The sequence below is a fragment of the Ruegeria sp. BH6 genome, assembly GCF_056538105.1.
In genome coordinates this window covers 341,988-396,522 of record NZ_JBQFSR010000001.1, presented here as the reverse complement: position 1 = coordinate 396,522, position 54,535 = coordinate 341,988, and the positions used below count along the sequence as shown (strand labels likewise).

General features: G+C 58.5%; 61 protein-coding genes (2 of these 61 only partly in view). 16 read left to right on the top strand and 45 right to left on the bottom strand.

Features of this window, described 5'->3' with window-relative positions; all coding sequences use genetic code 11:
- The 7 genes from ACR0B8_RS02000 to ACR0B8_RS01970 all read left to right on the top strand — a co-directional run.
- Nucleotides 1-843, top strand: the 3' portion of a protein-coding gene (locus tag ACR0B8_RS02000) for a D-alanyl-D-alanine carboxypeptidase family protein (RefSeq protein WP_226688661.1). It extends 324 nt beyond the left edge of the window; the window shows 843 of its 1,167 coding nt (coding positions 325-1,167); the start codon falls outside the window, past its left edge; the stop codon is at nt 841-843.
- Nucleotides 840-1,463 carry a dTMP kinase gene (gene tmk / locus ACR0B8_RS01995; RefSeq protein ID WP_226688662.1) on the top strand — a complete coding sequence of 208 codons (624 nt, stop codon included), beginning with the start codon at nt 840-842 and terminating at the stop codon, nt 1,461-1,463. The genes ACR0B8_RS02000 and tmk overlap by 4 nt, the downstream gene beginning before the upstream one ends.
- Before the next feature lie 10 nt (nt 1,464-1,473).
- Nucleotides 1,474-2,595, top strand: coding sequence for a DNA polymerase III subunit delta' (locus tag ACR0B8_RS01990; protein ID WP_170395789.1), 1,122 nt, complete (start codon nt 1,474-1,476; stop codon nt 2,593-2,595).
- Nucleotides 2,592-3,398, top strand: coding sequence for a TatD family hydrolase (locus tag ACR0B8_RS01985; protein WP_170348188.1), 807 nt, complete (start codon nt 2,592-2,594; stop codon nt 3,396-3,398). Before ACR0B8_RS01990 ends, ACR0B8_RS01985 begins: the two co-directional genes overlap by 4 nt.
- A complete protein-coding gene (locus ACR0B8_RS01980) occupies nt 3,395-4,192 on the top strand; it encodes an MBL fold metallo-hydrolase (RefSeq protein WP_170348187.1) in 798 nt (265 codons plus the stop codon). Before ACR0B8_RS01985 ends, ACR0B8_RS01980 begins: the two co-directional genes overlap by 4 nt.
- 42 nt (nt 4,193-4,234) lie before the next feature.
- A complete protein-coding gene (locus tag ACR0B8_RS01975; protein WP_170360126.1) occupies nt 4,235-5,167 on the top strand; it encodes an AEC family transporter in 933 nt (310 codons plus the stop codon).
- 71 nt (nt 5,168-5,238) lie between these two features.
- A complete protein-coding gene (locus tag ACR0B8_RS01970; protein WP_170360128.1) occupies nt 5,239-5,931 on the top strand; it encodes a CbiX/SirB N-terminal domain-containing protein in 693 nt (230 codons plus the stop codon).
- A gap of 33 nt (nt 5,932-5,964) precedes the next feature.
- Here the strand turns inward: ACR0B8_RS01970 and ACR0B8_RS01965 are convergent, their stop codons facing one another.
- The 5 genes from ACR0B8_RS01965 to ACR0B8_RS01945 form a co-directional block, all read right to left on the bottom strand.
- A complete protein-coding gene (locus tag ACR0B8_RS01965; protein WP_170360130.1) occupies nt 5,965-6,987 on the bottom strand; it encodes a GGDEF domain-containing protein in 1,023 nt (340 codons plus the stop codon).
- Nucleotides 6,984-7,571, bottom strand: a complete 588-nt coding sequence (locus tag ACR0B8_RS01960) for a heme NO-binding domain-containing protein (protein ID WP_170360132.1) — start codon at nt 7,569-7,571, stop codon at nt 6,984-6,986. The genes ACR0B8_RS01965 and ACR0B8_RS01960 overlap by 4 nt, the downstream gene beginning before the upstream one ends.
- A gap of 121 nt (nt 7,572-7,692) precedes the next feature.
- On the bottom strand, nt 7,693-9,252 hold the full coding sequence (locus tag ACR0B8_RS01955) for a trimethylamine methyltransferase family protein (RefSeq protein ID WP_170348182.1): 1,560 nt from the start codon (nt 9,250-9,252) through the stop codon (nt 7,693-7,695).
- 120 nt (nt 9,253-9,372) lie between these two features.
- A complete protein-coding gene (locus ACR0B8_RS01950; RefSeq protein WP_170360134.1) occupies nt 9,373-10,065 on the bottom strand; it encodes an HAD family hydrolase in 693 nt (230 codons plus the stop codon).
- 24 nt (nt 10,066-10,089) lie between these two features.
- Entirely contained in the window at nt 10,090-10,374 is a 285-nt protein-coding gene (locus ACR0B8_RS01945) for a DUF3572 domain-containing protein (RefSeq protein ID WP_170360136.1), read from the bottom strand.
- An 87-nt stretch (nt 10,375-10,461) separates the two neighbouring features.
- On the opposite strand from ACR0B8_RS01945, the gene ACR0B8_RS01940 reads away from it, so the two are divergent.
- A complete protein-coding gene (locus ACR0B8_RS01940; RefSeq protein ID WP_226688663.1) occupies nt 10,462-11,862 on the top strand; it encodes a diguanylate cyclase in 1,401 nt (466 codons plus the stop codon).
- A gap of 5 nt (nt 11,863-11,867) precedes the next feature.
- On the opposite strand, the gene ACR0B8_RS01935 is transcribed toward ACR0B8_RS01940, so the two are convergent.
- Genes ACR0B8_RS01935 through ACR0B8_RS01920 form a run of 4 tightly spaced genes read right to left on the bottom strand, consistent with a single transcriptional unit; the run spans nt 11,868 to nt 13,766 of the window.
- Complete coding sequence (locus ACR0B8_RS01935; protein ID WP_226688664.1) at nt 11,868-12,341, bottom strand: periplasmic heavy metal sensor; 474 nt, start codon at nt 12,339-12,341, stop codon at nt 11,868-11,870.
- On the bottom strand, nt 12,338-12,706 hold the full coding sequence (locus tag ACR0B8_RS01930; protein ID WP_226688665.1) for a hypothetical protein: 369 nt from the start codon (nt 12,704-12,706) through the stop codon (nt 12,338-12,340). The genes ACR0B8_RS01935 and ACR0B8_RS01930 overlap by 4 nt, the downstream gene beginning before the upstream one ends.
- Nucleotides 12,681-13,292, bottom strand: coding sequence for an RNA polymerase sigma factor (locus ACR0B8_RS01925; protein ID WP_170360142.1), 612 nt, complete (start codon nt 13,290-13,292; stop codon nt 12,681-12,683). The genes ACR0B8_RS01930 and ACR0B8_RS01925 overlap by 26 nt, the downstream gene beginning before the upstream one ends.
- 6 nt (nt 13,293-13,298) lie before the next feature.
- Nucleotides 13,299-13,766, bottom strand: coding sequence for an EF-hand domain-containing protein (locus ACR0B8_RS01920; protein WP_170348176.1), 468 nt, complete (start codon nt 13,764-13,766; stop codon nt 13,299-13,301).
- A 199-nt stretch (nt 13,767-13,965) separates the two neighbouring features.
- Between ACR0B8_RS01920 and ACR0B8_RS01915 the strand changes: the two genes are divergently transcribed.
- Both ACR0B8_RS01915 and ACR0B8_RS01910 read left to right on the top strand, forming a co-directional pair.
- Nucleotides 13,966-14,364 (top strand): DUF983 domain-containing protein, encoded by a 399-nt coding sequence (locus ACR0B8_RS01915; RefSeq protein WP_170360144.1) that lies wholly within the window; start codon nt 13,966-13,968, stop codon nt 14,362-14,364.
- Between the two features lie 25 nt (nt 14,365-14,389).
- Entirely contained in the window at nt 14,390-15,091 is a 702-nt protein-coding gene (locus ACR0B8_RS01910) for an NUDIX hydrolase (RefSeq protein WP_170360146.1), read from the top strand.
- 3 nt (nt 15,092-15,094) lie between these two features.
- Here ACR0B8_RS01910 and ACR0B8_RS01905 read toward each other — a convergent pair whose 3' ends face one another.
- From ACR0B8_RS01905 to ACR0B8_RS01750, 32 genes are all read right to left on the bottom strand, one after another.
- Nucleotides 15,095-16,762, bottom strand: coding sequence for a ribonuclease J (locus ACR0B8_RS01905; protein WP_170348172.1), 1,668 nt, complete (start codon nt 16,760-16,762; stop codon nt 15,095-15,097).
- A complete protein-coding gene (locus ACR0B8_RS01900; protein ID WP_170360150.1) occupies nt 16,759-17,538 on the bottom strand; it encodes a type III pantothenate kinase in 780 nt (259 codons plus the stop codon). The genes ACR0B8_RS01905 and ACR0B8_RS01900 overlap by 4 nt, the downstream gene beginning before the upstream one ends.
- A gap of 11 nt (nt 17,539-17,549) precedes the next feature.
- Entirely contained in the window at nt 17,550-18,299 is a 750-nt protein-coding gene (locus tag ACR0B8_RS01895; protein ID WP_170360152.1) for a biotin--[acetyl-CoA-carboxylase] ligase, read from the bottom strand.
- A 54-nt stretch (nt 18,300-18,353) separates the two neighbouring features.
- Nucleotides 18,354-19,796, bottom strand: a complete 1,443-nt coding sequence (gene nuoN / locus ACR0B8_RS01890) for an NADH-quinone oxidoreductase subunit NuoN (RefSeq protein ID WP_170360154.1) — start codon at nt 19,794-19,796, stop codon at nt 18,354-18,356.
- A gap of 15 nt (nt 19,797-19,811) precedes the next feature.
- Nucleotides 19,812-21,356 carry an NADH-quinone oxidoreductase subunit M gene (locus ACR0B8_RS01885; RefSeq protein ID WP_170360156.1) on the bottom strand — a complete coding sequence of 515 codons (1,545 nt, stop codon included), beginning with the start codon at nt 21,354-21,356 and terminating at the stop codon, nt 19,812-19,814.
- Nucleotides 21,356-23,503 carry an NADH-quinone oxidoreductase subunit L gene (gene nuoL / locus ACR0B8_RS01880; RefSeq protein ID WP_170360159.1) on the bottom strand — a complete coding sequence of 716 codons (2,148 nt, stop codon included), beginning with the start codon at nt 23,501-23,503 and terminating at the stop codon, nt 21,356-21,358. The genes ACR0B8_RS01885 and nuoL overlap by 1 nt, the downstream gene beginning before the upstream one ends.
- A 6-nt stretch (nt 23,504-23,509) precedes the next feature.
- The gene (gene nuoK / locus ACR0B8_RS01875) at nt 23,510-23,815 is read right to left on the bottom strand and encodes an NADH-quinone oxidoreductase subunit NuoK (RefSeq protein ID WP_005984024.1); all 306 of its coding nucleotides are present in this window, start codon (nt 23,813-23,815) and stop codon (nt 23,510-23,512) included.
- Between the two features lie 4 nt (nt 23,816-23,819).
- Nucleotides 23,820-24,422, bottom strand: a complete 603-nt coding sequence (locus tag ACR0B8_RS01870; RefSeq protein WP_170348161.1) for an NADH-quinone oxidoreductase subunit J — start codon at nt 24,420-24,422, stop codon at nt 23,820-23,822.
- Complete coding sequence (locus tag ACR0B8_RS01865; protein WP_170348159.1) at nt 24,419-24,829, bottom strand: carboxymuconolactone decarboxylase family protein; 411 nt, start codon at nt 24,827-24,829, stop codon at nt 24,419-24,421. The genes ACR0B8_RS01870 and ACR0B8_RS01865 overlap by 4 nt, the downstream gene beginning before the upstream one ends.
- On the bottom strand, nt 24,826-25,320 hold the full coding sequence (gene nuoI, locus ACR0B8_RS01860) for an NADH-quinone oxidoreductase subunit NuoI (protein WP_170348157.1): 495 nt from the start codon (nt 25,318-25,320) through the stop codon (nt 24,826-24,828). The genes ACR0B8_RS01865 and nuoI overlap by 4 nt, the downstream gene beginning before the upstream one ends.
- Before the next feature lie 2 nt (nt 25,321-25,322).
- Nucleotides 25,323-26,360 (bottom strand): NADH-quinone oxidoreductase subunit NuoH, encoded by a 1,038-nt coding sequence (gene nuoH / locus ACR0B8_RS01855; protein WP_170348155.1) that lies wholly within the window; start codon nt 26,358-26,360, stop codon nt 25,323-25,325.
- A 195-nt stretch (nt 26,361-26,555) separates the two neighbouring features.
- The gene (gene nuoG, locus ACR0B8_RS01850) at nt 26,556-28,577 is read right to left on the bottom strand and encodes an NADH-quinone oxidoreductase subunit NuoG (protein ID WP_170360162.1); all 2,022 of its coding nucleotides are present in this window, start codon (nt 28,575-28,577) and stop codon (nt 26,556-26,558) included.
- 3 nt (nt 28,578-28,580) lie between these two features.
- Nucleotides 28,581-28,985 (bottom strand): DUF5333 domain-containing protein, encoded by a 405-nt coding sequence (locus ACR0B8_RS01845; protein WP_226688668.1) that lies wholly within the window; start codon nt 28,983-28,985, stop codon nt 28,581-28,583.
- 98 nt (nt 28,986-29,083) lie between these two features.
- Nucleotides 29,084-29,479, bottom strand: a complete 396-nt coding sequence (locus ACR0B8_RS01840) for a hypothetical protein (RefSeq protein ID WP_226688669.1) — start codon at nt 29,477-29,479, stop codon at nt 29,084-29,086.
- On the bottom strand, nt 29,479-29,895 hold the full coding sequence (locus ACR0B8_RS01835) for an MAPEG family protein (protein WP_226688670.1): 417 nt from the start codon (nt 29,893-29,895) through the stop codon (nt 29,479-29,481). The genes ACR0B8_RS01840 and ACR0B8_RS01835 overlap by 1 nt, the downstream gene beginning before the upstream one ends.
- 5 nt (nt 29,896-29,900) lie before the next feature.
- Nucleotides 29,901-30,332 carry a hypothetical protein gene (locus ACR0B8_RS01830; RefSeq protein ID WP_480657857.1) on the bottom strand — a complete coding sequence of 144 codons (432 nt, stop codon included), beginning with the start codon at nt 30,330-30,332 and terminating at the stop codon, nt 29,901-29,903.
- On the bottom strand, nt 30,329-31,627 hold the full coding sequence (nuoF, locus tag ACR0B8_RS01825; protein WP_170395745.1) for an NADH-quinone oxidoreductase subunit NuoF: 1,299 nt from the start codon (nt 31,625-31,627) through the stop codon (nt 30,329-30,331). Before nuoF ends, ACR0B8_RS01830 begins: the two co-directional genes overlap by 4 nt.
- 12 nt (nt 31,628-31,639) lie before the next feature.
- Nucleotides 31,640-31,861 carry a DUF5337 domain-containing protein gene (locus ACR0B8_RS01820; protein ID WP_170360641.1) on the bottom strand — a complete coding sequence of 74 codons (222 nt, stop codon included), beginning with the start codon at nt 31,859-31,861 and terminating at the stop codon, nt 31,640-31,642.
- Nucleotides 31,862-31,893: 32 nt separating this feature from the next.
- Entirely contained in the window at nt 31,894-32,991 is a 1,098-nt protein-coding gene (gene nuoE, locus ACR0B8_RS01815; RefSeq protein WP_170360170.1) for an NADH-quinone oxidoreductase subunit NuoE, read from the bottom strand.
- Nucleotides 32,991-34,214: an NADH-quinone oxidoreductase subunit D gene (locus ACR0B8_RS01810; protein ID WP_170360172.1), complete on the bottom strand. Its 1,224-nt coding sequence runs from the start codon at nt 34,212-34,214 to the stop codon at nt 32,991-32,993. Before ACR0B8_RS01810 ends, nuoE begins: the two co-directional genes overlap by 1 nt.
- Nucleotides 34,214-34,339, bottom strand: a complete 126-nt coding sequence (locus ACR0B8_RS01805) for a hypothetical protein (protein WP_264187107.1) — start codon at nt 34,337-34,339, stop codon at nt 34,214-34,216. The genes ACR0B8_RS01810 and ACR0B8_RS01805 overlap by 1 nt, the downstream gene beginning before the upstream one ends.
- A 1-nt stretch (nt 34,340) precedes the next feature.
- The gene (locus ACR0B8_RS01800; protein WP_058274391.1) at nt 34,341-34,514 is read right to left on the bottom strand and encodes a hypothetical protein; all 174 of its coding nucleotides are present in this window, start codon (nt 34,512-34,514) and stop codon (nt 34,341-34,343) included.
- The gene (locus tag ACR0B8_RS01795) at nt 34,514-35,119 is read right to left on the bottom strand and encodes an NADH-quinone oxidoreductase subunit C (RefSeq protein WP_170348140.1); all 606 of its coding nucleotides are present in this window, start codon (nt 35,117-35,119) and stop codon (nt 34,514-34,516) included. The genes ACR0B8_RS01800 and ACR0B8_RS01795 overlap by 1 nt, the downstream gene beginning before the upstream one ends.
- Before the next feature lie 11 nt (nt 35,120-35,130).
- The gene (locus tag ACR0B8_RS01790; protein ID WP_010442777.1) at nt 35,131-35,664 is read right to left on the bottom strand and encodes a NuoB/complex I 20 kDa subunit family protein; all 534 of its coding nucleotides are present in this window, start codon (nt 35,662-35,664) and stop codon (nt 35,131-35,133) included.
- Complete coding sequence (locus ACR0B8_RS01785; protein WP_050602775.1) at nt 35,655-36,020, bottom strand: NADH-quinone oxidoreductase subunit A; 366 nt, start codon at nt 36,018-36,020, stop codon at nt 35,655-35,657. The genes ACR0B8_RS01790 and ACR0B8_RS01785 overlap by 10 nt, the downstream gene beginning before the upstream one ends.
- A 193-nt stretch (nt 36,021-36,213) precedes the next feature.
- On the bottom strand, nt 36,214-36,996 hold the full coding sequence (locus ACR0B8_RS01780) for a crotonase/enoyl-CoA hydratase family protein (RefSeq protein WP_170360174.1): 783 nt from the start codon (nt 36,994-36,996) through the stop codon (nt 36,214-36,216).
- Nucleotides 36,997-37,005: 9 nt separating this feature from the next.
- A complete protein-coding gene (locus ACR0B8_RS01775; protein ID WP_170360176.1) occupies nt 37,006-37,860 on the bottom strand; it encodes a hydroxymethylglutaryl-CoA lyase in 855 nt (284 codons plus the stop codon).
- Nucleotides 37,861-37,938: 78 nt separating this feature from the next.
- The gene (locus tag ACR0B8_RS01770; protein ID WP_226688672.1) at nt 37,939-39,867 is read right to left on the bottom strand and encodes an acetyl/propionyl/methylcrotonyl-CoA carboxylase subunit alpha; all 1,929 of its coding nucleotides are present in this window, start codon (nt 39,865-39,867) and stop codon (nt 37,939-37,941) included.
- A 3-nt stretch (nt 39,868-39,870) separates the two neighbouring features.
- Nucleotides 39,871-40,296 carry an ASCH domain-containing protein gene (locus tag ACR0B8_RS01765; protein ID WP_170374597.1) on the bottom strand — a complete coding sequence of 142 codons (426 nt, stop codon included), beginning with the start codon at nt 40,294-40,296 and terminating at the stop codon, nt 39,871-39,873.
- The gene (locus ACR0B8_RS01760) at nt 40,296-41,900 is read right to left on the bottom strand and encodes a carboxyl transferase domain-containing protein (protein WP_480657860.1); all 1,605 of its coding nucleotides are present in this window, start codon (nt 41,898-41,900) and stop codon (nt 40,296-40,298) included. The genes ACR0B8_RS01765 and ACR0B8_RS01760 overlap by 1 nt, the downstream gene beginning before the upstream one ends.
- A 46-nt stretch (nt 41,901-41,946) precedes the next feature.
- The gene (locus tag ACR0B8_RS01755; RefSeq protein WP_480657862.1) at nt 41,947-42,522 is read right to left on the bottom strand and encodes a lysozyme inhibitor LprI family protein; all 576 of its coding nucleotides are present in this window, start codon (nt 42,520-42,522) and stop codon (nt 41,947-41,949) included.
- Complete coding sequence (locus tag ACR0B8_RS01750) at nt 42,516-44,045, bottom strand: AMP-binding protein (protein ID WP_226688675.1); 1,530 nt, start codon at nt 44,043-44,045, stop codon at nt 42,516-42,518. Before ACR0B8_RS01750 ends, ACR0B8_RS01755 begins: the two co-directional genes overlap by 7 nt.
- A 136-nt stretch (nt 44,046-44,181) precedes the next feature.
- On the opposite strand from ACR0B8_RS01750, the gene ACR0B8_RS01745 reads away from it, so the two are divergent.
- Nucleotides 44,182-44,784, top strand: a complete 603-nt coding sequence (locus tag ACR0B8_RS01745; protein WP_170348125.1) for an OmpW/AlkL family protein — start codon at nt 44,182-44,184, stop codon at nt 44,782-44,784.
- A gap of 44 nt (nt 44,785-44,828) precedes the next feature.
- Here the strand turns inward: ACR0B8_RS01745 and ACR0B8_RS01740 are convergent, their stop codons facing one another.
- The 3 genes from ACR0B8_RS01740 to ACR0B8_RS01730 all read right to left on the bottom strand — a co-directional run bounded on the left by ACR0B8_RS01740 (nt 44,829) and on the right by ACR0B8_RS01730 (nt 48,055).
- A complete protein-coding gene (locus ACR0B8_RS01740) occupies nt 44,829-45,992 on the bottom strand; it encodes an isovaleryl-CoA dehydrogenase (protein ID WP_170360190.1) in 1,164 nt (387 codons plus the stop codon).
- A gap of 161 nt (nt 45,993-46,153) precedes the next feature.
- The gene (locus tag ACR0B8_RS01735) at nt 46,154-47,344 is read right to left on the bottom strand and encodes a DegT/DnrJ/EryC1/StrS family aminotransferase (RefSeq protein ID WP_226688676.1); all 1,191 of its coding nucleotides are present in this window, start codon (nt 47,342-47,344) and stop codon (nt 46,154-46,156) included.
- Nucleotides 47,345-47,347: 3 nt separating this feature from the next.
- Nucleotides 47,348-48,055 carry an HAD-IA family hydrolase gene (locus ACR0B8_RS01730; RefSeq protein ID WP_170360194.1) on the bottom strand — a complete coding sequence of 236 codons (708 nt, stop codon included), beginning with the start codon at nt 48,053-48,055 and terminating at the stop codon, nt 47,348-47,350.
- Nucleotides 48,056-48,189: 134 nt separating this feature from the next.
- Here ACR0B8_RS01730 and glmU point away from each other — a divergent pair, with 134 nt between their 5' ends.
- The 3 genes from glmU to ACR0B8_RS01715 are packed head-to-tail and all read left to right on the top strand — an operon-like array spanning nt 48,190 to nt 52,101.
- Entirely contained in the window at nt 48,190-49,542 is a 1,353-nt protein-coding gene (glmU, locus tag ACR0B8_RS01725) for a bifunctional UDP-N-acetylglucosamine diphosphorylase/glucosamine-1-phosphate N-acetyltransferase GlmU (RefSeq protein WP_226688677.1), read from the top strand.
- 3 nt (nt 49,543-49,545) lie between these two features.
- A complete protein-coding gene (glmS, locus tag ACR0B8_RS01720; RefSeq protein WP_226688678.1) occupies nt 49,546-51,366 on the top strand; it encodes a glutamine--fructose-6-phosphate transaminase (isomerizing) in 1,821 nt (606 codons plus the stop codon).
- A 51-nt stretch (nt 51,367-51,417) separates the two neighbouring features.
- Nucleotides 51,418-52,101 carry a DNA alkylation repair protein gene (locus tag ACR0B8_RS01715; protein WP_226688679.1) on the top strand — a complete coding sequence of 228 codons (684 nt, stop codon included), beginning with the start codon at nt 51,418-51,420 and terminating at the stop codon, nt 52,099-52,101.
- Here ACR0B8_RS01715 and ACR0B8_RS01710 read toward each other — a convergent pair.
- Nucleotides 52,089-52,520, bottom strand: a complete 432-nt coding sequence (locus ACR0B8_RS01710) for a hypothetical protein (RefSeq protein WP_170548078.1) — start codon at nt 52,518-52,520, stop codon at nt 52,089-52,091. The two genes, ACR0B8_RS01715 and ACR0B8_RS01710, sit on opposite strands and share 13 nt — an antisense overlap.
- 90 nt (nt 52,521-52,610) lie before the next feature.
- Here ACR0B8_RS01710 and moaA point away from each other — a divergent pair, with 90 nt between their 5' ends.
- Together moaA and ACR0B8_RS01700 are read left to right on the top strand one after the other, a co-directional pair.
- Entirely contained in the window at nt 52,611-53,618 is a 1,008-nt protein-coding gene (moaA, locus tag ACR0B8_RS01705; RefSeq protein WP_170348111.1) for a GTP 3',8-cyclase MoaA, read from the top strand.
- 13 nt (nt 53,619-53,631) lie between these two features.
- Nucleotides 53,632-54,535, top strand: the 5' portion of a protein-coding gene (locus ACR0B8_RS01700) for a 3-deoxy-D-manno-octulosonic acid transferase (RefSeq protein ID WP_264187242.1). 407 nt of this gene lie beyond the right edge of the window; only the first 904 of its 1,311 coding nucleotides appear in the window; it begins with the start codon at nt 53,632-53,634; its stop codon lies off the right edge, out of view.

Genomic DNA, 54,535 nt, shown 5'->3' with positions numbered 1-54,535 from the left:
CGCGGCATTATCGTACTGTCGGGCAACGACGCTTGCGTGGTGATCGCCGAGGCGCTCAGCCCTGACGGAACCGAGGCTGGGTTTGCCCGATACATGACGCAACGTGCGCAGCAAATGGGCATGAACAATTCCAACTTTGCCAACTCGAACGGCTGGCCCGCTGCCGGTCATATGATGTCCACCCATGACCTGGCTGTGTTGGCAAGTCATCTGATTTCGGATTTCCCGGAATACTACCCCCTGTTCGCCGAGGAAGAGTTTGAATTCGATGGCCGCGCGCCGTCGAACAAACGCAACCGCAACCCGCTGCTCAAGCTGGGGATCGGTGCCGACGGTCTGAAGACCGGCCACACGCAAGAGGCCGGGTATGGCCTTGTCGGGTCGGCCAAACAGGGTGACCGTCGGGTGATTTTTGTACTCTCAGGTCTCGACAGCACCGGCAAACGAGCAGAGGAGGCTGAGGCCGTGGTTAACTGGTCGTTTCGAAATTTTGTCGAGAGGACAGTTGCCAACGCGGACACGCCAATAGCCGAGGCCAAGATCTGGATGGGCGCGCAAAAGACCGTGGGTCTGGTCCCGGAAGAGGACCTGTCGCTGCTGTTCCCAGTTCTGGGTGACAAGAATATCGAGGCCGAGGTTGTCTATGACGGGCCGGTCAACGCGCCAATTGAAAAGGGCCAACAACTGGCTGAGCTGGTTATCAAACCGGAAGGATTGCCGGAAATCCGCCGCCCATTGGTGGCGTCTGAAAGCGTCCCGGCCGGAGGCTTCGTGGTGCGTATGATGACCGTGGGCGGTATCTTTCTGACCGAAGTGATCGGCAATCCACTGGATGCATTGTGACAAATCCTGGGTTGTTTCTGACCTTCGAAGGCATTGACGGATCAGGCAAATCTTCGCAGGCGCGCATGCTTGCCGAGCGTTTGCGCGACCTTGGTCATGAGGTCGTGCTGACGCGCGAACCCGGTGGCTCGGTCGGGGCCGAAGAAATCCGCCGCCTGGTTTTGGAAGGCGACCCCGACCGCTGGTCGGCCGAAACGGAATTGCTGTTGTTCACTGCCGCGCGGCGGGATCATTTGGAGCGTACCATTGAACCTGCCTTGGCCGCGGGCAAAGTGGTCATCTGTGACCGTTTTGCCGATAGCACTCGCATGTATCAGGGCCTGTCTCGCGGCGATTTGCGCGGGGTGGTTGATCAATTGCACAGCTTGGTGATCGGGCGCGAACCCGATCTGACACTGCTGATCGACATGGACCCACAAACCGGTCTGGCCCGCGCCAAGGGGCGACAGGGCAAAGAAGAACGGTTCGAAGATTTCGGCATCGATCTGCAGCAAAAGATGCGCGCCGGATTTCTGGCGCTGGCCGATGAGTTTCCGGACCGCTTCCGCGTGATTGACGGCAACCGCGACATGGACAGCGTTGCACAGGATGTGACAGATATCGTTCTGCAAGCTTTGTGACTGACGATATATGAGCGACGATACCCCAACCCCGGATCAGGCCCCTGGTGCTCCGCACCCGCGCGAAACCCAGCAACTGTTTGGGCAAGCCGCGGCTGAACAGGCATTTCTGAGCGCCTACACCTCGGACCGGCTGCACCACGGCTGGCTTTTGACTGGCCCGCGCGGGGTGGGCAAGGCAACCCTGGCCTGGCGGATTGCACGGTTTTTGCTGGCAACGCCGCCGGTGGAAGAGGATGGGCTGTTCGGTGCCCCTCCGCCACCTGAAACCCTTGCGATTGATCCCGAACATCCGGTCGCACACCGCATACTGGCCGGGGCCGAGCCGGGGCTGGCCGCCATCACCCGATCCGTGAATGATCAGGGGCGGTTGCGGAACGAAATCGTCGTTGATGATATTCGCAAGCTGGGGAAATTCTTCGGTCTGTCCTCGGCCGATGGCGGGCGGCGTGTCGTAATCGTCGATTCAGCGGATGAGATGAATGTCAGTGCGGCTAATGCCCTGCTTAAAATGCTCGAAGAGCCACCTGCGCGCACGACATTACTGTTGGTTTCGCACCAGCCGTCACGCCTGTTGCCAACGATCCGATCCCGTTGTCGAACCCTGCGCCTTTCTCCACTTGGGCCTGAGGATATGCAAGCCGCCCTCGTGCAAACGGGTGCGGACCTGCCCGCGCAGACCGACCATTTGGCAGCGCTGGCCGCCGGGTCGGTCGGCGATGCGGTGCGGTTGATCAATCTGGGTGGGTTAGAGATCTATGCTGAACTGATCGCCATTCTCGGCACTCTGCCCCGCATGGATCGCCAGCGCGCGTTGGCTTTGGCCGAAGCCGCTGCCCAACGCGGCGCGGCAGAGCGGTTCGAACTGCTGCTGACCCTGATCGACGTCGTCCTGTCGCGCCTTGCGCTGACCGGTGCAACCGGTGCGCCGCCACTACCCGCGGCTGCGCCGAATGAGGCGGAAACGCTGTCACGTTTGTCCCCATCTCCGCATCAGGCCCGTCAATGGGCCGAGGTTGCGGCGACAATCACGGCCCGCGCGCGCCATGGTCAGGCGGTGAACCTTGACCCTGCCGCTCTGGTCCTAGATACGGTGTTCAAGATACAGGAAACCGCCGGTCAGAGCAGATGAGCGACACCCCCCAGATCACCGACAGCCATTGCCATCTGGACTTCCCCGATTTTGAGGGGCAGCTGGACCAGATCATCGCCAATGCCGCCGAGGCAGGCGTGACCCGCATGGTCACGATCTGCACCCGCTTGCGCAACGAACCCACCATTCGTGCCATTGCCGAGGCACACGCGCCGATCTTCTATGCCGCAGGCACCCATCCCATGAGCGCCGCGGATGAGCCGATGGCCACGGTCGACGAACTGATCGCGCTGTCCCGGCACCCGAAATTTGTCGGCATCGGCGAAACCGGTCTGGATTACCACTACACCGCTGACTCAGCCTCGGTGCAAAAGCAATCGCTGCGCGTTCATATCGAGGCCGCCCAGCACACCGGTCTACCGCTGATTATCCACGCCCGCGCAGCTGATGATGACATGGCGCGCATTCTGGCCGAGGAACACCGCAATGCGCCCTATTCCTGCGTAATGCACTGTTTCTCATCCTCGGCGGAACTGGCCCGCGCCGCGCTGGATCTGGGTTTCTACCTGTCCATGTCCGGCATCGCCGCCTTCCCAAAAAGCCAGGAATTGCGCGATATCTTCGCCGCCGCGCCGGTCGACCGCGTTCTGGTGGAAACTGACGCCCCCTATCTGGCCCCGCCGCCTTATCGCGGTAAACGTAACGAACCGGCCTATACCGCCCACACCGCCCATAAAGGGGCCGAAGTGTTCGGGTTGGACTATGCCGATTTCGCTGCCCAGACGCAGGCCAATTTCGACCGTCTGTTCACCAAGGCCGCAACCTACAAGGCGGCTGCATGACCCAACTGCGCTGCACCATCCTTGGCTGCGGCTCGTCCGGCGGCGTACCGCGACTGGGCGGGCATTGGGGGGATTGCGATCCGCAGAACCCCAAGAATATTCGCCGCCGCTGTTCGATGCTGGTTGAACGTGACGGGCCGGATGGCACGACCACAGTGCTGATCGACACCACCCCCGACATGCGCAGCCAATTGCTGAGTACTGGAACAGGGCGTTTGGATGGCGTGGTTTATACTCATTCCCATGCCGATCACGTCCACGGCATCGATGACCTGCGCATGATCGTCTATAACATGCGCGAGAGAGTATCGGTCTGGGCCGACGGTGATACGCAGAACGCCCTGCTGGGGCGGTTTGGGTATGCCTTCATCCAACCCGAAGGCTCTCCCTATCCGCCGATCCTTGACTTGAAATCCATCGACGGCCCGTTCGAAATCGACGGCCCCGGCGGTTCGATCCCGTTTCACCCCTTCAAGGTCAATCATGGCTCGATCGATTCTTTGGGTTTTCGGATGGGTAAGCTGGTGTATCTGCCGGACGTCGCCGAACTTTATGACGACGCTTGGCCTATGATGGAAGGGCTGGACTGTCTGGTCATTGACGCCCTGCGCCGCAGCCCTCATCCCACACACGCCCATCTGGATAAAACGTTGGAATGGATCGAGCAGCTGAAACCCAAACGAGCGGTTCTAACCAACATGCATATCGACCTCGACTATGTCACGGTTGACGCCGAAACCGCCGATCACATCACCCCTGCCTATGACGGTATGGTGATCCATCAGGATTTATAGGGCACTGCCGTTGCAGCCCGCGAAACACTCTGGGGCGGTTGGATGCTGCAAACTCTGATCGAAGTTATCCTGCCGGTATTTCTTGTGATCGGTGCCGGATACACCGCGACCCGTCTGGGGTATTTCAAAGAAGCCCATGTCGAAGGGTTGATGAAATTCACTCAGGGCTTCGCGATTCCCTGCCTGCTGTTTCTGGCCATCGCACATCTGGATCTGAGCGCCAGTTTCGATCCCCGGCTGCTGGGCAGCTTTTATGCCGCCGCAGCCCTGTGTTTCACCGCCGGGTTGTTCGGCGCCCGCCTGATCTTTCACCGCGAGTGGGAAGATTGCGTCGCCATCGGCTTTTGCTGTTTGTTCTCGAACTCGGTTCTGCTGGGCCTTCCGATCACGGAACGCGCCTTTGGGTCCGAGAATTTGGACGGGAACTACGCCATCATCGCCTTCCATGCGCCATTTTGCTATGCCATCGGCATCACGGTGATGGAAGTTGTCCGAAACCGGGGGAATGGCGGCACGCGCATGATCCGGTCGGTGATGTCGGCAATGTTCCGCAATGCGCTGATCCTCGGTATCGCACTGGGATTTATCGTTAACCTTTCAGGAGTTGGCGTACCTTCAGTTTTGGACGAAGCGCTTGGCCTTATTACTCGTGCCGCCCTGCCCGGCGCCCTGTTTGCGCTGGGCGGAGTTCTGGTCAAATACAAGCCCGAGGGCGATCTGCGCGCGATTGCCTATGTCTGCTGCATTTCATTAATCCTGCACCCCGCCCTGGTTTGGCTGTTTGGGACCTCTGCTGGTCTGCCTCAGGATTTGTTCCGCTCGGGCGTTCTCACAGCGGCGATGGCGCCCGGCTTCAACGCTTATATATTTGCCAACATGTACGGACACGCAAAACGGGTGGCAGCCTCATCCGTTTTGATTGGAACGGCGACCTCGATTCTGACGGTCTGGTTCTGGCTGACACTTTTAGGTTGATGGCACCTTAGTTTGGATTGACTCTGGCGCGGCGGGACGCACCTATCGGTAAAGCTAACAGGACAATTCGAATGCACCACGCCCTTATCGTCGCCCATGGCCAACCGTCGGACCCGACCCCGGCCGAACAGGTCTTAGCCGAGTATGCCGCCGAGGTCGACGTACTGTGCGCAAAGGTGACTGTGCGGTCGGCAACGCTGGCGGCACCGGGTATATTCGAAGAGCGCGTTTCAAAGCTGACAGATGACGCAGTGATTTACCCGCTGTTCATGGCAAAAGGGTGGTTTGTCACCAGCGCCCTACCCAAACGCCTTGCCGGGCGAAATCTACGCATTCTGGACCCGCTTGGTGTCGACCCTGACCTACCAGAACTTGTGGCCGGGGCGCTGCGCGACAGGTTGGTGGAAAACCAGTGGACGGCGCAGGAAACGGATCTCGTTGTGGCGGCTCATGGCTCAGGTCGCAGTCGCAACCCGTCTGCCGTTGCCCTTGCTTTCGCCAGCACGTTAGAAAAATATCTGGCATTCAGGTCCATTCGTGTGGGTTTTGTCGAAGAACCCCCTTCCATCTCCGAGGCCGCGTCAGGTTTGTCGGAGCAAGCTATTTGCCTGCCCTATTTTGCCTGCACCGGCGGTCACGTTCTTGAGGACCTGCCGCAAGAGTTGGCTGAAGCCACGTTCAAAGGACAACTCATGCCAGTTGTCGGAGAGCTGCCACCGATCAAGCGCCATATTGCAAACACTCTGAGCCGTGTGTTCGATTAGGCTTGATCGCATCTAAGCCGGGTCCGCGCGATTTTAATCCAAACGAACCCCGGATGCCGGGTCGCCTTGCCGACGCCCCACCAGTGTCGAGTATAAGCAATGCCGAGATCTGCCTTTCCTCTTCGCCTCATACAGCGCCAAATCAGCCGCGTTCAGAATTTCCGCAGATTTGGGGGGCGAAAACTGCGTGGACAACGCGGTCCCGATACTGGCTGATATCCGACAGGGGTTTTTCTCGAACACCATTGGTTTTTGCAGCCGGTCAATAAGACGTGACGCAATTGCTGAGAGGACAGATTCATCCATCAAACCCTTAAAGATAATAACGAACTCATCCCCGCCAATGCGAGCCACTGTGTCATCGTTGCGGGTTTCCTCTACCATGATCCGTGCGGCCTGCTGCAACACGTGATCCCCCGCTGCGTGCCCATATTGATCATTGACCGACTTGAAGAAATCCAAATCCAGATGCATCAGGGCGAAAGGCGAATTCCCGGATGTCAGATGGCCCAGAACCACGTCCATGGCCCGACGGTTCTTTAACCCGGTCAGCATATCGGTAAAGGCTTGTTCTTCGGCGGCCAACATCGCCCCTTGCAGCCGCAGGTTAAGCGACCGCGAAGCCTCCATCGCGGCCGATTTAGCCTCGACCAGGTACAGCAGTTCGATCGCAAGGTCGGTGCCAGAAAAGTCCGCACTGGTCAGCGCATAATCACGTACAGCATCCAAAATTGAAATGCCGAAGGACAGGTTAATTACTGCGCCTTTTCCGTTGGGCAGTGGGGCAATCAATCCCTTCAACGCCGTTCGTGGCGTATCATGGAGTTTCAGGTGCAGTTTTGCGCCAGCCAACGACATCAGCGCCGAAAGGGTTGTGACAGCGCGCGGGCGTATCAACTCGAATACGTCCAGAAATTCTTTCCCCTCTATCGGTTGATCCGGGCGAAGTTTCTGCAACGTCGGCCCTACGCGTATTATCCGCCCAGTTTCGCTCACCAGAACGAACATTGGACATAGTGTTTCCAGCAAAGAACCCAGATCGCCAGTATCCATCATGATTTGCGCGCCCCAAGATCGAAATGACGCCCTTCGGCAAAAGCGCTTTCCACAAGTACGACTGAGATGACTTCGGCCTCGCCCTCTTGCCCGTCATGGGACAACATGGCCAAGGCACCGTAATCGTCGGCCATGGCGCGCAAAACCCCGACCATAACGCTGGAATATCCGGCCAATCCGGGATGACAATACAATTGATATTCTGTTGGGCTCACCTCAATAAACTCCAACATTGGCAGGCAAAGGTCGGAAACTGCCAAACGGACACGGTCGGACAAGTCATCCAGGGAATGCAGGAACTCTACATAAGTGACGCCGCCAAAGCGCAGCAGACGGCGCAGATCCTCCATATTCGGGTGAGACACCAGATATGTTCCCAAATCCTCGAGTATTTCGGCACGTGGGCGCTTTAGTTCGCCGCACAGTGTGTCCAAAACCCGGGCAGTCATGTCGTCATCGTAGACGAGCATGGCCTCGAACTCGGTAAATCCCAGCTCAGCCATCTCGGTCACGTGCAACCAGCACGTCTGCCCGTAGGTAGCGCATACGAAGGATTGTACCGCCCGATTGATCAGACCATGCATAAAATGCCCCAGATTGGTTACTTCTCCAATCTGGCTCGTGATTCCTTAACAAACCCCCAAGATAGGACGTTGGATTCCAACAATCTGAAGAAATATCACAGTGGAAGTCTTTGACAGGGAACTAGAAATCCGTCGGCGCCCCACCTTCGGCTTTGCGACGGGCGACAAAGTCGGCAAGCTCATCCCGGATCGCATCATCCAGCGCCGGTGGTTCAAAGCTGGTGATGATCTCTTTGAACATGTGATGGGCCCGCTCCGCCGTCCAAATGCCACCCGCAACATTCCAGCCCTCGAAGTTCTTCCAATCACTCAGGAAGGGTTGATAGAACGCGGTGGTGTAGCGGTCCTGCGTGTGCTGAATACCAAAGAAATGGCCGTCATTGCCCACCGACCGGATCGCATCCAACGCGATTTCATCTGGACCGGTCGCGGTAATTTCAGGCTGCATATAGCGCTGAATTTGCTGCAATATTTCACAGTCCATGATGAATTTCTCGGGGCTGGCGATCAACCCTCCCTCAAGCCAACCTGCTGCGTGGTATACCATATTGGTACCCGACTGAACGGACGCCCACAGAGAGTTCGAGGTCTCCCAAACCGATTGGCCATCGGGCACGTTTGCGGCACACACCCCCGACGACCGCATCGGCAGGTTGTAGAACCGTGCCATTTGCCCAGTCATCTGGGTGGAACGCATGTATTCCGGTGTACCAAAGGCAGGTGCGCCTGACTTCATATCCACATTGGATGTGAACGTCCCGATTACGCAGGGAATCCCTGGGCGCACGTATTGGAACAGAGCGATTGCGCACAAGGCTTCGGCCAGCGATTGCGCTACAGCCCCCGCCATCGTTACCGGAGCCATTGCACCAGCCAACGTGAACGGCGTCACAACAATCGCCTGCCCCCGCCGCGCCAAACGCAAGCAACCGTCAATCATCGGGTGGTCGTGTTTCAGCGGTGAGGTCGAGTTGATGTTGGAATACATCCGAGGCGTTGCCTCGAATTCCTCGTGGCTCAGCCCGCCAGCGATGCGGACCATCTCCATCACATCTTCGACCCGTTCCTTCCCGAGGCAATAGGCATGCATCGCCTTGTCGGTCAGGGTCAGCTTGTCATAAAGCACATCCAGGTGCCGGACACTGGCATGTATATCGACGGGTTCAACCGGATACCCGCCCGCAAAGTGAATGCAATTGAAATATTGCGTCAGTTTCAACAGGTTGCGGCACATATCTCGATTGCCGGGAACCTTGGTACCGATCTCCATATCCCAGTAATTCGGCGGCGATGATACGTTGCCGAACACCATGTTCTTTCCGCCGATCTCAATCGTGCGGTCCGTATTTCGCGGAGTAATCGTAAAGCTTGAAGGGGCTTTGCCCACCATCTCCATGACAAAGTCCCGGCCCATGCGAACATTGTCGCCCTCGACCGTACACCCTGCCTCGCGCAGAATGCCTTTGGCTTCTTCGTTGTAGAACTCGATCCCGATCTCTTCGAGGATGCGCATGGCCCCTTCATGGATCGCCTCGATCCCGTCCTGATCCAACGGTTCAGTCGGGCGGTCGATGTTGATTGGCGGGCTCCACGGCATCTGGTCGATTACCGCAGTACCTCTGCGTTCAGCGGCCCCGGCACGTCCACCACCACGACGCCTACGAGTTTTTGTGTCTGCCATCTGATCCTCCGGAGCTTGCTCTATCACAAGCAAGCCCCGAAGGTCGGGGGCTGGCCGCTCTGTCTGCGACAGACTTTGTCGGTTTTTTATCCCGAAGCGACGAAATCGGCTGGAGCGTGATCAGTTTTTCGCCAGCCAGTCGGGAATGTGCCCGATATCCGGCAACACGACATCCGCCATGGGCGCCAGTGCTTCGGCCGGGGCCATGCCCGTGAGAACGGCAATTGTCGTCATCCCGGCAGCGCGACCAGCTTGCAGGTCGTGCAGACTGTCGCCCACCATGGCCACCTGTTCAGGTGCCACGCCTACATGGGTCGCAAAGGCAAGCAACTGCCCGGGCCCTGGTTTGTACCCGTGGCCGCTGTCATAGCCCGCGACAAAGTCAAAATGATCGCGAATCCCGACCGATGAGAGATGCTGTTTCGCTGGCATCTCACCGTCATTTGTGGCCACGCCCAGCTTTAGCCCAGCCTGTTTCAAACCTTCCAGAAAGGGGGCCAATGGCACGGCCTGCGCCTGCGGAGCCGACGCCGATTCGGTGTTCAGGACATCGACCAGATCTTCCTGCGTCATGTCGGGAAGATGCGGAACCAAGGATTCGGCGATTTCATCAACCGTACCGGCGATGACGATGCTGTCCTCGGAATAGGTGGCCCTTTCCAGGTCAAAGCCGATAACACGCCCCAATTCTGAAGCGCGTGCAGGGTCTCCGTCGGCCAGGCGCAACACGACATTGCGCCCGAAAGCCCCCCAGGTGTTGGCAAAGTCAAACAAGGTGCCGTCCTTGTCGAACAGGATCGCGTCGATAGGCATTGCATGCTCCTGCAAAGTTGTGGGTCAGGTCCAGTGGACGTCAGCGCCACCGGACAAAACCGCGCGAGCCTGTCCAGGCAGGTCATAGGGCACGGAATTCGCGTCACAGAAGGCGATTACCCACGAGTCGTCAAGCATAAGAAACTCCAGCACCGACCCCAGAAACTCGGGCTCGCCTGCTCTTTCGCGCAGGTCCTGTGTCGATGCACCGGTTGAGCCAAGGAAAATTGGCAGCAATTCTTCATTGCCCACCAGCCAACCCAGAACATTGAGCGCCAGCGTTTCGGCAGATTGGGCGTTGATTGACATAAAGTAGCCCCGGATCAGGTCTTGGAAAGGGTTTGTTAACCAGACTCATAAACACTTTAGCAACGCATGCAATCAATGGTGACTGATATGTCCGTGCAGGGAACCATCCTTGTCCTCGACGGGGCCTCAACCAATCGCATCATGCTGAAGGTTCAGCTAACTGCGGCTTGGTATCACGTTGTTCAGGGTGAACGGCTTCGGGGTCTGCCCGGACTTTTACGGCGTGCCAGGCCCGACCTGGTACTGACCTCGCAAACCTTGCCGGACGGCACTGCCGCTGACGTAAAGAAGCTTGTCATGGCAGACCCGGATTTGACCGATGTGCCGGTGGTTGCGATCGCACAGCAAAACGACAAGGCCGCGCGGTTGAAGGCGCTGGCTGACGGGTTGGACGATGTTTTGGCCCACCCGTTCAAGGATACGTTCCTGCTTGCGCGGGTTCGCAGCCTGTTGCGCGCGCGCGCCGATACCCAAGAATTGCAGGTTGGAACCAGTTCGCACCCCATCGGATTTGCCGAACCCAGCGCTGCGCTGATCATGCCTGCGAAAACCGGTCGAGTCGCTATTCTGACACAATCGTCATGCACCAGCGCTTTGTGGAAAAAGGCCCTATTCAAGCAGACACCGCACAACCTATCCGCTCATACAACATCCAACCTTCGGGGTATTCTGTCGGGACCTGTCCCTGATGCCATCGTGTTCGAGGTCAGTGCAAACCCGTCGGACCTCAAACTGCTGGCCGATCTGAAATCACGAGGCACTACGCGGCATACGGTTCTGATTGGTGTTCTTGAGGAAGAGAATACCGAATTGGCATCCGAAGCGCTTGATCGGGGTGCCGACGCGATTTGCATGGGTAGTTTCTGCCCCGAAGAAACGCTGTTTCGCCTGGAAAACCAGATTGTGCGAAAGGCCCGGTTGGACCAGATGCGCGCGTCGCTCAGGCGCGGGTTGGAGGATTCCTGGGTCGATCCGTTAACCGGCCTGCACAATCGCCGATATGCGATGCACGCGATGGATCAGATCATGCACAAGGCTGCGCGGACCGAACAAGGTTTTGCGGTGATGCTGGCTGACCTGGATCACTTCAAGTGTATCAACGACACCTTCGGCCACACGGGCGGGGATCTGGTGCTGGCCGAGGCAGCGGCCCGGATGAAACAAACGATTGGCTCGGCCGGGTTCATCGCACGATTCGGTGGCGAAGAGTTCATGGTTGGCCTCGCCGAAACAACGCAGGCTAAAGCACTGAAACTAGCAAGAAGCTTGTGTGATTGCATCCGTGACAAACCTTTTGAGCTGCCAGACGCCCCTGCCCCAATACCGGTCACGATCAGCATCGGACTAATCGCAGCCCAACCAAACGGGTGGTCGCAATCTCATCAACTACCCCGGTTGGAGGGGCTGATCAAATCGGCCGACACCGCGCTTTATGCTGCCAAGTCGGCTGGGCGCAACCAGGTTCGGGTCCGGCAGAGCGCAGCCTGAACCGATCAATCCTTGTGCTTGCGCCCATGCGCCTTGCGCTCGACCACTTCCTGCAACCGGTCCGCGTAAGCCTGACGTTCCGCGTCAGTCATCGCGGTGATGCGGTCCAGCCATTTATCCTGTAATGCGCTTTGCAATTCGGCCATGGCTTGCGCCTGTTGCTGCAGCAGCGCCTGCACCGTCTTGGGATCGAACGGTTCCGCGCGCAAGGCTGCCTCAAGCGCGGCAAAGTCCTGCGACCGCATCTTCGCCCCTTTGGTATGCCGCTCAGACAACTCACCGCGCAGCGCTTTCCGTTCCTCTTTGGGCAGCGCCCGGTACAATGTTGGGGCAAATCCGGGCGGACCCTTGCCGTGATGCCCGCCTTTGACCCTGTAAACAGTGCCCAAAGCGACCCCGACAACCAAAAGGTTCAGCGCCAGCGATACGGTCAAAAGAACCGTTACCCACCGTCTTTTGGGTTTGGCATTACCGCTCATTCGGCGTCCTCCAGAAAAGTTGTGTCCAGGCCAAGGTCAGCGACCACAAAGCTGGTGTCCTGCGGAAAAACAATCGTTGCCGGGTCAGGTAAAAAGTCGGGCGCGGCAAATCCGATCCAAACCCCTGCGGCACTGGCCGCGACCAAACCACCCATGCTCTGCCAGCCTCCGATCCCGTCCAGCAGCCGCGCCCAGACAGAACGTGGTGGATCTGCAGGTTTCATCCGGTCAAGACGCACCGTTTCGGCGTCCGTCAGAATGCGAACCGCCAGATCATCGGGCAGTTCCGGCCGGGCTTGCCGTGCCTGAGCAAACAACTGGTCCAATTTCATGTCATCTTCAGCCATCTTCGTACCCCAGTTCATCTTGCCGTCCTGCCAGTATTGCCGCCAAGGCGCGCTTTCCACGCGCGGTCAAGCTTTCTACCGCTTCAGTCGAAATGCCCATGATCCCGGCGATTTCAGGGTTGGGCAGTTCTTCGATATGCCGCAAAATCACCGCTTGCCGTTGGCGGTCTGGCAATTGCGACAACGCTGATTGCAACGCATCCTTACGCGCCGCTTCTTGTAGCCGCTCGGTAGCGCTCAGGTCTTCATCCTCGGGCTCTGGCACATCGTCCAGACAGTCCGGCCTTTTCTTGCGCTGCACATCCACACACAGGTTCAGCGTAACGCGATAGAGCCAGGTGGACACTTTGGCCTGCCCCGGCACCCATTTTGGGGCCATCTGCCACAGCCGCATCATGGCGTCCTGCGTTACGTCTTCGGCCTCGGCGCGGTTGCCCAGCATTCGCATCGCGACTGAAAAACAACGCGGCCCCAACCGGTCAGTCAACTGACGGGCAGCCACCGCGTCGCCGCCCGCGAATTGCCGCAACAACGCATCGTCTGTCGTATCCGCGGCACATTCTGCGCCGCGGACATCCTGTAATGGAGAGGTCAGATCCTCCATCCTTCATCAGCTGTCGTCAGAGTCCGCCTTGCCGTGTTTCTTGTGCTTGCGACCCATCCGCTCTTTCGCATCGGCATATTCCTGTTCCGAGATCGTTCCGCTGTTATCCGCGTCGATACGGTCAAACATCTTGCCAGCGCGGCGCGGTTTGGGCAACTCGTCTTCACTCAGAAAGCCGTCCTGATTGGCGTCGTGTTTTTCGAACATCTTGGTCACGCGGTCATTGGCGCGTTTTTGGCCAGCGGCCTGCATTTCTTCGACGCTCAGTTTGCCGTCGCCGTCAGCGTCAGCGTTCGAGAATCGCTGCGTGCGGTGGGCCTCCAATTCTTCCTGCGTCAGTTGACCGTCACCATTGGCATCCAGTTCTTGAAAGCTTGCAGGTTCACGATCCTTTGGTCCGGCCGCCAATACGGACGTACCTGTGATTGCAATAGCCGAGATAAGGATGGCCGGAATGAATTTGGCGCTTTTCATGTCGTTTTCCCTCTGTTTGGCGGCCCCATCGCCGCTGCTCACATAAGTTCAAACGCAGGGCTGGATGCTTTCCGTCGCAAAAATCCAAAAAACTTTGCAGGCCTTTACCAACACCCCACGCCACAAAGCGACGCACCCCTCTTTTTTTCAGGGCAAAACAAGCGCATTATCCGGCTCAAACGAACGCGCGAGTTTTACAATGACAGATCAAACGATCGACACCACGACTGAGAATGACCGCCCCACTTGGCCTGCTTTGGTCAAAGGCTTCCGCTGCCGCTGCCCCAAATGCGGCGAGGGCAAGGTTCTGAAAGGCTATCTGAAGGTCAAGGACAGCTGCGACTCTTGTGGGCAAGAGCTGTTTCACCATCGGGCAGATGACGGTCCGGCGTACCTGACCATTCTGCTGGTCGGACACCTGATGGCACCGGCCCTTCACGTGTCTTATGTAGAGTTTCGCCCGGAACCGATGACCATGTTCCTGATCTTTGCCATCGGTTGTACGGCCCTGTCCTTGTTCCTGCTGCCTCGGCTGAAGGGGGCGGTTGTCGCGTACCAATGGGCTCGTCGCATGCACGGATTCGAAAAAGCGCAATGACCTCGCTCATCGGCTCGCACAGAACATGACAGTCGACAAATCAGCGATACGGGACGCGGCAACGGTCATCGTTCTGCGAGATCGTATGATCGAGCCGTCCATCCTGATGGGGCAACGCGGTGCAAAGGCCGTATTCATGCCCAATAAGTTCGTGTTTCCCGGCGGTGCCGTCGATGCAGAGGACAGCTCGGTCCCTTTGGCCACGCCCCTGCCCGCGTTGTGCAGCGACAGGCTAGACGAAAAGTCCGAACCGGGATTGCAAAACGCACTGGCCGCAGCCGCAATTCGTGAATTGTGGGAAGAAACAGGGCTGATCCTGGGGGATCCCGGCGGGTGGAGCGGCACAGTTCCGGACGATTGGCAGGGCTTTGCCGACTTGGGTTACCGCCCATCGGCCAGCGCGCTGCAATTTGTGTTCCGTGCTGTGACCCCTCCGGGGCGCCCACGCCGTTTCGACGCACGGTTCTTTCTGGTCGATGCCAACGCCGTTCAGGGGGATCTGGATGATTTCAGCCGCGCGTCGGATGAGCTGTCCCATTTGCAATGGGTCCCGCTGGACCGCGCGCGCGAACTGGACCTGCCCTTCATTACCGAGGTCGTTCTTGCGGAAATAGCGGCCCGGGCTACAAATCCCGAACCACCCGCCACCGTGCCGCTATACCTGCATACCGAAGAACAAAGCCTGTTCTTGCAGCTCAAGGGTTATCCCATGCCCGACGCGGACTAGGCGTCACCTCATCCGGCTGATAACCGTCGTCACCTCGGGCTTTTTACCGATTTCTGACTTGGCGGTCTGGCGCACGATGCGGCGCAAAGCTTCCTCCAGCTTGTCATCGTCGCGCAACGTCTTGGCATCGGCCCGCATCAGGAATTGGTTCAGGTCCTCTTCCAACACTTCAATCAGCGCCGCCCGCGACGTCCCGATTTCAGGCAAGCCCATCGTGTCGCACCACGGCTCACCCAGCGGCTCGTCCTCTTCGTCCAGAATGACCGTCACGGTCACGTGCCCGTTCAAAGCCATGCGAATACGGTCACGCACGATCCCGTCCAGAGCCCCGACCTTGACGGTGCCGTCCAGATAAGTGCGGCCGGTTTCAATATAATCCACCACCTGCGGCGCATTGCCTGTCAGGTCAACCATCGTTCCGTTGACGGCCAGAATGCCCGTACGCCCACCGGCCTCGGCCAGTTTAGTGTGTTCACGCAAATGCCGATGCTCGCCGTGCATCGGGATCACCATCTGTGGGTCGATCAGGGCGTGAACTCTTTCAAGATCCGGTCGGTTGGCATGACCGGACACGTGGTACAGACCTGAACTGTCATCCACCACATCCACACCCTTTTCGCTGAGCTGGTTCATGATGAAAATCACGCCGCGCTCATTTCCGGGGATGGTTTTGGATGAGAACAGGAACAGATCACCCTCTTTCAGCTCCAGCCCGCGGTATTTGCCCCGCGCCAGTTGGGCACTGGCGGCGCGGCGTTCGCCCTGGCTGCCGGTCACGATCAGCATCAGGTTCTGGCGCGGCATGTCCACGGCCTCTTCGGCACTGACAACCTTGGGAAAATCCGTGAGGATTCCAGTTTCAGTCGCGGCTTCGATCATCCGCCGCATGGCGCGGCCCAGCAACACAACCGAACGCCCGGCGCGCTGGCCCGCTTCGGCCAGTGTTTTCACCCGCGCCACGTTCGACGCAAAGGTGGTCGCAACAACCATGCCTTCGGCGCTTTCAACCAGCTTGGTGATCTCGGGGCCGACCTCGGATTCCGAACGACCTGCATGTCCAGAAAACACATTGGTGCTGTCACAGACCAGCGCCTTAACACCGGATTTCGCGACCTCAGCCCACAAATCGGGATCGAATGGCTCACCCACCACGGGGTTTTCATCCAGCTTGAAGTCACCAGTATGCACAATCCGCCCCTTGGGCGTGTCGATCACCAGCGCAGCACTTTCGGGGATCGAATGCGACACAGGCAGGAAGCCAATCGTGAAGGGGCCGACCGAGACCTGCTCGGGCCAGGCCGATACCGTGCGGACCGCGTCCTCGGGGTGGCCATGTTCCTCCATCTTGCGACGGGCAATGTTGGCGGTGAAGGCGCGTGCATAAACAGGTGCGCCCAGTGCCTCATAGCAATGGGCCACGGCGCCGACGTGGTCTTCGTGCGCGTGGGTGACGAATACGGCCTCAAGCCGGTCCGCCCTTTCGCGCAGCCACGAGATATCGGCATGGATCAAATCAACGCCCGGCGTCGTGTCCATATCCGGAAAGGTCACGCCAAGATCCACCAGGATCAGACGCTCTTTCCCAGGCTTTCCATAGCCATAGACATACGCATTCATGCCAATTTCGCCGGCACCACCCAGCGGCAAATAGATCAGTCGTTCACTGCTCATGTCGAGCCATTATCCTTGTTATAGCGATGGATCACGGTCAGCCCGTGCATCGTCAGATCTTCTTCGATCGCGTCAAACCCGACATCCGCCTGATCGAACAAAGGCGCAAGCCCACCGGTGCCGACCACTTTCATCGGCATGCCGTATTCTGCCTTGATCCGGGCAATCAGCCCCTCGATCAAGCCGGAATAGCCCCAATACACGCCGGACTGGATACATCCAACCGTATTCGTACCAATCACCTTTTCCGGGCGGGTAATGTCGATATGCGGCAAAGCAGCCGCGCCTTGGTGCAGTGCCTCAAGGCTGAGGTTCACACCCGGTGCAATGATGCCGCCAACATAGGCCCCGTCGTGGGCCACTACATCGAAATTCGTGGCCGTCCCGAAATCGACCACAACAACATCGCCGCCATGGCGGTCAAACGCGCCCACGGCATTGGCCAGCCGGTCCGGGCCGGGGATTGTTCCTTCGTCAATGCGCGGTGCCACGGGCAACAGGCATTCAGGCTTGCCCACAACCAGCGGCCGACACCCAAAGAAGCGATCAGCAAAAATACGCAGGTTAAAGACCACACGCGGCACGGTCGAGGCGATCACCACGTCAGTGATCTCCGCTTCGATCCCGTAATGTTTCACCAGCGTCGAATACCAAGTGAAATAGGCATCCGCCGTACGCGAATGATGGGTCGAGGTGCGCAGGGTACACAGGAACTTTTCGCCGTCCCAGATCGAGAAAACGGTATTGGTGTTGCCGCAGTCGATAGCCAGAAGCATCTGAGCCCCCTTTAGAAGTACACGTCCGCCGCAGGAATGCTGACACGGCCTTTTGCGGTCTTTAGGACAAGGTTGCCGCCCGAGTCCACGGTTTCAAAGGTTCCAACCGTTTCAGATGTCGAGGTTCGCGCGGTGATCACTTCACCCAAGCGAGCGGCACGAGACAGCCAGGCAGTGCGGATCGGTTCGAACCCGTAGGTCACGAACTGAATTTCATATTGTGCATAAGCCGCGGCCAATTCGGTCAGAAAATCCTCGGGCAGCACTGCGGCACCGGTTTCCGACAACAGAGAGACTGGCCGCACCGCGCTTTGTTCCACCGCATAGGCTGGGGGTGCCTCGGAAAGATTTACACCGATGCCAATCGACAGATACGACACGCCCCCGCCCTTTCCGGTGCTTTCCAGCAAGATACCCGCCAGCTTGCCCCCGTTCAGCAGCACGTCGTTGGGCCACTTCAATGACAGCCCGTCGGCGCGACCGGTGACCGCGACACAGGCGTCGAACAGCGCCAAGGCCGCCACAAAGCTGCGCAAGGCCGCTTGTTCCGGATTACCCTGCGGTCGCATTAACAAGGTCGCCGCCAGGTTGCCCTTGGGGTTGGCCCACGCCCTACCCCGTCGTCCCCGCGCCGCCGTCTGGTGATGCGCCATGATCCACACAGGGCCCGGCGCCGTCGGGGCAAGCCGGGCGGCCTCATTCAATGTACTGTCGACTTCCTGCACGATGTGCAGTCCGTATCCTTGCGGCCAATCAGTCACGTCAAAAAGGCCCGGCCTTTTGACCGAGCCCCCTGTAATTGGATGTTAAACACGTCAGTTGACAAGCGTCGCTGCCGCAGCCGCAGCCGCGCCTTCGATGCCGAACTGATAGAAAACGCCCACCAGCATCAACGCCGCCGACCCCATCAGCGCGACCCACAGAACCGGGGTCGAGTGGGTTTCGATCGGATCCTCGTTCTCGGCCCCGAAATACATGTAGAACACGATCCGTAGGTAATAGAACGCACCGATCACAGAGGCGATGGCCGACACGATCACCAACCCGGTCAGACCCGCGCTGATACCAGCCTGCCAGACGCCGAACTTGGCGAAAAAGCCCAACATTGGCGGAACGCCAGCAAGGCTGAACATTAGGATCAGAACAGCCAAGGCCTTACCCGGATCGCGTTTAGAAAACTGGCGCAGCGCATCGATATCAGTGACGGGTTTGCCATCGCGTTCCATCATCAGGATGAAGGCAAAGGTGCCGATATTCATGGTCACGTAAATTGCCAGATACATCAGCATCGCTTTGATGCCCATTTCCGTACCCGCTGCCAGACCGATCAGCGCATAACCCATATGGGCAATCGACGAAAACGCCATCAGCCGCTTGATATTGCGCTGACCAATCGCGGCAACCGCACCCAGCAGCATCGACAGAACCGAAAGCAGCACGATCACCTGCTGCCAGTCTTTCACTACGCCACCAAAGGCGTCATGCATCAGGCGGGCAAACAGCGCCATCGCTGCCACTTTTGGTGCGGTAGCAAAGAAGGCGGTGATCGGCGTGGGCGATCCTTCGTACACGTCCGGCGTCCACATATGGAAGGGCACAGCCGAAACCTTGAAGGCAAGGCCCGAGATCAGGAAGATCAGGCCGAACAGCAGACCAACCGAGATGTCGTCATGGTGGACCGTTTGGATGATGCCCGAAAACAGCGTCGTGCCGGTAAAGCCATAAACAAGCGATGCACCATACAGCAGCAGCCCCGAACTGAGCGCACCCAGTACGAAGTACTTCAGACCGGCCTCAGTTGATTTGGCGCTGTCACGACGCAACGCAGCCACGACGTACAGCGACAGGGATTGCAGCTCCAGCCCCATATACAAGGACATCAGATCGCCTGCGCTGACCATCATCATCATACCGACAGCAGCCAGCGCCACCAGCAACGGGTATTCGAACCGCAACAGATCGCGGCGGGTCATATATTCCTGGCTCATCACCAGAACAGCCGCAGCCGACAGCAGGATCGCGACCTTGGCAAACCGCGAGAACCCGTCATCGACGAACATCCCGTTGAACGCCACGTTGGTGCCATCGCCATTGGTTGCAATCCAGAAGGACAGCAGCGCCATTAGCCCCGCCGTCGTCCACACCAGAATTGGCGCCAGCGCGTCTTTCGTCGTGTAAACTGCCCCAATCAGGGCGACCATCGCATACACGGCCAGAACGATTTCCGGCAGGATTATTGTCAGATCAGCCTGGATCATGTCTCCAAAGCTCCCTTAATGCGAGGCGGCCGTCTGGGTCGCGGCCTCAGCCGCGGCCAGAGCCGAGTCATAGTTCGAAATCAGCGCGGCGGTCGAATTGCCGATCACATCGGTTACCAGCGACGGGTAAACGCCCAACAGGATGGTCATCACGATCAGCGGCGCAAAGATCAACCGCTCGCGCGAGCTCATGTCCGTCATTGCCTTGAGGCTTTCCTTGATCAGATCGCCAAACACGACCCGGCGATACAGCCACAACGCATAGGCAGCCGAGAAGATCACGCCAGATGCAGCCACAGCCGTCACCCAGGTATTGACCTGGAACGCGCCCATCAGCGTCAGGAATTCACCGATGAACCCGGATGTACCCGGCAGGCCGACATTGGCCATTGTGAACAGCATGAAGACCAGCGCGTATGCGGGCATGCGGATCACCAGACCGCCATAAGCGTCGATGTCACGCGTGTGCATCCGGTCATAGATGACACCGACACACAGGAAGAGCGCGGCCGAGATAAACCCGTGGCTGAGCATCTGGAAGATCGCGCCGTCAATACCCTGCTGGTTCGCAGCAAAGATACCCATAGTCACAAAGCCCATATGAGCAACCGAGGAATAAGCGATCAGCTTTTTCATATCCTCCTGCACCAGCGCCACCAGCGAGGTGTAGACTACTGCGATGGCCGACATCCACAGGACCAGATCGGTCATCACCGCTGACCCGACTGGGAACATCGGCAGACTGAACCGCAGGAAGCCATAGCCGCCCATCTTCAGCAGGATCGCCGCCAGCACAACCGAGCCTGCAGTCGGCGCCTGAACGTGTGCGTCAGGTAGCCAGGTATGAACCGGCCACATCGGCATTTTCACCGCAAACGAGGCAAAGAAGGCCAGGAACATCAACGTCTGCATACCGCCGACGATATAAACGCCCAGCACGCTGAACCCTTCGGACGAGAAATGGTGGCTCATCAAGGCTTCGATATCAGTTGTGCCTGCATCGGAATACATCGCAACCATCGCCACCAGCATCAGCACCGAGCCCAGGAAAGTATAGAGGAAGAACTTGAAGCTTGCGTAAATCCGGTTCGCCCCACCCCAGATGCCGATGATCAGGAACATTGGGATCAGGCCGGCCTCGAAGAACAGATAGAACAGGACCAGATCCAGCGCCATGAATACGCCCAGCATCAGCGTTTCCAGCAGCAGGAAGGCGATCATGTATTCTTTGACGCGGTCGGTGACCTGCCAGCTGGCCAGAATGGTCAGCGGCATGATGAAAGTGGTCAGCAGTACGAACAGAACGCTGATACCGTCTACACCCATCTTGTATTTCAGACCCAGCAGCCACTCGGCCTCTTCCACCATCTGAAAGCCAGTATTGGACGGATCAAACCCTGTGTAGATACCGATCGAGACAAGGAAGGTCACCGTGGTCGCCACCAGTGCAACCCATTTCGCGTTGCGCTGCGCAGCCGCGTCGTCACCATGCAGGAACAGGGCCAGGATGCCTGCCGCCACTGCCGGAATAAAGGTGACGATCGAGAGGATATTATCCATTAGTGTGCGCCTCCGCCGATCGACATCCAGGTGACCAGGGCAGCGATACCCAGAACCATCCAGAAGGCATAAGTAAAGATGTAGCCCGTCTGTGCCTTGCCTGCGAGGCGGGTAAAGAAGGGAATTACGCCCATCGAAACCCCGTTCAGGAAGCCGTCGATAGTATTGCCGTCACCGCGTTTCCACAGGAACCGACCAAGCGCAACGGTGGGTTTGACAAAGATCGCATCGTAGATCTCGTCAAAGTACCACTTGTTCAGCAGGAACAGGTAAAGCGGTCGCTGGTTCTGTGCCAGACGTCCCGGCAGGGACGGGTTCACGATATAGAACCAATAGGCCATGACAAAACCCAGCGCCATCGCGACAAAGGGTGAGACCTTGACCCATTTCGGGGCGGCATGCGCATCGTCCAGAATATGGTTGTCCGGCGCGATATAGATCGCGCCCTCGCCCGGCTCACCCGCAAAGACATAGTGGTGATCACCGCCATGCGCATCCTTCTCGCCGTGTCCATCATCGGCATGAGTATCTTCTGCGTGCCCCTCATCAGCGTGTGTATCATCCGCATGTGAATCCGCAGTGCCATGATCGCCCGCCTCGGCATGCTCCGACGCCTCGGCCACCGGAATGCCATAGAACTTGCCGACTTTGTCCGCATGACCAAAGAAGTTGCCATACCAGATCATCCCGGCAAAGACCGCACCCAAGGACAGCACGCCTAAAGGAATCAACATGGTCATCGGGCTTTCATGCGCATGCTCATGCGTATGCTGATCACCACGCGGCTCGCCATAGAAAGTCAGGAAGATCAGGCGCCAGCTGTAGAACGAAGTGAACGCAGCCGCGATCACAAGCAGCCAGAAGCCATAGGCCGACCCACCAGCATAGGCACTCTCGATGATGGCATCCTTGGACAGGAACCCGGCGAACCCGATGGTGGTCAGCGGAATACCAACGCCGGTAATAGCCAGTGTCCCGATCATCATCGCCCAGAAGGTATAAGGGATTTTCTTACGCAGACCGCCGTATTCGGTCATTTCCTGCTCGTGATGCATAGCGTTGATCACCGAACCGGCCCCAAGGAACAGCAGCGCCTTGAAGAACGCGTGCGTGAACAGGTGGAACATCGCAGCCGAATACATGCCCACACCGGCGGCCACGAACATGTAGCCCAGCTGCGAACATGTCGAATAGGCGATGACGCGCTTGATGTCGGTCTGCACCAGACCCACAGTTGCGGCGAAAAACGCGGTCGAGGCGCCCAGTACGGTGATGAACCCGGTCGCACCCGGTGCGAACTCCATAAGCGGCGACATGCGGCACACCAGGAAGACACCTGCAGTCACCATGGTCGCAGCGTGGATCAGTGCCGACACCGGTGTCGGGCCTTCCATCGCATCCGGCAACCAGGTGTGCAGGATCAGCTGCGCCGATTTACCCATCGCACCGATGAACAGCAGCACACAAATCACTTCGATGGCGTTCCACTCACCCCACAGGAAGTGCAGTTGCGTTTCCGCTAGCTCAGGGGCCGACGCGAAAATGTCGGAAAAATTGATGCTGTCCGTCAAGAAGAACAGCGCAAAAATCCCCAGCGCAAAGCCAAAGTCGCCCACCCGGTTGACAATGAACGCTTTCATCGCCGCTGCGTTGGCCGATGGCTTGCGGTAGTAGAAGCCGATCAGCAGGTAAGACGCGACACCCACGCCTTCCCAGCCAAAGAACATCTGAACCAGATTATCCGCCGTCACCAGCATCAGCATGGCAAAGGTGAAGAAGGACAAATAGGCAAAGAAGCGCGGCTTATAACTCTCGCCTTCGCGCCATTGCGGATCATGGGCCATATAGCCAAAGGAATACAGGTGCACGAGCGCCGATACGGTCGTCACCACGATCAGCATGATCGCGGTCAGCCGGTCCAAACGCACGGCCCAGCTTGTCGAGAGCGAGCCGCTCTCGATCCAGCGCATGATCTCGACCTGCTGGGTCACCCCGTCAAAGGTGAAGAACACGATCCACGACAGCAAACAGGCCAGAAACAGCAGGCCGGTGGCGGTCCACATCGCGGCCTTTTCGCCAATGAATCGCCAGCCGAACCCGCAAAGCAGCGCGCCCACCAGCGGGGCAAAGAGGATGGTAGTTTCCATGTTCTCTTACCCCTTCATCATATTGACGTCTTCAACCGCGATGGTGCCGCGGTTACGGAAGAAGCAGACCAGAATGGCCAGACCAATCGCCGCCTCGGCCGCTGCAACGGTCAGCACGAACAGCGTAAACACCTGCCCGACCAGATCGCCGAGGAAACTGGAAAACGCCACAAGGTTGATATTCACCGCCAGCAGCATCAGTTCGATGCTCATCAGCAGGATGATGACGTTCTTGCGGTTCAGAAAGAGACCGAAGATGCCGATGACGAACAGTGTCGCCGCGACCGTAAGATAGTGTTCAAGTCCGATCATCGTCTCAAAGTCCCTGCCCCGGTTTCACGTCCTTCAACTCCATCGCCTTGGCCGGGTCGCGCATCATCTGGCCGATGATGTCCTGACGCTTGATGTCCTGACGGTGGCGCAGCGTCAGAACAATGGCGCCGATCATGGCCACCAGCAGGATCAGGCCCGCCAGCTGGAACAGAAGGAAGTATTGATCATAAAGAATGACGCCCAGCGCCTCGGTGTTGTGGCGGTCCACCGGAACCGGCTGCGCCAGATTGGCCGCCGCACCCTGCGCGCTGTCCCATGCGCCAAAGGCCATGACGAACTGCATCAGAATGACCAGACCGATCAACAAGGCCAATGGCATGTAACGCGCCATCTCGGCCTTCAGCTCGGCAAAGTCCACGTCCAGCATCATCACCACGAACAGGAACAGCACCGCGACCGCGCCGACATAGACGATGATCAGCAGCATTGCCACGAACTCGGCCCCCAGCAGCACGAACAACCCGGCCGAGGAGAGGAAGGAAAGGATCAGCCACAGCACCGAATGAACCGGCTGGCGGCTGATCACCGTGAACAGCCCGCCGGTGATGGCGCTGATGGCAAACAGGTAGAAGGCAAAGACGGTCATTGATCCTCATCCTCGTTATCGCCCATGACCTCTTGCGCCAGATCCAGCGCGCGGGTCATGGCCGGGATGCCGGCAAAGACCGACATCTGGCCGATCGTTTCCACGATCTCTTGTTTCTTTGCGCCCGCTTCCAGCGCGTGACGCACGGTCTGACGCACCGCTGAATCCGCCTGCGCGCCCTGACAGGTCAGCCCGGCCAGCGTCAGCAGCAGGCGGGTCTTGGCGTCCAATCCGTCCTTGTTGACGGTGTTGCCGAACATCATCTCCATGACCTCTTTGGGCATGGTGGGCCACAGCGCTTCGAACCCCTTGGGCGAGAAATTCTCGAGCCCCGGGTTCATCGCCTTGGCCATGTCCTGTGCCTGTTTGAGCATTTGCTCGAATGGGTTTGTGGGCTTGTCACTCATCTGTACGGCGCATCCATTTCCAGGTTGCGGGCAATCTCGGCTTCCCAGCGTTCGCCGTTATCCAGCAGTTTTTGCTTGTCGTAGAACAGCTCTTCGCGGGTTTCGGTGGCGAACTCGAAATTCGGGCCTTCGACGATTGCATCGACCGGGCAGGCCTCCTGACAGAAGCCGCAATAGATGCACTTGGTCATGTCGATGTCATAGCGCGTGGTTCGACGGCTGCCGTCCTCGCGCGGTTCGGCGTCGATGGTGATGGCCTGCGCCGGGCAAACCGCCTCGCAGAGTTTGCAGGCGATGCAACGTTCCTCGCCATTCGGATAACGACGCAAGGCGTGCTCGCCCCGGAACCGCGGGGATAGAGGACCCTTCTCGTGCGGGTAATTTATGGTGGCCTTGGGGGCGAAGAAATATTTCAACCCCAGCTTCATGCCGACCCAAAAGTCCTGCAGCAGGAAGTATTTGGCAGCGCGGGTATAGTCGATCTGCGTCATGATTAGCCTCCTACGCTCCAACGGGCGAATGCGCCCCAGAACCAGTCGAATTTCGCCGCAAAAGCCACGAACACCACCCAGGCCAGCGAGAACGGCAGGAACACTTTCCAGCCCAACCGCATCAGCTGATCATAGCGGTAGCGGGGTGTGATCGCCTTGACCATTGCGAAGAGGAAGAAGAAGAACGCCATCTTCGCAACCATCCACAGGACACCGTCGGGCAGGCCCGGGATCGGCGACAGCCAGCCACCGAAGAACAGCAGCGATGTTAGCGCGCACATCAGGAAGATCGCAATGTATTCGCCTGCCATGAACAGCAGGAAGGGTGTGGCCGAGTATTCCACCTGATAACCGGCGACCAGTTCGGATTCCGCCTCGGGCAGGTCAAACGGTGGTCGGTTGGTTTCCGCCAGCGCCGAGATGAAGAACAGGAAGACCATCGGGAAATGCGGCAGCCAGTACCAGCTGAATAGGCCCAGCCCGCCATCCTGCGCGCGTACGATGTCGCCGAAATTCATCGACCCTGTAGAAATGATCACACCAATGATGATCAGGCCGATGGAAACCTCGTAAGAAATCATCTGCGCAGCCGACCGCAACGATCCTAGGAACGGGTACTTTGAGTTCGACGCCCAACCGCCCATAATCACGCCATAAACCTCCAACGAGGATACGGCGAAGACATACAGGATGGCGACGTTGATATCTGACAGGACCCAGCCATCGTTGAACGGGATTACCGCCCAGGCGATCATCGCCAAAACAAAGCTTGTCAGCGGTGCCAGAATGAAAACCGTGCGGTCGGCCCCGGCGGGGATGACCACCTCTTTCACCACATATTTCAGCGCATCTGCCACCGATTGCAGCAGGCCATAGACGCCCACCACGTTGGGACCGCGGCGCATCTGTACCGCCGCCCAAATCTTGCGGTCGCCATAAACGAGGAACAACAGCGAGATCATCACAAAGGCAACAACGGCAAGCACTTGCGCCAGAATGATGATGGCTATTCCGCCTGGGGTGTTAAAGAAATCAGCCATTGGTCCTCACACCGTGGGTATTCCGTTTTCCGCGTAAATTGCGAAGGCCATTTGCCTGCGCAAACTGCGGCTGGGTCGGCGCGTTGGTGTAAACAGCATCCGCCGCACTTACGCCACCCTTATTGTTGCGTCTCACGCGCATTTTCACAGCCACCGTATTGCAGGCGCTCAAAAGCGATATGAAACAGGTCTGTTTCATTCCGCCGCGATCTTCCCGGCCTTGCGTGCCTGTGCCTGCGCCGACAGCTCAGCCATCAGTTGCGAGGCGCGGGCGATGGGATTGGTCAGGTAAAAGTCCTTGATCGCATTGCGGAAAGTGGCTGTACCTAGGGGGCCAGCCTCCATCAATTGCACTTCGTTTTCGATCACCTCGTCGATGCGCGTCAGATGCGGCACTGCTTCGATCAACGCACTGCGCAATTGCGCCAGCGAGTCGTAAGGCAGCGTCGCGCCCAATTCGGCCGACAAGGCCCGCAGGATCGCCCAGTTTTCCTTGGCCTCACCCGGTGCAAAGCCTGCGCGCATGGCCAGCTGAGGACGGCCTTCGGTGTTCACGAACAGGCCGTTTTCCTCAGTATAGGCGGCGCCTGGCAGGATCACATCGGCGCGGTGTGCGCCCCGGTCGCCATGGCTGCCCTGATAGATGACGAACGCGCCCTCACCGATCTCGACCTCGTCCGCGCCAAGGTTGTAGATTACGTCCGCCGCGCTGATCGCGTCCATACCACCTTCGTTTGTCGCATCCACGTCCATCGCGCCCACGCGCGACGCTGCTGTATGCAGAACGATCAGACCGCTTTCTGTATTTGCAGCAATGGCTTGCGCAGTGGCCAGAACAGCGGCACCGTCAGCCTCTTGCAGCGCACCCTGCCCCACAACAACCAGAGAGGCCTTGCCTTTGATCACATCATCGCCGCCCATATCGACGACTTTTTGCAGTGCTGCGCGGTCATCACCCATGTGGTGATACTTATAGGTCAGATCGACAGCCGGACCGACCAGAGCAACCTCGGCCCCGTGCGCCCATGCCTTGCGGATACGCGCGTTCAAAACCGGAGCTTCCTCACGCGGGTTGGTGCCGATCAGCAGAATACGCTCGGCTCTGTCGATATCCTCGATCGCAGCAGTCCCGGCATAAGCCCCACGGTTGCCCGCAGGCAGTCGGGCACCGTCGGTGCGACACTCGACGACACCGCCCAGGCTTTCGATCATCTGTTTGAGCGCAAAGGCCGCTTCGACTGGCGCCAGATCACCCACGATACCCGCCGGTTTCTCGGCACCTTTCAGCGCCTCAGACGCTTTGGTCAGCGCCTCGGGCCACGAGGCAGGGCGCAGCTTGCCGTTTTCGCGAATATATGGGCGGTCCAAACGCTGACGCCGCAGACCGTCCCACACAAAGCGGGTTTTATCGCTGATCCACTCCTCGTTCACGCCGTCATGGTTGCGCGGCAGGAAGCGCATGACCTCACGCCCCTTGGTATCCACCCGGACGTTCGAGCCCAAGGCATCCATCACGTCGATGCTCTCGGTCTTGGTCAATTCCCACGGACGAGCCGTAAAGGCGTAAGGTTTCGAGGTCAGCGCCCCCACCGGACACAGGTCGATGATGTTACCCTGCAGGTTCGAATCCAGCGTCTGGTTCAGATACGAGGTGATCTCGGCATCTTCTCCACGCCCCGTCTGACCCATCTGAGTGATCCCGGCAACCTCGGTTGTGAACCGCACACAACGGGTGCAGCTGATGCAGCGGGTCATCGCAGTGCCAACCAGCGGTCCCAGATCCAGATCGTCCACCGCGCGCTTGGCTTCCTTGAAGCGGCTGCCCGACAGACCATAGGCCATCGCCTGATCCTGCAAGTCACACTCGCCGCCCTGATCACAGATCGGGCAATCCAGCGGGTGGTTGATGAGCAGAAACTCCATCACCCCTTCGCGGGCCTTTTTGACCATGGGTGAGTTCGTTTTGACCTCCGGCGCTTGCCCTTCGGGGCCGGGTCGCAAATCGCGCACCTGCATCGCGCAGGACGCCGCAGGTTTGGGCGGGCCGCCCACAACCTCAACCAGGCACATCCGGCAGTTCCCTGCGATCGACAAACGTTCGTGATAACAGAAGCGCGGCACCTCGACCCCGGCTTGCTCACAAGCCTGGATCAGGGTCATCGCACCATCGACTTCGATTTCCTGCCCGTCGATATTGATCTTACGGAGGTCAGACATCGTCTAGTTCGCCCTCAAATACACGCCAATGGCGCTGTTTCTTTCAATCTCTGCCCGCCCCAGCGTGCAGAAGGAATTGGGATTTTCGTAGGTGACGCCGTGTCGGGCCAGATACGCCTCGCCCTTGGCGCGCATCCGGTCCTTTTCGGCATCCGAATCCACATACGCCCGGATTTCATTGTCCGAGTATCCCAGTTTGTTCGCTTGCGACTTCAATCCCCACAGCACACCGATCGCTTTCAGACGCCGCCCGCTGATCGAGGGGCAATACTCTGAAATCTCATTTGCAATGGCGATGTAATAGAGTTCGTTGTCGATCTCTTTGACTTCGCGCAAGGGCGGTTTCGCTTCAACGATGGTGGGCAAAGCCAGCACAGACAGCAGCGTCAACATTTTCACACTGGACATGACAAATCCTTTCGTCTTGGGAAACCCAAGACGACCGGCAGTCGGGGTGCTATGCAATAACATCCCCCGTGTCATCGAGTGATATGCGAACACGCGCGTCATGGTCGCTGGCAAGCTCCTGCAAAGGTCAACTTGTCGTCGCTGACACGCAAGTTCTGGGGTTCAGTATCCGGGCCGACCTTCCACGCGATGCTGGAAGAACCGAAGTTTTTGATGCAGAATTTCGTCCCCTCGTACCGTCCCGCTTCGCGCGCGCCGTCCAACGAGGCAGAAACCCCATTCACAACCACGGTAAATTCGGTCGGCATCTTCTTTTTATCGACGGGCTTTGCTTTGGCCCGAAAGTACTTACCGTCAAAAAGGACACGATCACTGGACGACGTGATGCCACCGCACGCCGAAACAAGTGACAACGTAAGGACGCCGGCCAACATGGACACGCGACCGGCAACACTTTTACGTCCTAGCATCTGATATTTTCCCCAAGTCTTCATCAAAACGCCGCCACTATTGCCATAATCCCCATCACGACCATGCAGGCCCAGGCGATGACATACAGAACCGAGCGCAAACCAGCAGACGGTTTGCCGATACCGCGAATATGCACCACCAGCATTATCAGGCGCGCCAGCAACGCGACCGAAGCCAGCAGGTTAACCCAAAATGGGCTGGCCCCCATAAGAATGGCCGCGACAATGACCGTCAGATAGGCGGGCAGCGTCTCGGTCCCATTCAGGTAGGCGCGATTCAGGCGATAGGCCTTGTCAGCATAGTCTTGTTCGGGTGTGGCCCCCGGCGCCAACCCTTTGCTTTGTTTCGCCAAAGCCGTGAATGGCGACATGAACAGGAGTACGAGCGTGAAGATCACTATCGAGGCGATTGCGTGTCCATATACTGCAAAAACTTCCATAACGCTCACTCCTTCACCAAAAAACGCCCGATTGGGTGGTTTGAACCGGAAATTTCTTCAACATATGCGCAAAGTTGTTCAGTGCTGATTTCGCCGGCGGAGAAGTTGATTCCTGCCTCTTTTAACCACATTCCAAAAGCTTGAACTGCCATGGTTCGATGCTTGGACGCGCGGCGCATTTCCTTCTTGTCGTACACTTCAGCACGCAACTGATTGTAACTTGCAGCATAGCCAGATTTTCCGACGGACACTCCGGCCCAAAAAACCCTGCCTTTGCAATCTGCTTCAACCATGCTGCGCGCAATCTTCAGACCAGACATAGCAAGCTCTGCTTCGGAAAAGCTCTTTGCTTGGCCCCAAACGTCCTGCGCCATCGCGTGAGAGCTAGTGCCAAACGAAAAAACAAAAGCTAATATGATGCTAACCTTCTGAGTCATTCCGCTGCCATCGCGCCCATGCGGCCCGATTTCTGGGCCTTGATGCGATCTTCAATCTCTTCGCGGAAGTTACGGATCAGGCCCTGTATCGGCCAGGCAGCCGCATCGCCGAGGGCGCAGATCGTGTGACCTTCAACCTGTTTGGTCACGTCGAACAACATGTCGATCTCTTCCAGCTCGGCCTCGCCGCGCACCAGACGGTCCATCACGCGCATCATCCAGCCGGTGCCTTCACGGCAGGGCGTACACTGACCGCAACTTTCATGTTTGTAGAATTTCGACAGCCGCCAGATCGCCTTGATGATGTCCGTGGACTTGTCCATCACGATGACCGCAGCAGTCCCCAGGCCCGAGCCCAGATCGTTGCGCAGATGATCAAAATCCATGATCGCATCGCGCATGTTCTCGCCGCGCACACAGGGTACCGAAGAACCACCCGGAATAACCGCCAGCAGATTATCCCAACCGCCTCGAATGCCGCCGCAATGGGTTTCGATCAGCTCCTCAAAGGGAATAGACATTGCCTCTTCGACCACGCAGGGGTTGTTCACGTGACCCGAAATGGCAAACAGCTTGGTTCCCGCGTTGTTCTGTCGACCGAATCCCGCAAACCAGTCCGCACCACGGCGCAGGATGGTCGGCACAACCGCGATGGATTCTACGTTGTTCACCGTGGTCGGGCAGCCATACAACCCCGCGCCCGCCGGGAACGGAGGCTTCATCCGCGGCATACCTTTCTTGCCCTCAAGGCTTTCGATCAGGGCGGTCTCTTCTCCGCAGATATAGGCACCGGCGCCGTGATGCAGGAACAGATCGAAATCCCAACCCGAACCGGCGGCGTTCTTGCCTAGCAGACCCGCGTCATACGCTTCGTCAATCGCGGCCTGCAGCGCCTCGCGCTCGCGGATGTATTCGCCGCGCAAGTAGATATAGCAGGTGTGTGCGTTCATCGCGAAAGACGCGATCAGGCAGCCTTCGATCAACGTGTGCGGATCATGGCGCATGATCTCGCGGTCTTTGCAGGTGCCGGGCTCGGATTCATCCGCATTCACCACCAGATAGGCCGGACGACCATCACTTTCCTTGGGCATGAACGACCATTTCAGACCGGTTGGGAAACCCGCGCCACCGCGCCCACGAAGGCCCGAGTCCTTCATCGTCTGAATGATCCAGTCGCGCCCATTGCCAATCAGGCCAGCTGTGCCGTCCCAATGCCCGCGGGCCTGCGCACCTTTCAGCGTGCGCTCGTGCATCCCGTAGATGTTGGTAAAGATCCGGTCCTGATCCTTCAGCATCGCGTGTTACCTTCAGCTATCCTGACGCATGCGCCAGAGTTGAAATATGTTGACGCCCGCATAGACGAACGCCGCCAGAGCGGCGAGATCAAACAACAACGCATGGCGCGTCGTCAGTTTCAGTGCGGGGCCAATGAACAGGTTCATGGCAAGCCAAATGGTCATCGTCACTGCAATGACGATACCTATGTGACGACCCTTGCGGGCTATGGCCTGTTCTTTGTCCTTGTCCATCTCATCCTTCATGCCCCGGATGGGCATGCGTCCTAGTCTTCGTAAGTGCCGTCTTTCTTGGCACGTTTGGCGAACTCGGTTTCCTCGCCCGCCGCCAGCTTACCGGCCTGTTCGATCCAGCCGTCCCGCTCGATCCGACCTTTGAACTTCAGCCGCGCATCAACCCAAGCCACCTGTTCCGATGTCCAGGCCGCAATCTGGTCGTAGTGGTAAAAGCCCAACTCGTTCAGCGTTTCTTCCAGCTTGGGTCCGACACCTTTGAGCATCTTCAGGTCATCAGCTTTTCCATCGCGCGGCGCGGTCAGGGTTTCCGGCTGGTCTTCTTTCGCCTTCGCCTCTTCGGCCTGTTTCACCGCAGGCTTGCCCGGTGCCGGCGCTTTCGGAGGTTTCGGTGCTGCCTTGGTCGCTGCAGCCTTACCGTCCTTACCCAGCCAAGGGGTCAGGATGGGCACTTCGGTCCCATCAATCCGCTTGACTGTATCGCCCAGATCATTCGCCAGTTCGACACTGGCGTTAAACTGGGTTCGACCACTGTCATATTCCGTCAGACTGGTCAGACCCTTGAGAGGTTCTGCCGCATAACGCCCATTCTGCGGGCCCGGTGTCGGAACTTTGCCCGCAACCAAATCGTCGAGGATTTTGCCAAAGCTCTCGGTGGTCAGGTCCTCATAATAATCCTTACCAATCTGCGCCATCGGCGCGTTGGTACAGGACCCGAGGCATTCCACCTCTTCCCAGCTCAGCTTGCCATCGGCAGATAGTTCATGCGGCCTGGCAGCGATCTTGTCCTTGCAGACCGCAATCAGATCCTCGGCCCCGCAGATCATGCAGGACGTCGTGCCGCAGACCTGAATATGTGCCACCGAGCCAACCGGCTGCAACTGGAACATGAAGTAGAAAGACGCGACCTCAAGCACGCGGATGTAGGCCATGCCCAGCATGTCGGCGACGGCTTCAATCGCCGGACGGCTCAGCCAGCCTTCCTGCTCCTGCGCGCGCCACAGCAGCGGGATAACCGCGCTGGCCTGTCGCCCTTCGGGGTACTTGGTGATCTGCGCTTCGGCCCATTGCTGGTTGGCAGCGGAGAAGGCAAAGCTTTCGGGTTGTTCGGGGTGGAGGCGGCGGAGCATTAGCGGTCAATCTCTCCAAATACGACGTCCATGGTGCCGATGATGGCGGCAACATCGGCCAGTTGGTGGCCTCCGGCGACGTGGTCCATGGCTTGCAGGTGTAGGAAACCCGGTGCGCGCAGTTTGGCGCGGTAAGGTTTGTTGGTGCCGTCGGCGACCAGATAGACGCCGAACTCGCCCTTGGGGGCTTCGACGGCAGCGTAAACCTCGCCTGCGGGGACGTGGAAGCCTTCGGTGTACAGCTTGAAGTGATGGATCAGGCTTTCCATCGAGGTCTTCATGTCTGAGCGTTTCGGCGGGGTGATCTTGCCGCGCGCCAGAACATCGCCCGGGCAGTCGCGGATTTTGACGATGGCCTGCTGGATGATCGACAGCGACTGGCGCATCTCTTCCATGCGCACCAGATAACGGTCGTAGCAGTCGCCGTTCTTGCCGACGGGGATCTGGAATTCGAACTCGTCATAGCATTCATAAGGCTGCGCGCGACGCAAATCCCATGCCAGACCAGACCCGCGCACCATCACGCCCGAGAAGCCGTATTTCTGGATGTCATCCTCGGTTACGACGCCAATATCGGCATTACGCTGTTTGAAGATACGGTTTTCGGTCAGCAGACCGTCGATGTCGTCCAGAACGGCGGGGAATTCGTGGCTCCACGCCTCGATATCGTCCAGCAGTTCCGGCGGCAGGTCCTGATGGACACCACCAGGGCGGAAATAGGCGGCATGCAGGCGGGCACCACAGGCGCGCTCATAGAACACCATCAGCTTTTCGCGTTCCTCGAAGCCCCAGAGCGGCGGCGTCAGCGCGCCGACGTCCATCGCCTGCGTGGTCACATTCAGCAGATGGTTCAGGATGCGCCCGATCTCGGAATAGAGAACACGGATAAGCGAGCCGCGACGCGGCACTTCAACCCCGGTCAGCTTTTCGATGGCCAAACACCAGGCGTGCTCCTGGTTCATCGGTGCCACGTAATCCAGACGGTCGAAATACGGCAGGTTCTGCAGATACGTCCGGCTTTCCATCAGCTTTTCGGTGCCACGGTGCAGCAGACCGATATGCGGGTCACAGCGTTCGACGATCTCACCGTCCAGCTCAAGCACCAGACGCAAAACCCCGTGTGCCGCAGGGTGTTGCGGGCCGAAGTTAATGTTGAAGTTGCGGATCTTCTGTTCTCCGCTCAGCGCGTCCGTGCTGCCGTCATCGTATCTTGAGCCGTCCATCAACGCCCCCGTTTTTTCTTTTTCGCTTCGGCCCGAACCCGAACCTTTTCAGCTTCGGCCGCTTTGGCAGCGGCACCTGCCAGCAGCACCCCCAGCGCACCCAGAATGATAAGTTCACCCATCATCTCAGCGGCGCTCCAACTCTTGCAGTTTCAGCCCAACCCACCACAGCAACGCAATTGTGCCAAATGGAACCAGACAAAGAAGGCACCAGAACTTGTTGATCCCGAAAAACGGCAAAATCTTCACCATCGGAATGATGGTCAGTGCAGAAAGGATCAGCCACCAGATGCCACCCATTATTCAGTCTCCTGTTTTTCATCCCCCGGAAGAATGTAGTTCGCGCCTTCCCACGGGGACATGAAATCAAACTGACGGTATTCCTGCACCAACGACACGGGCTCGTAGACAACGCGCTTTTGCGCTTCGTCATAGCGCACCTCGGTATAACCGGTTGTCGGGAAATCCTTGCGCAGCGGGTGGCCGCGGAACCCATAGTCGGTCAGGATGCGGCGCAGGTCCGGGTGGCCCGAGAACAGGATGCCGAACATGTCGAACACCTCACGCTCGAACCAGTTCGCCGAGGGGTGAACGTCAACGATCGAGGGCACCATGTCTTCTTCTCGAATTGAAACCCGCAGGCGGATGCGCTGGTTCTGGTACATCGACAGGAAGTGATACACCACATCGAACCGCTTGGCCCGTTCGGGGTAATCCACGCCAGTGATGTCAACCAGCGATGAAAACTGGCAATTCCGGTCGGATTTCAGGAACTCAACGAATTCCACAAGGTTCGACGGCGCCACATCCACGTTCAGCTCGCCATGGGTCACATCCCAGGACAGAACGCAATCGGCCCGTTTCAGTTCAAGCTGCGCGCCGAGTTCTTTGAGTGCTTCGCTCATCAGCTCTCTCCTCAGCGTACGATGGTGCCGGTGCGGCGGATTTTGCGTTGCAATTGCATCAGGCCATACAGCAACGCCTCGGCGGTTGGCGGGCATCCGGGGACGTAAATATCCACTGGAACCACGCGGTCACAGCCGCGTACGACCGAATAGGAATAGTGGTAATACCCACCGCCATTTGCGCAGGACCCCATCGAGATCACATAGCGCGGCTCGGGCATCTGGTCGTAAACCTTGCGCAGGGCCGGAGCCATCTTGTTGGTCAGCGTTCCCGCCACGATCATTACATCGGACTGACGCGGGGACGCGCGCGGGGCGATACCGAACCGTTCGGCATCATAACGTGGCATCGAGGTGTGCATCATCTCAACCGCGCAGCAGGCCAGACCGAAGGTCATCCAGTGCAGCGATCCGGTACGGGCCCAGTTGATGATGTCTTCGGTTGAGGTCAGCAGGAACCCTTTGTCCTGCAACTCGGCATTCAGGGCCTGGGTTGCGACTTCTTTGTCGACACCGGCAGTGTTTGCACCCGTCATCACTCCCATTCCAAGGCCCCCTTCTTCCATTCATAGGCAAAGCCGATGGTCAGAACGCCCAGGAACACCATCATCGACCAGAACCCTACATCGCTGATGTCCTTGAAGCCGACGGCCCACGGAAACAGAAAGGCGATTTCCAGATCGAAGATGATGAACAGAATCGAGACCAGATAGAACCGGACGTCGAATTTCATCCGCGCATCGTCGAAGGCGTTGAAGCCACATTCATATGCGCTGACCTTTTCAGGGTCGGGGTTGCGGACTGCCAGAACCACAGCCGCCAGAATCAGGACGATTCCAAGGCCGACAGCAACGGCCAGAAACACCAGAATCGGGAGATACTCCCGTAGCAGGTCTTCCACGAATAGCTCCTTTCCTGCGCAACCCGGTCGGGGGGCGCCGTCAATTGGCGTGTTGACTGGACATTCTCTATCCGCGCGGGGTCAGAGGGTCAACCGAACACAGTCGCAGACAGGAGTAATAATCCACTTGTCATGCTCTGTGATCCGGGAAAGGTGATTCCTACTGCAACTGCAATGAAATTAAGGCCTAAACCTAACTTTTCCATACAGGTTTTCGCTTTTCAAAGAACGCACCGATTCCCTCCATCGCCTCGTCGGTTTCCCACCGATCCACCAAGGATCGGATCGTCTGGTCAATCACAGCATCGTCAATATTGGGTCCCAGCTTGCTGACCAAATCCTTGGCCGAGGCAACCGCGCCTGGCGCACAGGAAAGATAGGGCAGAACTTCGGCTTCGACCGCATCAGCTAAATCGGTTGCCGGAACGGTTTTGGCCAGCAGCCCAAGCTCGACCGCCTCGACAGCATCGAACAACCGGGCCGACATGAACACGCGCCGCGCCCGCGCCTCACCCATCCGGGCAATCACATATGGGCCAATCGTGGCCGGGATCAGACCCAGCCGCGTCTCGGTCAGGGCCATTTTTACGCTGTCAACACCAATGGCCACGTCGCAAACAGCAGTCAGCCCAACACCACCGCCAAACGCATTGCCCTGAATCGCACCGATCAGCGGGCGGGGCATGGTGTTCAGCGCCTGCAGCATCTCGGCCAGCTTGCGCGCCTCGGCAAACCGCGTTTCGGGGTCGGCGGCCATCTGGTCCTGCATCCAGCCCAGGTCACCGCCCGCACAGAAACTCTTGCCCGCCCCGGTCAGAACCACTACGCGAACTGTGTCATCTGCACCCAGTTGCGCGGCCGCTTGTGTCAGTTCGGCAATCATCTGCGCCGACATCGCGTTGTGTTTTTCCGCCCGGTCGAGCGTCAAAGTCGCAACTCCACGCGCGTCTGTGGTCACCGAGATCGTTTCAAACATGCCCGCCCCTCACTCTGGCCGCATGGCCCGCGCCATTTGCGCGGCCTGCTCTACGATTTCCAGATCAAGCCCGGTTTCATAGCCCAACCGCTCCAGATGGGCGGCCACGGCCTCGGTCGCAACATTCCCCGCAGCTCCGGGCGCATAAGGGCACCCGCCCAATCCACCAACTGCCGTATCAAAGGTCCGAACGCCCAGCGCCAGGGCAGCATCAATATTGTCGAGCGCCCGGCCATTGGTGTCGTGGAAATGCCCAGCCAGACGGGTTACCGGCACGCGTTCTCGTACGGCCAAGAGCATATGCGCGATGGTATCTGGCGTCCCCTGCCCGATTGTATCGCCCAATGAGACCTCATAGCAGCCCAAGCCAAACAGCTGATCTGCGACCTCGGCCACCTTCGCGGGCGGTGTTGGGCCATCATAGGGGCAGTCGGTCACGCAAGAGACATAGCCACGCACAGGCAGATCAATGTGGCGCGCGGCCTCGAGGATCGGTGTAAACCTCTCGATGGATTCGGCAATCGTGGCGTTGATATTGGCTTTCGAAAATCCCTCGGAGGCCGAGGCGAATACTGCAATTTCATCCGTTTTGGCCGTCAGGGCATCCTCATATCCACGCATGTTGGGCGTCAGCGCGGCATAGCGCACCCCATCTGGCCTTTTTATTCCGGCCAAAACTTCCGCACTGCCGGCCATCTGCGGCACCCATTTGGGCGATACAAAACTGGCCACTTCGATCCGGTTGAACCCGGCGCGGCTGAGGCAGTCGACCAGCGCCACTTTCTCGGCAACCGGGATCTCACGCTGTTCATTTTGCAGGCCGTCACGTGGACCTACTTCGAAAATCTCGACCCGCTCACCCATGGCTGCGCTCCTCCCGGTTTTGTTTCGTGTCCTGTTCGGATGGCCTGACTGTGCCACGCGATGCGGCGCGCGAACAGGTCACTCTTCTTTCAATCTGATCAGGGCCGCTCCGGCTTCGACCTGCGCGCCGTCCTCAGTCAGCACCTCGGCAATGACACCGTCGCGGGCGGCCAGAAGGGAATGTTCCATTTTCATCGCCTCCAAAATGGCAAGCCTGTCTCCCTCACTTACCTTTTGACCCACGGTGGCAAACACCGCCTTGACCAACCCGGGCATGGGGGCTTCGACAACGTTAGTATCGCCTGCAGCGCTGGCATCGCGGTCCAGCGGATCAACAATGTCAAACGCCTGCCCGTAGGTGTCAAAGACCGTGATCCGCGCGCCCGAAACCGCCACCTGCGGCATTGGGCTGCCGTCAATGGACCAGATACCGTTGCTGCGCTCGGCAATGACAGTATCTTCCCCGACCTGCCAAACTTGACGATTTGAACCTTCAACCTGAACATCAAGATCAAGGGTGTCATCTGCCTTTAGCTGAACTGCACGGTGCAACGGAGCCCACAGGGAAAACCCAGTCTCTTCCTTCGTATCGACCAAGTCCAACGCCATCATCGCAGCCGCCACGCATGTCGCTGCCGGAATCGGAGCTACCAGTGTCAGCGCATCAATATCCCGCCCGATCAGCCCGGTATCTACATCACCTGTGGCGAAACCTTCATGCCGGGTCAGCGCGCCCAGAAAGGCGAGGTTGGTCACGGTGCCTGCGACCTCAGTCTGCTGCAGGGCACGATAAAGCTGTTCCAGTGCAACCGCGCGCGTGGGGCCATGGACGATGACTTTAGCGATCATCGGGTCATACCATGGGCTGATCGTATCACCCGCACGCACTCCGCTATCGGCACGGCAGGCCGTAGGGAATTGCAGATGCGTCAGGGTGCCCGTTGCAGGCAGGAAGCCCTTGGGCACGTCCTCGGCATAAAGACGGGCCTCAAATGCGTGGCCAGTGATGGATAGATCGTCCTGACGTTTCGGCAACGCCTCGCCAGCGGCGACCCGCAATTGCCATTCGACCAGATCGACCCCGGTGATCGCTTCGGTCACGGGATGCTCGACCTGCAGGCGCGTGTTCATCTCCATGAACCAGAACCTGTCCGGACGCAGCCCGTCCGAAGCATCAACGATGAATTCAACCGTCCCTGCGCCCTTGTACCCGATCGCCTCGGCGGCCCGCACGCCCGCCTGCCCCATCGCCTCGCGCATCTCCTCGGTCATACCCGGAGCCGGAGCCTCCTCGATCACCTTCTGGTGTCGGCGTTGAAGCGAGCAGTCTCGTTCAAACAGATGCACCGCATGGGTGCCGTCGCCAAACACCTGCACTTCGATATGGCGGGGTTTGGCGACAAATTTCTCGACCAGAACGGCGTCATTGCCAAAGGCTGTTTTGGCCTCGCCCCGTGCGCTGTCCAATGCTGAGGCGAAATCCTCGGGACGTTCGACCAGCCGCATGCCCTTGCCGCCGCCACCTGCCACGGCCTTGATCAACACGGGATAGCCGATGGTTTCAGCAGCGCCCGCCAGATGTTCGGGGTCCTGATTGTCACCATGATATCCCGGCACAACCGGCACGCCTACCTGCTCCATAAGAACCTTGGCCGCATCCTTGAGACCCATCTTGCGGATCGCATCCGCCGAAGGGCCGATAAACGTCAAACCAGCCGCATCGACCGCATCCACGAATTCGGGGTTTTCCGAGAGAAAGCCGTACCCCGGATGGATCGCCTGAGCTCCGGTATCCAGCGCAGCCTGAATGATCACGTCGCCCTTCAGGTAGCTTTCAGCGGGAGCCGCGTCGCCGATACGGACAGCCTCATCGGCCATCTGCACATGTTTTGCCAAGGCATCCGCGTCGGAATAGACCGCAACACAGAAGACGCCCATTTTCTGAGCCGTTTCCATGACGCGACATGCGATCTCGCCCCGGTTGGCAATCAGGATTTTATTGAACATGTCTTACCCCTCGACAGCCAGATCTTCGACAAGACGGAAACGTTCGCACAATAACTCCATCTCGGGATCGAAACCGCCATTGCGCTCGAAGTAACGACGGTGATCCTCGCGCCATCCTTCAAGCGTTTCATTCTCACCCTCGGCCAATGCAAAGTCCTCAGTCACATCGCAAAAACGACAGATCGTGACATCGACCGTTTCGATCACCAAAGCCGGGGTGTCATCCCATTCCAGAGCGATATCGCGTCGCCCGACAACTGGTGTCTCAGGGCTTCCGTCCGGATAGTCGCGCAGCGCCCCACAAGTTGCTTTTTTTTGGCCTGAGCGCACCAATGCCAGCAATTCAGCACTCAAGGCAGCGCTATCGCCGAACTTAAAAGTCTGTGCGTCCGGGTAGCGGGTCATTACTTCTTTCAGGTTCATGCGCATCACATCCTGAACACGCCGAAACGTGTCTCTTCAATCGGGGCATTCAGCGCGGCGCTCAGCGACAGCGCCAGCACATCGCGGCTTTTGCGTGGGTCAATGATGCCATCATCCCACAACCGGGCTGAGGCATAGAGCGGGTGCGACTGTTCCTCGAACATCTCCAGTGTGGGGCGTTTGAACTCGGCCTCCTCCTCGGCAGACCAGGTGCCGCCCTGCCGTTCGATCCCGTCGCGTTTCACGGTGGCCAGAACGCCCGCCGCCTGTTCGCCTCCCATCACGGAAATCCGCGAGTTCGGCCAGGTCCATAGGAAGCGCGGCTGATAGGCCCGTCCCGCCATGCCGTAATTCCCGGCCCCAAAAGAACCGCCTACCAGCATCGTGACCTTCGGCACGTTCGTCGTGGCAACTGCTGTCACCATCTTGGCCCCATGCCGTGCGATACCCTCGTTTTCGTATTTCCGACCAACCATGAAGCCGGTGATATTCTGCAAAAACACCAGAGGGATTTTCCGTTGGGAACACAGCTCGACAAAATGCGCGCCCTTCTGCGCAGCTTCGGAAAACAGCACGCCGTTGTTGGCAATGATCCCGACAGGGCAGCCTTTGACATGGGCAAAGCCAGTCACCAGCGTCTCGCCAAAGCGCGGTTTGAACTCATCGAAACGCGAGCCGTCGACCAACCGCGCGATCACCTCGCGGATGTCATACGGCGTGCGCAGATCGGCGGGCACAACGCCCAGAATTTCCTCGGGGTCATAGGCCGGGTCCTCGGGGCTGGCCCAATCCACCGTCTGCGGTGTGCGCAGGTTTAGCGACCCGACCGCGCGCCGCGCCAGAGCTAGCGCGTGGGCGTCATCCTCGGCCAGATAGTCGGCTACACCAGACAAGCGAGTATGAACGTCGCCGCCACCCAAATCTTCGGCGCTGACGATCTCTCCGGTCGCAGCCTTGACCAGAGGCGGCCCGGCCAGAAAGATCGTGCCTTGGTCGCGCACAATGATCGTCACATCCGACATCGCAGGCACATAGGCCCCACCCGCCGTACACGAGCCCATTACCACGGCGATCTGTGCAATCCCTTTGGCGCTCATCCGTGCCTGATTGTAGAAGATGCGGCCAAAGTGGTCGCGGTCGGGGAAGACCTCATCCTGATTGGGCAGGTTCGCACCGCCGCTATCGACCAGATAGATACAGGGGAGGTTGTTTTCCTCAGCAATCTCCTGCGCCCGCAGATGTTTCTTGACCGACATCGGGTAATAAGTGCCGCCTTTCACAGTGGCATCGTTGCACACCACCATAACCTCACGCCCCTGCACGCGGCCAATACCCGCGACGACCCCGGCAGCAGGCGCGGCATCGCCATACATCCCATGCGCTGCCGTCGCGCCGATCTCAAGAAACGGAGACCCCGGGTCCAGCAAGTTCGCCACCCGACGACGTGGCAGCATCTTTCCCCGGGATTCATGCCGCGCGCGGGATTTCTCACCACCGCCCATGCGGGCTGCTTCGGCGGCGGCAGTGATTTGTGCCAGCGCATCGAGATGAGCGGTGCGGTTTGTCTTGAAGCCCTCAGAGGCGGGCATGGCTTTGGATGTGAGTTTCATTCTTTGCTTTCCTGGTCCATCAGAAAACCCGCCGAAATAAGAAGCATCATCTTTCCTCCAACAACGTCTTTAACCAAACCACTCTTTGGCTTGTTCGCTCCAAGCGACACCCGGCCCTAAGGAGTTTCGCACCTGTTCCCCCTCTCCACTGAAGATACTCCACCAAGCAGTCCGCCTCCCGCATTTCTTCCCAACGTTCTTGTGCTTCGGTTAAACTCGGCACTCTAAAAGGTAGAGAGGAAGCTTTCTCAGCGTCTCCTTCGTCAAGCATGCTGTAATGAACCAGCAGGTCTGCGGCACTCTCGTCCACCAGCGTGTCCCAGACCGCTGTTTCAGCTTCGACGCAAAAGTAAATTCCCAGAGTGCTTTGCCCCCAAGAAATATCTTCATTCATGCAATTGCCCGAAAAAGCACCAATACAGTCGGAAAGGTCTGTTGGTGCTCCAGCACTTTCGACACACCCACGGACTTGAGCATCCATGTAAGCTTGGTCCACGGTAGTTTGTCCGTGCTCATCTTGAACTTGATAGTTCTGTGCCCAAAGGTCTTGGGGCAGCACAAAGGTGAGAACTGAAACAGTGCCTAGAGTAAGCAAATCAAAGCTGTGCAACTTATTCAGCATTGTTTGTCCTCCGCCGCCGCTCGCACTTTCAATTCCTTCCGGATCACCTTCCCCGTCACCGTCATCGGCAACTCCTCCAGAAATGCGACCTCACGCGGATAGGAATACTGAGCCAGACGCGCCTTGACCCAGTCCTGCAACTCCGACCCCGAAGCCTCGGCCCCCGGTTTCAGCACCACATAGGCCTTCACGATCTCGGTCCGCAGCGGGTCGGGCTTGCCGACCACGCCCACGGTCGCCACCGCCGGGTGGGTTAGCAGGCAATCCTCGATCTCAGCCGGGCCGATGCGGTATCCGGCTGAGGTAATCACGTCATCATCGCGACCGACAAAGCGTAGATACTCGCCCTCCCACACGCCGCGATCTCCGGTGATCAGCCAGTCGCCGCGAAACTTCTCAGCCGTCGCCTCGGGCCGGTTCCAGTATTCCAGCAACATCGAGGCCGAGCCGCGCCGGATGACCACGTCACCCTCTTCATCGATCGGATTGCCGTCTTCGTCGATCACCGCGACTTCATGCCCCGGCACCGGTTTACCGATGCAGCCGGGTTGCACCGGGAAATCCTCGGAACAAGAAGACACGACCATGTTGCATTCGGTCTGGCCGTAGAATTCGTTGATCGTCAGGCCAAACGCCTGTTGCCCCCATGCCAGCATCTCGGCCCCCAGCGGCTCACCGCCCGAAGCGACCGAGCGCAGATCGGGGATACTTTGATCCGCAGCCTTCAGCATCCGCAGCGCCGTCGGGGGGAAGAACACGTTCCGCACCCCGCTGCGGGCGATCACGTCGGCGCAGGCTTCCGGCGTAAACTTTTCCAACCGCGCCGCGACCACAGGAATACCCAGCGCAAGCCCGGGCATCAATACGTCGAACAGACCTCCGATCCAGGCCCAATCCGCAGGTGTCCATAGGCAATCGCCTTCGCGCAGGTGATTGTGGCTGATCGAGACACCCGGCAAGTGGCCGGTCAGAACCCGGTGCCCATGCAGTGCGCCCTTGGGGCTGCCCGTGGTGCCCGAGGTATAGATCAGCACCGCCGGGTCCTCGGGGCCTGTATCTGAGCAGGGGAACGGATCATCCGATGGTGCAATATGTTCGACCAGAACCGGGTGGGCCAGATCGCCCAGCACCGCGGCTCCTTCGGCATCGGTCAGCACCAGACGCGCACCCGCATCCCCCACGCGCGAGGCCAACGCATCCCGTTTGAACAGCTTGAAAAGCGGCACCGAAATCGCCCCAAGCTTCCAGATCGCCAGATGCGCCGCCGCACACCAGGGCGACTGGCTCAGCAACACACCCACGCGGTCGCCGGGCTGCACCTGCTGATGCAGTTCACGTGCAATCCCGTCCGTCATGCGCGTGAGTTGACCAAAGGTAACGGCTTCGCGGTACCCGTCTGTCAGATCAACGATGGCCACATTGTCACGAGGATGCGCCAGGCATTGTCGCGCCATATTGAGCTGATCCGGAATATCCCAGACGCCCGCCTTCCGCATACCGGGTATGCACCTATCGGGATGCATGCGCAAAACCCCTTGTTTTTCTTACCCTTGGCGGGTGCGGACGCCCCCCTGCTTTCACAGGAACTTGATGCAGATCAGAGTTCGCAACGGTCCGGTCCTGCACAAGCGACTCATCAACAAATTCAAAGGCCATAAAATGACCAAAACACTCGCCGCTTTGACGCTCTCGACTGCGCTTGTCGCACTTGCCGCCCCTGCAATGGCCCAGAACCAAGGTGACTGGACCGTGGGTGTCGGTGTTGGTTATCTGGACCCGAAATCCGACAACGGAACCCTGGCTGGTCTCGATACCGACATTGACGCAGACACCAGCGCGATCTTCACAGTAGAGTATTTTGTCCAGGACAATCTTGGCATCGAACTGCTGGCCGCGACCCCGTTCAGCCACAGCATCGCGCTGGGGGGCACCGATCTGGCCAGCACCAAACACCTGCCGCCCACCCTGTCGCTGAACTATCACTTCGCGACCAACAGCGCCTGGAAGCCCTATGTTGGCGCCGGACTGAACTACACCATCTTCTTTGACGAAAAATCCGCGCTTGGGGATCTGGACATTGACAACTCCTTCGGTGTGTCGCTGCAAGCCGGTTTGGACTACATGGTCACCGAAAAAGGAGCCGTGCGTCTGAACGTGCGCTGGTTCGACATCGACTCGGACGTCAAACTGAACGGCACCGATATCGGTACTGCAGAAATCGATCCCTGGCTGGTCGGCGTATCCTACGTCCATCGCTTCTGATCCTTGTCTTTAACGCCCCGCCACCCTTTGGCGGGGCGTTTTTCTCAGCGCATTTCGCTCATCAACTCGCGCCCGATCAGCATTCGGCGAATTTCGCTGGTGCCCGCGCCGATCTCCATCAGCTTGGCGTCTCGGAATATCCGGCTGACCGCTGAATCCGACAGGAACCCGGCCCCGCCCATCGCCTGCACAGCCTGATGCGCCTGCGTCATCGCCTGTTCCGAGGCGTAAAGGCAGCACGCCGCTGCATCCTGACGGGTCACGTCACCCCGGTCACAAGCTTTGGCAACTTCATAGACATAAGCCCGCGCGGAGTTCATCGCGGTATACATGTCGGCAATCTTGCCCTGCATTAGTTGGAAGCTACCGATCGGTTTGCCGAACTGCTTACGCTCGGCCAGATAGGGCATGATCTCGTCCAGACAGGCAGCCATGATGCCTGTGCCGATTCCAGCCAGCACGACGCGTTCATAATCCAGACCTGACATCAGAACCGCAACGCCCTTGCCCTCTTCGCCCAGAACGTTCTCGAACGGCACTTCGACATCTTCAAAGATCAGCTCGGCTGTGTTCGACCCCCGCATCCCCAGCTTGTCGAAATGCGGAGAGGTCGAGAATCCCCTCGTCTCTTTCTCGATCAAAAAGGCCGTGATCCCTTTTGAACCCGCCTCGGGGTCAGTCTTGGCATACACGACTAGCGTGTCCGCGTCCGGCCCATTGGTGATCCAATATTTGTTGCCGTTAAGACGGTAGTGATCGTTGCGCTTTTCCGCGCGCAGCTTCATCGACACCACATCAGATCCCGCCGAGGCTTCGGACATTGCAAGCGCGCCAACATGGTCACCCGAGATCAGGCGCGGCAGGTATTTCGCCTTCTGCTCGTCATTGCCGTTCAGCTTGATCTGATTGACGCACAGGTTCGAATGCGCCCCGTAAGACAGCGAGACCGAAGCCGAGGCCCGCGCCACCTCCTCCACCGCTACGGTGTGGGCCAGATAGGACATCCCCGCCCCGCCATACTCTTCGGGCACGGTGATGCCCAACAGCCCGAGGTCGCCCATCTCTTTCCACAGTTCATTGGGAAAGGCGTTCGATTGATCGACCTCGGCCGCCATCGGTTTGACCCGATCCTGCGCCCAGCGATGCACCATCTCGCGCAGAGCGTTCACATCCTCACCCAGATCAAATTGCATTGTGGCCGTGAACATGTTGCGACCTCCTCATCGAATTAATGAACACTTGTTCAATAATTAGGTAACAGCGAATCCTCCACGGGTCAATGAGAAGGCTAGCACCAAAGAAAATGCCACCCCGAACAGGGTGGCATTTTTCAAGATTAAAGCGTGCGCCAAAGGCGCACTCAATTGGATCACGATTGAAACACAGCCCTAACTTCGGCCCGGATGATGCGTGCGATCAGGCGGCAGTCGTCCAGCGAAAAAGTCAACGGCACGCGCATATCCATCACCCCGGCAAGGATACGGTCACTTGCGGGCAAAGGCGTGCTTTCGGCATAGCGCCAACTGTCATAGCGCGAGGTGAATCCCGTCGGCTCCGCCCCACCAAACCACTTAATCTCGACCCCCCGTGCGCCGCAACGACGGATTACCTCGGCAATACGTTCGGGCGTCCAGTCGAGCAGCAAGAACTGGATCGACGAACCTACATAGGTCTCTTGCTCGGGACGCTCGACGATGGTCAGGCCGGGGGTGTCCCGCAGGCCGGTTGCGATTTCGTCATAGCGTTCGTTCCAGCGCTGCACCTGCCGGTCAAGATCACGCAGTTGCGGGCGCAGGATCGCGGCGCGCAGATTGTCCATGCGGCCGGACACATTGGGCGTGGTGTATTTGATCTTTTCAAACACCTCGGGCCCCGGTGCGGCAAGGTGGCGTTCATATAGCATGTACGAGCCCGACAGCATCGTGGCCTTGGCCGCAATCACTTCGTCATCGGTGATCAGCAGACCACCTTCACCGGAATTGACGTGTTTGTACGTCTGGCAGGAATAGCACCCAATCGCCCCCTGACGCCCCGACAATTGCCCGCGCCATGCGGCACCCATTGTGTGGGCGCAGTCCTCGATCACCGCAACGCCCGCCGTATCACACATCTGCATTAACCGGTCCATATCGCACAGATGTCCGCGCATGTGGCTGAGCATCAGCACCCGCGCCTGATCCAGCTTGGCCTCAAGATCATCCAGATCAATCGTCAGATTCTCAGTCACGCCCACAAAAACCGGCCTTGCCCCGACCGAGGCAATCGACCCCGGCACCGGCGCAAGCGTGAAGGCGTTGGTCAAAACCGGATCACCCGGCTGCACCCCCACGGCCCGCAATGCGGTGGCCAGTGCATAACCCCCAGAAGACACAGCCAGACAGTATTTCGCCCCCATTTGCGCCGCGAACTCCTGCTCCAGCAGCGCGGTTTCGCCCAACTCTCCGGGGACGACGTTATAGCGATGCAGACGCCCATGGCGCAGAACGGCCATGGCGGCGTCAATCGCCTCTTCTGGAATAGGTTCCTGCTGGGTGAAGCTGCCAGTGAATATTTCGGTCATGGACTAGTTCTGATCCTGCAAAGGGTTGGGGTCAAGAATTTGTGCCGCCGCACCAATCAGTCCGGTGACCAGCTCTGGCAGATCATCAAAGTGATGCAGCAGTGCTTCGGGTTCCAATGCGGCCATATCTTCCCCGGACGGGCCAAACGTCACCAGCACCGATGGCACGCCCGCTGCACGCGCCGTATTTCGGTCGGTGTCGGAATCGCCGATCAGCACACACAAATCGGGGTGTCCCCCGGCCCGGCGCGCGGCTTCGCGCAGTGGTTCGGGGTCCGGTTTGCGCACGGGCAACGTGTCTGCGCCCACCAAAGACGCAAACTGATCCCGCACGCCCATCTGGGTCAGCAGCTGATGGGCCAGAGCCTCGGGTTTATTGGTGCAGATACCTACGCCATAACCTTGGGATTTCAACATTTCGACAGCCTCAAGCGCACCGGGATAGAACCGAGTGTGGGTGTCGATGTCCTTCGCGTAAGCCTCAAGCAGGGTGGGATAATAGGCCAGAACAGTATCCTCATCATAAGCACCGACCCGCTTCAGCCCATGGGTCAGCATCATCCGTCCACCCCGCAAGGCAACGGCTGCGTCATCATCGTGAACTAGGACATCCCCATGCCCCATCTGGCGAAAACAGTGGTTGGCCGCCGCCAGCAAATCACCCGACGTATCGGCCAAAGTTCCGTCCAGATCGAAGATTACTGTGCGCATTGTGCCTCCTGCCTCGGCGGTTTATTGCCGTCTCGTGTTGCAAACGGCAATCTTGTTTGATCCGTGAACCGCTTGCGCCTTTGCCCTCAGCGGATAAAACGGAGCGCAACAAAACACAAAGAGAAATCGATTTCATGAGCACTGCCCTTGTCATCCTTGCCGCTGGAAAAGGCACCAGGATGCATTCGGATATTCCCAAAGTTCTTCATCCCATCGCGCAGGTCCCGATGCTGGTGCACGCCATGCGCGCCGGGGCCGTATTGTCGCCCGAGCGGACCGTGATCGTCACCGGGCACGGGGCTGAAGCCGTAGCCAAGGTTGCAACTGCCGAGGATGAAGCGGCGCAAATCGCTGTTCAGGACGAGCAGTTGGGCACTGCCCATGCCGTCGCCCAGGCACGCGAAGCTTTGGACGGATTCACCGGCGACGTCGTGGTTTTGTATGGCGACACGCCGTTTCTGCAGCCCGATACGCTGGAACGCATGATCGCGGCGCGGGCAGAAAACGATCTTGTCATTCTGGGGTTTGAGGCCGCCGATCCTGCGCGTTATGGTCGCCTGGTGATGAACGGTGACAGTCTTGAGCGGATCGTCGAATTCAAAGACGCATCGGATGAAGAGCGCGCAATAACCTTTTGCAACTCTGGCCTTTTGGCCTGTGATGCGCAGACACTATTTTCACTTATCGACGCAGTAGGAAACGACAATGCGGCTGGTGAATACTATCTGACCGATGTCGTGGAAATCGCGCGCGCGCGTGGTTTGGAAGTCACCGCAGTTGCCTGTGATGAAGCACAGACATTAGGTGTGAACTCGCGCACCGATTTGGCTGCGGCAGATGCTGTGTTTCAGACCAGTGCCCGTGCCGAGCTGTTGGATCTTGGCGTCACCCTGATGGCACCCGATACTGTTTATCTGGCCGCTGACACCGTCATCGGGCGCGACACTGTGATTGAACCCAACGTGGTTTTTGGCCCCGGCGTCACAGTCGAAAGTGGTGCTACAATCCGGTCGTTTTCGCATTTGGAGGGCTGCCACGTCAGCCGCGGTTCTATTGTTGGCCCTTATGCCCGCCTGCGCCTAGGTGCCGAGTTGGCCGAAAACGCCCGCATCGGCAATTTTGTCGAGATAAAGAACGCCGAGATCGCCGAAGGGGCCAAGGTTAACCACCTTAGCTATATCGGTGACGCGTCGGTAGGTGCGGCGTCGAACATCGGCGCTGGAACAATCACCTGCAACTATGACGGTGTGATGAAGCATCGCACCACAATTGGTGAGAATGTTTTTGTCGGCTCAAACACAATGCTGGTGGCCCCGGTGAAGGTCGGAGACGGCGCAATGACAGCCACCGGCACAGTCGTGACGCGAGACGTCGAACCCGACGCGCTGGCCGTGGCCCGCGCTAAGCAGGACAACAAGCCAGGTTATGCACGTAAATTGTTTGATATGTTGAAGGCGAAGAAGGCTCGCCGCGACAAAGGAGCCTGATCTATGTGTGGAATTGTAGGTGTTCTGGGTCAACACGAAGCCGCCCCTATTTTGGTTGAGGCGCTGAAACGGCTGGAATATCGCGGCTATGACAGCGCCGGTATTGCGACGGTCAATGACGGTGAACTTGGGCGGCGTCGGGCTGTGGGCAAGTTGGTCAACCTCAGCGATTTGCTGGTGCACAATCCTTTGCGCGGAAAATCGGGCATCGGGCATACCCGTTGGGCCACACATGGCGCACCATCAGTCACCAACGCGCACCCGCACAAGGCAGGCCCCGTGGCCGTGGTGCATAACGGCATCGTCGAAAACTATCGCGATTTGCGGGCTGAGTTAGCCGAACATGGCGTCGATTTCGTCACCGAGACCGATACCGAAACCGTGGCCCTGATGGCCGAGCATTATCTGAACAATGGACTATCGCCCGTTGATGCGGCGTTCAAAACCATCGACCGGCTTCAAGGGGCGTTTGCACTTGCATTTCTGTTTGACGGGCAAGACGACCTGATCGTCGCGGCGCGTAAGGGCTCACCTTTGGCCATTGGGCATGGGGAAGGCGAAATGTATGTGGGTTCAGACGCCATTGCGCTGGCCCCGCTGACGGATCGTATCACCTATCTTGAAGAAGGCGACCGGGCGGTCCTGACCCGCACTTCGCTTGAAATCCGCAACGAAGCCGGAGAACTGGCCAACCGCGAGACCCGCCAGATCAAACTGGATCAAACACGGGCCGACAAGGCGGGTCACAAGCATTTCATGGCAAAGGAAATCGCCGAGCAACCCGTGGTGGTTGCCGAGGCAATTCAATCCTACCTGCCCACTGGCGGCAACGAGATAACTCTGCCGTGTGAGCTGGATTTCAGCAAGCTGGACCGCCTGACCATGGTCGCCTGCGGAACTGCCTTCTATGCCTGTCTGACAGCAAAGTACTGGTTCGAACAGTTGGCCAGAATGCCCGTCGAGGTCGATATCGCCAGCGAGTTTCGCTATCGCGAACCTCCGATCCCCGATCGCACGGCGGCCTTGTTTGTCAGCCAGTCGGGTGAGACCGCCGACACGCTGGCCGCGCTGCGCTATTGCGAGGGCAAGGCCGATAAGATCGTTTCGGTGATCAATGTCCCCGAAAGCTCGATCGCGCGCGAAAGCGACATCGCCCTGCCGATCCATGCTGGGGTTGAGATCGGTGTGGCCTCGACCAAAGCTTTCACTTGTCAGCTAAGCGTATTGCTGATGCTGGCGCTCAAGGCGGCTGCGGATCGGGGCACCCTAAGCGATGAGGAACTGGCTGATCATGCCGCCGCATTGCGTGGATTGCCGACCGCACTAAATGCCGCGCTGGATCAGAACCAGTCCATCAAGTCCTCGGCCCAGCGCTTGTCCGAGGCGCGCGATGTGCTGTTCCTGGGCCGCGGCCTGATGTATCCACTGGCTATGGAAGGTGCGCTGAAACTAAAAGAAATCAGCTATATACACGCCGAAGGTTATGCGTCGGGTGAACTGAAGCACGGCCCCATCGCCCTGATCGACAAGCACATGCCAGTAGTGGTCATGGCCCCGCGCGACACAGTGTTCGACAAGACCGTGTCGAACATGCAAGAGGTCATGGCGCGCAAAGGCAAGGTCATACTGGTCTCGGATGATGACGGCGTTACCGAGGCCGAGGATGGGGTGTGGAGCACTATTCGCATGCCCCATATTCATCCCAGCCTTGCCCCGATCCTGTATTCGGTTCCGGCGCAGCTGCTGGCCTATCATACGGCTGTCGCCAAAGGTACCGATGTGGACCAGCCCCGCAATCTGGCGAAATCCGTCACCGTCGAATAAGCCAAGATCGGGCTGCACCCACGGCCCGTTTCACCAGCAGGGCGACAAACATTGAATTTCTATCTGGATCAGATCAAAGCTCATGCCGACCCCGTACGCGCGAGCCAAATGGCGGCCTATCACAAGGTTGACCGCCCCTATCTGGGTGTCGCGAACCCCGTTCTGAACGACCTGACGAAAGATTGGCGTCAAGACCTGGATGTATCTGAGCGCGTGGAGTTGGCGGATGCCTTGTGGCAGACCAATATACACGAGGGCCGTCTGGCCGCAGCCAAACTACTGACCCAGGCCCGCATTCGGCCTGATGGGGCGGTCTGGGATTTACTGCACAGCTGGTTGCCCGATTTCGACGCCTGGGCTGCGGCCGATCACGCCTGCATGGCGATGCAAAAACGTCTGTCAGCCGACCCAACCCGGTTGGATCAGGTGGAAATCTGGACGACTTCCGATCATATGTGGACACGGCGCGCAGCGCTGGTGGCCACCCTTCCCTGGACCAAGCAGAATCACCCCAAACCCGACGATCTGGCACGGCGCGACCGCATTCTTGGCTGGGCGGCAAGCTATGTGCCGGACCGGGACTGGTTCATTCAGAAAGCCATTGCTTGGTGGCTGCGTGACCTGTCCAAACACGACGCTGAACGCGTCATCGCGTTTCTGAAAACCCATGGTGACGCGATGAAACCTTTCGCCCGCCGCGAAGCCGAAAAATACCTGAAAGATCAGTTGGAATAGACCTCAAGTTCAACCAATTCGTCAAATGGCAACAACAAGGCCCGCATCGCATCCAGAGACAACCGACTGCCGCCGCTTTCGGGCCCTGGCGCTGGAACCAGCGTAATATAAGCCTGCGAGCCGGTTCTGGGAACGACCACGCGACCGGTGAATTCGACGTCGACCAGCGGAGTTTCCAGCCAACGACCCGGCGTGGTCGGATCGCCCAATCCGGCTATGGTCGTCTTTGCGCCCACCCAGCCGGCAGCAGTGGCCGCAACGGGTTTTGGTTCAACTGCTTCCTCTGCCACAACTTCTTCGACCACAGCGTCTTCAGGTTCAGAAGGCGTCTTTTCGCCCCCAAACACCCGATCTGTCGTGGACCGTACGGTGTCGCATCCGGCCACCAGAATACACAAAGCGAATAGCATATATCTCATGCCATCAACCTATCGCCCTGTGCGCATCTGTACCAGCGCAAAGGAAACTTCGCCCTTGTCGCAGGCAGGTCGCGGCTTTACCTATGTCGCATGACTGCTCCGCTTATCGACCCATTCGCACGTGCGATCACCTATCTCCGCGTCTCTGTCACAGACCGCTGCGATTTCCGCTGTGTTTACTGCATGTCCGAAGACATGAAGTTTCTGCCCAAGAAAGACCTGCTGACGCTGGAAGAGCTGGACCGCATGTGTTCGACCTTCGTGAAGTTGGGGGTTGAAAAGCTGCGCATTACCGGTGGTGAGCCGCTTGTGCGCAGAAATATCATGACGTTTTTCAACAGCATGACCCGCCATCTGGACAGCGGCGCGTTGAAAGAGCTGACGCTGACCACCAATGGCTCGCAGCTGCACCGTTTTGCCGATGACCTGTACGCGGCAGGTGTGCGCCGGGTAAATATCTCGCTGGATACGCTGGACGAAGATAAATTCGCCGCGATCACCCGCTGGGGCCGTCTTAAACAAGTGTTGAACGGCATCGACGCGGCGCAGAAAGCCGGGCTGAGGATAAAGATCAACGCGGTGGCCCTAAAGGGCTTCAACGAAGAAGAGTTGCCGACGATCACGAAATGGTGTGCGGAACGCGATATGGACCTGACCTGGATCGAGGTCATGCCCATGGGCGATATCGGCAATGAGGATCGTCTGGATCAATACTGGTCGCTCAAGGACGTTCGTAAGGAATATGAGAACCATTATTCCGTGACCGATCTGGCAGAACGCAGCGGCGGGCCAGCGCGTTATGTTCGCCTAGAGGAAACCGGCCAAAAGATCGGCTTCATCACCCCTCTGTCGCATAATTTCTGCGAAAGCTGCAACCGCGTGCGCCTGACCTGCACTGGTGAGCTGTTTATGTGTCTGGGCCAAGAGGACATGGCTGACCTGCGTGGTCCACTACGCGATCACCCCGATACAGAGCAACCGCTCGAAGACGCAATCCGAGCGGCGATCAACCTCAAGCCCAAGGGACATGATTTCGACTATTCCCGCCAGGCGGTCGACGGCAAGATGAGCCGTCACATGAGCCACACAGGCGGCTGACGTGCCGGACCAGATGGGCCGACCGACGCTGCTGTATCATCTGTATTGCGGCCTGACCTCTATTGCGGAGCCGTTCGTCTGGCGCACCGTACGGAACAAGCTGCAAGCCGCGGATGTTTCCGTAACCCGACAACAGGAACGCCAAGGCCGTGCCAGCCTGCCCCGCTCCGACGGCCAGCTGATCTGGTTCCACGCCGCCAGCGTTGGTGAAACCCTTTCTGTTATCAGCCTGATCAAACGGTTGGGGGAACGTCTGCCGGATGCCGAGTTTCTGATCACCTCTGGCACGCCAACCTCGGCCGCTTTGATTGAAAAACGCATGCCGCCGCGAACGCGCCATCAATATCCGCCGCTGGACACGGCTGGCCCCGTTCGGCGCTTTCTGGACCACTGGCGCCCGAATGCCGGTATTTTCGTCGAAAGCGAAATCTGGCCCCGTCTGATTGTCGAAGGTGCCAACCTTGGCATGCCCTTGGCTCTGCTCAACGCACGCCTGTCGGACAAGTCCGTCGAAGGCTGGAAGAAACGCCCGGACACAGCCCGGTTCATTCTGGATCGTTTTCGCCTGTTCCTGACCCAGAACGACAAGACCGCGCAAAACCTGATCGTGATGGGCGCGCCCGCTGATCGTGTACAGCCGGGCACGAACCTGAAGGCCATGTCTGACCCCTTGCCGATTGATCAGGCCACGTTGTCCGACATCCGCGCACAGATCGGCGCCCGCCCCGTCTGGATCGCCAGTTCGACACATGCTGGTGAAGAGGAAACCGTTCTTGCCGCCCACGCAGAGCTGCTCAAACGCTGGCCCGACCTGCTGCTGTTGCTGATCCCGCGCCACCCTGAACGCCGCGCCGAGGTCGCCAGTCTGGCAACCCAAGCGGGGCAAACTGTGGCCATTCGATCGAATGACGACAAGA

What these genes read in the sequence shown, in the direction of transcription:
- ACR0B8_RS01990 (WP_170395789.1), top strand. Translation starts at nt 1,474, where the DNA reads ATGAGCGACGATACCCCAACCCCGGATCAGGCCCCTGGTGCTCCGCAC.
- ACR0B8_RS01985 (WP_170348188.1), top strand. Translation starts at nt 2,592, where the DNA reads ATGAGCGACACCCCCCAGATCACCGACAGCCATTGCCATCTGGACTTC.
- ACR0B8_RS01980 (WP_170348187.1), top strand. Translation starts at nt 3,395, where the DNA reads ATGACCCAACTGCGCTGCACCATCCTTGGCTGCGGCTCGTCCGGCGGC.
- ACR0B8_RS01975 (WP_170360126.1), top strand. Translation starts at nt 4,235, where the DNA reads ATGCTGCAAACTCTGATCGAAGTTATCCTGCCGGTATTTCTTGTGATC.
- ACR0B8_RS01970 (WP_170360128.1), top strand. Translation starts at nt 5,239, where the DNA reads ATGCACCACGCCCTTATCGTCGCCCATGGCCAACCGTCGGACCCGACC.
- ACR0B8_RS01965 (WP_170360130.1), bottom strand. Translation starts at nt 6,987, where the DNA reads ATGATGGATACTGGCGATCTGGGTTCTTTGCTGGAAACACTATGTCCA.
- ACR0B8_RS01960 (WP_170360132.1), bottom strand. Translation starts at nt 7,571, where the DNA reads ATGCATGGTCTGATCAATCGGGCGGTACAATCCTTCGTATGCGCTACC.
- ACR0B8_RS01955 (WP_170348182.1), bottom strand. Translation starts at nt 9,252, where the DNA reads ATGGCAGACACAAAAACTCGTAGGCGTCGTGGTGGTGGACGTGCCGGG.
- ACR0B8_RS01950 (WP_170360134.1), bottom strand. Translation starts at nt 10,065, where the DNA reads ATGCCTATCGACGCGATCCTGTTCGACAAGGACGGCACCTTGTTTGAC.
- ACR0B8_RS01945 (WP_170360136.1), bottom strand. Translation starts at nt 10,374, where the DNA reads ATGTCAATCAACGCCCAATCTGCCGAAACGCTGGCGCTCAATGTTCTG.
- ACR0B8_RS01940 (WP_226688663.1), top strand. Translation starts at nt 10,462, where the DNA reads ATGTCCGTGCAGGGAACCATCCTTGTCCTCGACGGGGCCTCAACCAAT.
- ACR0B8_RS01935 (WP_226688664.1), bottom strand. Translation starts at nt 12,341, where the DNA reads ATGAGCGGTAATGCCAAACCCAAAAGACGGTGGGTAACGGTTCTTTTG.
- ACR0B8_RS01930 (WP_226688665.1), bottom strand. Translation starts at nt 12,706, where the DNA reads ATGAACTGGGGTACGAAGATGGCTGAAGATGACATGAAATTGGACCAG.
- ACR0B8_RS01925 (WP_170360142.1), bottom strand. Translation starts at nt 13,292, where the DNA reads ATGGAGGATCTGACCTCTCCATTACAGGATGTCCGCGGCGCAGAATGT.
- ACR0B8_RS01920 (WP_170348176.1), bottom strand. Translation starts at nt 13,766, where the DNA reads ATGAAAAGCGCCAAATTCATTCCGGCCATCCTTATCTCGGCTATTGCA.
- ACR0B8_RS01915 (WP_170360144.1), top strand. Translation starts at nt 13,966, where the DNA reads ATGACAGATCAAACGATCGACACCACGACTGAGAATGACCGCCCCACT.
- ACR0B8_RS01910 (WP_170360146.1), top strand. Translation starts at nt 14,390, where the DNA reads ATGACAGTCGACAAATCAGCGATACGGGACGCGGCAACGGTCATCGTT.
- ACR0B8_RS01905 (WP_170348172.1), bottom strand. Translation starts at nt 16,762, where the DNA reads ATGAGCAGTGAACGACTGATCTATTTGCCGCTGGGTGGTGCCGGCGAA.
- ACR0B8_RS01900 (WP_170360150.1), bottom strand. Translation starts at nt 17,538, where the DNA reads ATGCTTCTGGCTATCGACTGCGGCAACACCAATACCGTTTTCTCGATC.
- nuoN (WP_170360154.1), bottom strand. Translation starts at nt 19,796, where the DNA reads ATGATCCAGGCTGATCTGACAATAATCCTGCCGGAAATCGTTCTGGCC.
- ACR0B8_RS01885 (WP_170360156.1), bottom strand. Translation starts at nt 21,356, where the DNA reads ATGGATAATATCCTCTCGATCGTCACCTTTATTCCGGCAGTGGCGGCA.
- nuoL (WP_170360159.1), bottom strand. Translation starts at nt 23,503, where the DNA reads ATGGAAACTACCATCCTCTTTGCCCCGCTGGTGGGCGCGCTGCTTTGC.
- nuoK (WP_005984024.1), bottom strand. Translation starts at nt 23,815, where the DNA reads ATGATCGGACTTGAACACTATCTTACGGTCGCGGCGACACTGTTCGTC.
- ACR0B8_RS01870 (WP_170348161.1), bottom strand. Translation starts at nt 24,422, where the DNA reads ATGACCGTCTTTGCCTTCTACCTGTTTGCCATCAGCGCCATCACCGGC.
- ACR0B8_RS01865 (WP_170348159.1), bottom strand. Translation starts at nt 24,829, where the DNA reads ATGAGTGACAAGCCCACAAACCCATTCGAGCAAATGCTCAAACAGGCA.
- nuoI (WP_170348157.1), bottom strand. Translation starts at nt 25,320, where the DNA reads ATGACGCAGATCGACTATACCCGCGCTGCCAAATACTTCCTGCTGCAG.
- nuoH (WP_170348155.1), bottom strand. Translation starts at nt 26,360, where the DNA reads ATGGCTGATTTCTTTAACACCCCAGGCGGAATAGCCATCATCATTCTG.
- nuoG (WP_170360162.1), bottom strand. Translation starts at nt 28,577, where the DNA reads ATGTCTGACCTCCGTAAGATCAATATCGACGGGCAGGAAATCGAAGTC.
- ACR0B8_RS01845 (WP_226688668.1), bottom strand. Translation starts at nt 28,985, where the DNA reads ATGTCCAGTGTGAAAATGTTGACGCTGCTGTCTGTGCTGGCTTTGCCC.
- ACR0B8_RS01840 (WP_226688669.1), bottom strand. Translation starts at nt 29,479, where the DNA reads ATGAAGACTTGGGGAAAATATCAGATGCTAGGACGTAAAAGTGTTGCC.
- ACR0B8_RS01835 (WP_226688670.1), bottom strand. Translation starts at nt 29,895, where the DNA reads ATGGAAGTTTTTGCAGTATATGGACACGCAATCGCCTCGATAGTGATC.
- ACR0B8_RS01830 (WP_480657857.1), bottom strand. Translation starts at nt 30,332, where the DNA reads ATGACTCAGAAGGTTAGCATCATATTAGCTTTTGTTTTTTCGTTTGGC.
- nuoF (WP_170395745.1), bottom strand. Translation starts at nt 31,627, where the DNA reads ATGCTGAAGGATCAGGACCGGATCTTTACCAACATCTACGGGATGCAC.
- ACR0B8_RS01820 (WP_170360641.1), bottom strand. Translation starts at nt 31,861, where the DNA reads ATGGACAAGGACAAAGAACAGGCCATAGCCCGCAAGGGTCGTCACATA.
- nuoE (WP_170360170.1), bottom strand. Translation starts at nt 32,991, where the DNA reads ATGCTCCGCCGCCTCCACCCCGAACAACCCGAAAGCTTTGCCTTCTCC.
- ACR0B8_RS01810 (WP_170360172.1), bottom strand. Translation starts at nt 34,214, where the DNA reads ATGGACGGCTCAAGATACGATGACGGCAGCACGGACGCGCTGAGCGGA.
- ACR0B8_RS01805 (WP_264187107.1), bottom strand. Translation starts at nt 34,339, where the DNA reads ATGATGGGTGAACTTATCATTCTGGGTGCGCTGGGGGTGCTGCTGGCA.
- ACR0B8_RS01800 (WP_058274391.1), bottom strand. Translation starts at nt 34,514, where the DNA reads ATGGGTGGCATCTGGTGGCTGATCCTTTCTGCACTGACCATCATTCCG.
- ACR0B8_RS01795 (WP_170348140.1), bottom strand. Translation starts at nt 35,119, where the DNA reads ATGAGCGAAGCACTCAAAGAACTCGGCGCGCAGCTTGAACTGAAACGG.
- ACR0B8_RS01790 (WP_010442777.1), bottom strand. Translation starts at nt 35,664, where the DNA reads ATGGGAGTGATGACGGGTGCAAACACTGCCGGTGTCGACAAAGAAGTC.
- ACR0B8_RS01780 (WP_170360174.1), bottom strand. Translation starts at nt 36,996, where the DNA reads ATGTTTGAAACGATCTCGGTGACCACAGACGCGCGTGGAGTTGCGACT.
- ACR0B8_RS01775 (WP_170360176.1), bottom strand. Translation starts at nt 37,860, where the DNA reads ATGGGTGAGCGGGTCGAGATTTTCGAAGTAGGTCCACGTGACGGCCTG.
- ACR0B8_RS01770 (WP_226688672.1), bottom strand. Translation starts at nt 39,867, where the DNA reads ATGTTCAATAAAATCCTGATTGCCAACCGGGGCGAGATCGCATGTCGC.
- ACR0B8_RS01765 (WP_170374597.1), bottom strand. Translation starts at nt 40,296, where the DNA reads ATGCGCATGAACCTGAAAGAAGTAATGACCCGCTACCCGGACGCACAG.
- ACR0B8_RS01760 (WP_480657860.1), bottom strand. Translation starts at nt 41,900, where the DNA reads ATGAAACTCACATCCAAAGCCATGCCCGCCTCTGAGGGCTTCAAGACA.
- ACR0B8_RS01755 (WP_480657862.1), bottom strand. Translation starts at nt 42,522, where the DNA reads ATGCTGAATAAGTTGCACAGCTTTGATTTGCTTACTCTAGGCACTGTT.
- ACR0B8_RS01750 (WP_226688675.1), bottom strand. Translation starts at nt 44,045, where the DNA reads ATGCATCCCGATAGGTGCATACCCGGTATGCGGAAGGCGGGCGTCTGG.
- ACR0B8_RS01745 (WP_170348125.1), top strand. Translation starts at nt 44,182, where the DNA reads ATGACCAAAACACTCGCCGCTTTGACGCTCTCGACTGCGCTTGTCGCA.
- ACR0B8_RS01740 (WP_170360190.1), bottom strand. Translation starts at nt 45,992, where the DNA reads ATGTTCACGGCCACAATGCAATTTGATCTGGGTGAGGATGTGAACGCT.
- ACR0B8_RS01735 (WP_226688676.1), bottom strand. Translation starts at nt 47,344, where the DNA reads ATGACCGAAATATTCACTGGCAGCTTCACCCAGCAGGAACCTATTCCA.
- ACR0B8_RS01730 (WP_170360194.1), bottom strand. Translation starts at nt 48,055, where the DNA reads ATGCGCACAGTAATCTTCGATCTGGACGGAACTTTGGCCGATACGTCG.
- glmU (WP_226688677.1), top strand. Translation starts at nt 48,190, where the DNA reads ATGAGCACTGCCCTTGTCATCCTTGCCGCTGGAAAAGGCACCAGGATG.
- glmS (WP_226688678.1), top strand. Translation starts at nt 49,546, where the DNA reads ATGTGTGGAATTGTAGGTGTTCTGGGTCAACACGAAGCCGCCCCTATT.
- ACR0B8_RS01710 (WP_170548078.1), bottom strand. Translation starts at nt 52,520, where the DNA reads ATGAGATATATGCTATTCGCTTTGTGTATTCTGGTGGCCGGATGCGAC.
- moaA (WP_170348111.1), top strand. Translation starts at nt 52,611, where the DNA reads ATGACTGCTCCGCTTATCGACCCATTCGCACGTGCGATCACCTATCTC.